Annotated in this window: 44 protein-coding genes (1 of these 44 cut by a window edge); 29 read left to right on the forward strand and 15 right to left on the reverse strand. The window is 72.9% G+C overall.

Annotated elements, in window-relative coordinates:
• The 6 genes from CRP39_RS15550 to CRP39_RS15575 all read left to right on the forward strand — a co-directional run.
• A protein-coding gene (locus CRP39_RS15550) for an HdeD family acid-resistance protein (protein WP_097207276.1) crosses the window boundary here: on the forward strand, nt 1–223 show its 3' portion. Its footprint begins 356 nt before the window's first position; the window shows 223 of its 579 coding nt (coding positions 357–579); the start codon falls outside the window, past its left edge; its stop codon occupies nt 221–223.
• Between the two features lie 57 nt (nt 224–280).
• Nucleotides 281–559: an SHOCT domain-containing protein gene (locus CRP39_RS15555; protein ID WP_097207277.1), complete on the forward strand. Its 279-nt coding sequence runs from the start codon at nt 281–283 to the stop codon at nt 557–559.
• 46 nt (nt 560–605) lie between these two features.
• Nucleotides 606–1,124: a DUF1269 domain-containing protein gene (locus CRP39_RS15560; RefSeq protein WP_097207278.1), complete on the forward strand. Its 519-nt coding sequence runs from the start codon at nt 606–608 to the stop codon at nt 1,122–1,124.
• Between the two features lie 294 nt (nt 1,125–1,418).
• Entirely contained in the window at nt 1,419–2,423 is a 1,005-nt protein-coding gene (locus CRP39_RS15565; RefSeq protein WP_097207279.1) for a polyphosphate kinase 2 family protein, read from the forward strand.
• A complete protein-coding gene (locus CRP39_RS15570; RefSeq protein WP_097207280.1) occupies nt 2,420–2,644 on the forward strand; it encodes a hypothetical protein in 225 nt (74 codons plus the stop codon). The genes CRP39_RS15565 and CRP39_RS15570 overlap by 4 nt, the downstream gene beginning before the upstream one ends.
• Nucleotides 2,641–5,448, forward strand: a complete 2,808-nt coding sequence (locus CRP39_RS15575; RefSeq protein WP_097207281.1) for a cation-translocating P-type ATPase — start codon at nt 2,641–2,643, stop codon at nt 5,446–5,448. The genes CRP39_RS15570 and CRP39_RS15575 overlap by 4 nt, the downstream gene beginning before the upstream one ends.
• A 54-nt stretch (nt 5,449–5,502) precedes the next feature.
• On the opposite strand, the gene CRP39_RS15580 is transcribed toward CRP39_RS15575, so the two are convergent.
• Entirely contained in the window at nt 5,503–6,423 is a 921-nt protein-coding gene (locus CRP39_RS15580) for a YhjD/YihY/BrkB family envelope integrity protein (RefSeq protein WP_097207282.1), read from the reverse strand.
• Nucleotides 6,424–6,691: 268 nt separating this feature from the next.
• On the reverse strand, nt 6,692–8,539 hold the full coding sequence (locus CRP39_RS15585) for a glycoside hydrolase family 15 protein (RefSeq protein WP_097207283.1): 1,848 nt from the start codon (nt 8,537–8,539) through the stop codon (nt 6,692–6,694).
• Nucleotides 8,540–8,776: 237 nt separating this feature from the next.
• Between CRP39_RS15585 and CRP39_RS15590 the strand changes: the two genes are divergently transcribed.
• A complete protein-coding gene (locus tag CRP39_RS15590; RefSeq protein ID WP_097207284.1) occupies nt 8,777–9,457 on the forward strand; it encodes a phosphatase PAP2 family protein in 681 nt (226 codons plus the stop codon).
• Nucleotides 9,458–9,493: 36 nt separating this feature from the next.
• On the opposite strand, the gene CRP39_RS15595 is transcribed toward CRP39_RS15590, so the two are convergent.
• Nucleotides 9,494–9,985, reverse strand: coding sequence for a hypothetical protein (locus CRP39_RS15595; RefSeq protein WP_097207285.1), 492 nt, complete (start codon nt 9,983–9,985; stop codon nt 9,494–9,496).
• A 63-nt stretch (nt 9,986–10,048) separates the two neighbouring features.
• Entirely contained in the window at nt 10,049–11,998 is a 1,950-nt protein-coding gene (locus tag CRP39_RS15600) for an alpha/beta-hydrolase family protein (protein ID WP_097207286.1), read from the reverse strand.
• A 144-nt stretch (nt 11,999–12,142) separates the two neighbouring features.
• Between CRP39_RS15600 and CRP39_RS15605 the strand changes: the two genes are divergently transcribed.
• The 4 genes from CRP39_RS15605 to CRP39_RS15620 all read left to right on the forward strand — a co-directional run bounded on the left by CRP39_RS15605 (nt 12,143) and on the right by CRP39_RS15620 (nt 16,795).
• The gene (locus tag CRP39_RS15605; protein WP_172442463.1) at nt 12,143–13,867 is read left to right on the forward strand and encodes an alpha/beta hydrolase; all 1,725 of its coding nucleotides are present in this window, start codon (nt 12,143–12,145) and stop codon (nt 13,865–13,867) included.
• Between the two features lie 18 nt (nt 13,868–13,885).
• Nucleotides 13,886–14,602, forward strand: a complete 717-nt coding sequence (locus CRP39_RS15610) for a CPBP family intramembrane glutamic endopeptidase (protein WP_097207287.1) — start codon at nt 13,886–13,888, stop codon at nt 14,600–14,602.
• Nucleotides 14,603–14,699: 97 nt separating this feature from the next.
• Nucleotides 14,700–15,026: a three-helix bundle dimerization domain-containing protein gene (locus CRP39_RS15615; RefSeq protein ID WP_097207288.1), complete on the forward strand. Its 327-nt coding sequence runs from the start codon at nt 14,700–14,702 to the stop codon at nt 15,024–15,026.
• A complete protein-coding gene (locus tag CRP39_RS15620) occupies nt 15,023–16,795 on the forward strand; it encodes a SulP family inorganic anion transporter (protein WP_245853902.1) in 1,773 nt (590 codons plus the stop codon). Before CRP39_RS15615 ends, CRP39_RS15620 begins: the two co-directional genes overlap by 4 nt.
• A gap of 52 nt (nt 16,796–16,847) precedes the next feature.
• Here the strand turns inward: CRP39_RS15620 and CRP39_RS15625 are convergent, their stop codons facing one another.
• Together CRP39_RS15625 and CRP39_RS15630 are read right to left on the reverse strand one after the other, a co-directional pair.
• A complete protein-coding gene (locus CRP39_RS15625) occupies nt 16,848–18,212 on the reverse strand; it encodes a diacylglycerol/lipid kinase family protein (protein ID WP_097207289.1) in 1,365 nt (454 codons plus the stop codon).
• Nucleotides 18,213–18,353: 141 nt separating this feature from the next.
• Nucleotides 18,354–19,412: an AraC family transcriptional regulator gene (locus CRP39_RS15630; protein ID WP_143426665.1), complete on the reverse strand. Its 1,059-nt coding sequence runs from the start codon at nt 19,410–19,412 to the stop codon at nt 18,354–18,356.
• A 200-nt stretch (nt 19,413–19,612) separates the two neighbouring features.
• Between CRP39_RS15630 and CRP39_RS28375 the strand changes: the two genes are divergently transcribed.
• From CRP39_RS28375 to CRP39_RS15645, 3 genes are all read left to right on the forward strand, one after another.
• Entirely contained in the window at nt 19,613–20,017 is a 405-nt protein-coding gene (locus CRP39_RS28375) for a response regulator transcription factor (RefSeq protein WP_097207291.1), read from the forward strand.
• 520 nt (nt 20,018–20,537) lie between these two features.
• Nucleotides 20,538–20,984, forward strand: a complete 447-nt coding sequence (locus CRP39_RS15640) for an STAS domain-containing protein (RefSeq protein ID WP_172442465.1) — start codon at nt 20,538–20,540, stop codon at nt 20,982–20,984.
• An 83-nt stretch (nt 20,985–21,067) separates the two neighbouring features.
• A complete protein-coding gene (locus CRP39_RS15645; protein ID WP_097207293.1) occupies nt 21,068–22,336 on the forward strand; it encodes a cation:proton antiporter domain-containing protein in 1,269 nt (422 codons plus the stop codon).
• 42 nt (nt 22,337–22,378) lie between these two features.
• Here CRP39_RS15645 and CRP39_RS15650 read toward each other — a convergent pair whose 3' ends face one another.
• Both CRP39_RS15650 and CRP39_RS15655 read right to left on the reverse strand, forming a co-directional pair.
• Nucleotides 22,379–22,927, reverse strand: coding sequence for a hypothetical protein (locus CRP39_RS15650; protein ID WP_143426666.1), 549 nt, complete (start codon nt 22,925–22,927; stop codon nt 22,379–22,381).
• Nucleotides 22,928–23,061: 134 nt separating this feature from the next.
• Nucleotides 23,062–23,307 (reverse strand): hypothetical protein, encoded by a 246-nt coding sequence (locus CRP39_RS15655; protein ID WP_097207295.1) that lies wholly within the window; start codon nt 23,305–23,307, stop codon nt 23,062–23,064.
• Nucleotides 23,308–23,766: 459 nt separating this feature from the next.
• Between CRP39_RS15655 and CRP39_RS15660 the strand changes: the two genes are divergently transcribed.
• Together CRP39_RS15660 and CRP39_RS15665 are read left to right on the forward strand one after the other, a co-directional pair.
• The gene (locus CRP39_RS15660) at nt 23,767–24,183 is read left to right on the forward strand and encodes a hypothetical protein (protein ID WP_097207296.1); all 417 of its coding nucleotides are present in this window, start codon (nt 23,767–23,769) and stop codon (nt 24,181–24,183) included.
• Nucleotides 24,184–24,355: 172 nt separating this feature from the next.
• Nucleotides 24,356–24,799, forward strand: coding sequence for a DUF7144 family membrane protein (locus tag CRP39_RS15665; protein WP_097207297.1), 444 nt, complete (start codon nt 24,356–24,358; stop codon nt 24,797–24,799).
• 52 nt (nt 24,800–24,851) lie between these two features.
• On the opposite strand, the gene CRP39_RS15670 is transcribed toward CRP39_RS15665, so the two are convergent.
• Nucleotides 24,852–25,469 (reverse strand): Rv1733c family protein, encoded by a 618-nt coding sequence (locus tag CRP39_RS15670; protein ID WP_097207298.1) that lies wholly within the window; start codon nt 25,467–25,469, stop codon nt 24,852–24,854.
• A gap of 50 nt (nt 25,470–25,519) precedes the next feature.
• Nucleotides 25,520–25,921, reverse strand: a complete 402-nt coding sequence (locus tag CRP39_RS15675; protein ID WP_172442466.1) for an SHOCT domain-containing protein — start codon at nt 25,919–25,921, stop codon at nt 25,520–25,522.
• Nucleotides 25,922–26,285: 364 nt separating this feature from the next.
• On the opposite strand from CRP39_RS15675, the gene CRP39_RS15680 reads away from it, so the two are divergent.
• The 3 genes from CRP39_RS15680 (at nt 26,286) to CRP39_RS15690 (ending at nt 27,559) form a co-directional block, all read left to right on the forward strand.
• Nucleotides 26,286–26,516, forward strand: coding sequence for a hypothetical protein (locus tag CRP39_RS15680; RefSeq protein ID WP_143426667.1), 231 nt, complete (start codon nt 26,286–26,288; stop codon nt 26,514–26,516).
• 20 nt (nt 26,517–26,536) lie between these two features.
• Nucleotides 26,537–26,983, forward strand: coding sequence for a hypothetical protein (locus CRP39_RS26890; protein ID WP_172442467.1), 447 nt, complete (start codon nt 26,537–26,539; stop codon nt 26,981–26,983).
• Nucleotides 26,984–27,139: 156 nt separating this feature from the next.
• Nucleotides 27,140–27,559, forward strand: coding sequence for a DUF7144 family membrane protein (locus CRP39_RS15690; RefSeq protein ID WP_097207301.1), 420 nt, complete (start codon nt 27,140–27,142; stop codon nt 27,557–27,559).
• Between the two features lie 149 nt (nt 27,560–27,708).
• On the opposite strand, the gene CRP39_RS15695 is transcribed toward CRP39_RS15690, so the two are convergent.
• The 4 genes from CRP39_RS15695 to CRP39_RS15705 all read right to left on the reverse strand — a co-directional run bounded on the left by CRP39_RS15695 (nt 27,709) and on the right by CRP39_RS15705 (nt 29,514).
• Nucleotides 27,709–28,074 carry a carboxymuconolactone decarboxylase family protein gene (locus tag CRP39_RS15695; RefSeq protein ID WP_097207302.1) on the reverse strand — a complete coding sequence of 122 codons (366 nt, stop codon included), beginning with the start codon at nt 28,072–28,074 and terminating at the stop codon, nt 27,709–27,711.
• A 177-nt stretch (nt 28,075–28,251) separates the two neighbouring features.
• Nucleotides 28,252–28,821 (reverse strand): potassium channel family protein, encoded by a 570-nt coding sequence (locus CRP39_RS15700; RefSeq protein WP_216359763.1) that lies wholly within the window; start codon nt 28,819–28,821, stop codon nt 28,252–28,254.
• Nucleotides 28,822–28,856: 35 nt separating this feature from the next.
• On the reverse strand, nt 28,857–28,994 hold the full coding sequence (locus CRP39_RS26895) for a hypothetical protein (RefSeq protein ID WP_172442468.1): 138 nt from the start codon (nt 28,992–28,994) through the stop codon (nt 28,857–28,859).
• Between the two features lie 88 nt (nt 28,995–29,082).
• Nucleotides 29,083–29,514 (reverse strand): hypothetical protein, encoded by a 432-nt coding sequence (locus CRP39_RS15705; protein WP_143426669.1) that lies wholly within the window; start codon nt 29,512–29,514, stop codon nt 29,083–29,085.
• Between the two features lie 115 nt (nt 29,515–29,629).
• On the opposite strand from CRP39_RS15705, the gene CRP39_RS26900 reads away from it, so the two are divergent.
• The 8 genes from CRP39_RS26900 (at nt 29,630) to CRP39_RS15750 (ending at nt 37,451) form a co-directional block, all read left to right on the forward strand.
• Nucleotides 29,630–29,788 carry a hypothetical protein gene (locus CRP39_RS26900; protein ID WP_172442469.1) on the forward strand — a complete coding sequence of 53 codons (159 nt, stop codon included), beginning with the start codon at nt 29,630–29,632 and terminating at the stop codon, nt 29,786–29,788.
• An 83-nt stretch (nt 29,789–29,871) separates the two neighbouring features.
• Nucleotides 29,872–30,384 carry a DUF1269 domain-containing protein gene (locus CRP39_RS15715; protein ID WP_097207305.1) on the forward strand — a complete coding sequence of 171 codons (513 nt, stop codon included), beginning with the start codon at nt 29,872–29,874 and terminating at the stop codon, nt 30,382–30,384.
• Between the two features lie 285 nt (nt 30,385–30,669).
• On the forward strand, nt 30,670–32,079 hold the full coding sequence (locus CRP39_RS15725; RefSeq protein ID WP_097207307.1) for an amino acid permease: 1,410 nt from the start codon (nt 30,670–30,672) through the stop codon (nt 32,077–32,079).
• Between the two features lie 24 nt (nt 32,080–32,103).
• Entirely contained in the window at nt 32,104–33,330 is a 1,227-nt protein-coding gene (locus CRP39_RS15730; RefSeq protein WP_097207308.1) for an arginine deiminase, read from the forward strand.
• A 52-nt stretch (nt 33,331–33,382) separates the two neighbouring features.
• The gene (gene argF, locus CRP39_RS15735; RefSeq protein WP_097207309.1) at nt 33,383–34,387 is read left to right on the forward strand and encodes an ornithine carbamoyltransferase; all 1,005 of its coding nucleotides are present in this window, start codon (nt 33,383–33,385) and stop codon (nt 34,385–34,387) included.
• Nucleotides 34,388–34,419: 32 nt separating this feature from the next.
• Nucleotides 34,420–35,352 (forward strand): carbamate kinase, encoded by a 933-nt coding sequence (gene arcC, locus CRP39_RS15740; RefSeq protein WP_097207310.1) that lies wholly within the window; start codon nt 34,420–34,422, stop codon nt 35,350–35,352.
• An 88-nt stretch (nt 35,353–35,440) separates the two neighbouring features.
• On the forward strand, nt 35,441–36,283 hold the full coding sequence (locus CRP39_RS15745) for a class II glutamine amidotransferase (protein ID WP_097207311.1): 843 nt from the start codon (nt 35,441–35,443) through the stop codon (nt 36,281–36,283).
• A 31-nt stretch (nt 36,284–36,314) separates the two neighbouring features.
• Entirely contained in the window at nt 36,315–37,451 is a 1,137-nt protein-coding gene (locus CRP39_RS15750; RefSeq protein ID WP_097207312.1) for a carboxylate-amine ligase, read from the forward strand.
• Nucleotides 37,452–37,457: 6 nt separating this feature from the next.
• Here CRP39_RS15750 and CRP39_RS15755 read toward each other — a convergent pair whose 3' ends face one another.
• Nucleotides 37,458–38,465 carry an AraC family transcriptional regulator gene (locus CRP39_RS15755; protein ID WP_097207313.1) on the reverse strand — a complete coding sequence of 336 codons (1,008 nt, stop codon included), beginning with the start codon at nt 38,463–38,465 and terminating at the stop codon, nt 37,458–37,460.
• Nucleotides 38,466–38,675: 210 nt separating this feature from the next.
• Between CRP39_RS15755 and CRP39_RS15760 the strand changes: the two genes are divergently transcribed.
• Nucleotides 38,676–39,656: a quinone oxidoreductase family protein gene (locus CRP39_RS15760; RefSeq protein WP_097207314.1), complete on the forward strand. Its 981-nt coding sequence runs from the start codon at nt 38,676–38,678 to the stop codon at nt 39,654–39,656.
• Between the two features lie 24 nt (nt 39,657–39,680).
• The gene (locus CRP39_RS15765) at nt 39,681–40,595 is read left to right on the forward strand and encodes a TauD/TfdA dioxygenase family protein (RefSeq protein ID WP_097207315.1); all 915 of its coding nucleotides are present in this window, start codon (nt 39,681–39,683) and stop codon (nt 40,593–40,595) included.
• Nucleotides 40,596–40,769: the final 174 nt, after the last annotated feature.

Raw genomic sequence — 40,769 nt, forward strand, 5'->3', positions numbered from 1 at the left:
CCTCGCCGTCGTCGCGCGGCGGGAGATCCCCGGGTGGGGCTGGCTGGTCGCGCTCGGCGCGGTCAACGTCATCGTGGGCGTGCTGGCCATCTCCTGGCCCCAGGCGACGGTCCTGGTGCTGTGCATCGTCTTCGGCCTGCAGGTCGCATTCCTCGGCGTGGCGCTGGTCGCCGCCGCCTTCTGGCGACCCGGCACCCGGCGGGAACACCCGTCGATGGGTTGAGCACCACCGAGCCGGCCGGCCGGCCGGCTCGGCACCGACCAGAACAGAGGAGCCGACATGCCAGGACTGCTGCGTGGTGTGGCCCGCACCGCCGTCGTCGCGGGGACGGCGACCGCCGTGTCCAACCGCGTCTCCCGCCGCCAGGGCAACCGCTGGGCCGGCCAGCAACAGGCTCAGGCAGCGCCGGAACCGCAGTACGCCGAGCCGGCCGGACCGCCACGCACCGACACGAACACCAAGCTGGCCCAGCTGCGCGAGCTGGCCCAGCTCCGGGACTCCGGCGTCCTCGACTCCGCCGAGTTCGAGCTCCAGAAGAGCCAGATCCTCAACTCCTGACCCCGGACCACTCCGGTTCCGGTCGCGCACACCCGAGGAGAAGTCGATGGCCACCATGACCGTCTGGAAGTTCCCCACCGCCCACGGCGCAGACAGAGCCGAGGCGACGCTCAAGGACCTGCAGCGCAGGGAGCTGATCCAGATCCACGACGCGGCGATCGTGTCCTGGCCGGAGGGGGCGAAGAAGCCGAAGACGAGGCAGCTCCGCAACATGACCTCGGCCGGTGCTCTCGGCGGTGCGTTCTGGGGGATGCTGTTCGGCCTGATCTTCTTCGTCCCGCTGCTGGGCATGGCGATCGGCGCCGGGATGGGGGCCCTGACCGGCAGCATGGCCGACGTCGGCATCGACGACAGCTTCATCCGCCGGATGCGGGAGGAGATCCAGCCGGGGACCTCGGCCCTGTTCGTCCTCTCGTCGAACGCGGTGGTCGACAAGGTGAAGGAGGCGTTCGAGGGTCAGCAGATGATCCTGGTCGAGACGAACCTCAGCCACGAGCAGGAGGGCAAGCTGCGCGAGGTCTTCTCCGAGGAGGATGAGGAGCGGAGCGGAGCGACGACGGGCTGAGCGCGATCCCCGACCAGGGGCCTGGCTGCCCGGCAGCCGGGCCCCTGCAGTGTCCCCGGCCCGGCAGGCACTGGGTCCGCGGCCGCCCGGTCGCAGCCGTACCACCTCGACGTCGCGCACCACACGGCCAGCGAGCGCGTCGTGGTGGAACGCCTCTCCCGCGCGCCGGTCTGACGCCCCACCCCAGGGACCGCGGACCGGCGTCATCCGCCTGGGGGGATGACCCGCGGGCGGCCTCACGCCAGGTTGCCGGCATCACGGTCGCGGGACCACGCGCACGGTCGGAGGACGACGATGGCGGACGACAGAGCCCGGCGGATCGCAGACGCGATCACCCCCCTGCGGGTCGAGCCGGGGACGAAGGTGCGTCTCGGCAAGGACTTCGACCCCCGCTACAAGGCGAGCTTCGTCAAGAAGGCCGACGGTCTCGACCTCCTGCAGACCGGCGTCGGGCTGCTGGCCGAGTACCAGGCCCGTCTGGCCGCGCAGGACACCTACGGCGTGCTGGTGTGCCTGCAGTCGCTCGACGCCGGCGGCAAGGACGGGACCATCCGGCACGTGATGAGCGGGGTCAACCCGCAGGGCGTGCACGTGCACGGCTTCAAGGCACCCTCGAGCGAGGAGCTCGACCACGACTTCCTCTGGCGCTATGCCCGGAAGCTGCCGGCCCGCGGGGAGATCGGCATCTTCAACCGGTCGCAATACGAGGAGGTGCTGGTGGTCCGGGTGCACCCCGAGATCCTGGAGCGCCAGCAGCTGCCCCCGCAGGCGAGGGGTCACGACATCTGGGCGCGCCGCTACCAGCAGATCAACGACTGGGAGCGCTACCTGACCGACAACGGGTTCGTCGTCGTCAAGCTCTTCCTGAACCTGTCCAAGGAGGAGCAGCGGCGGCGCTTCCTGGCCCGCATCGACCTCGCCGAGAAGAACTGGAAGTTCTCTGCCAACGACGTGACCGAGCGCCGCTTCTGGGACGACTACCAGGCCGCCTTCTCCGAGATGCTGTCGGCCACGAGCACGAAGTGGGCGCCGTGGTACGTGATCCCGGCCGACCGGAAGTGGTTCGCCCGGATCTGCGTCTCCGCGGTCCTCGCGCACACGCTGATGCAGATCGACCCCCGGTACCCCGTCGTCAGTGACGAGGCCAAGGAGCGGCTGCGCGCCGCCCGGGTGGAGCTCGAGGCCGAGGCGGGGACCGGCGACCACCCCTCCCGCGGGAACGGGCACGGCCGGGGCGACGCTGCCCGCGGCCGGCGCGGGGCCCGCACCGTGCACGAGGTGGCGGTCCCGGCCGGGTGAGCCGCGTGATCCGCCCCGGGGATTCATCCACAGAGGGGGAGGACCCGCCGCACCTGCCCGGATGCAATGGCGAGGCCACTCTCCACCAGCGACAGGAGAGTCGGCAGGAGATCGTCGTCGCCCTCGGCGGCATCGGTTCGCTGGACCAGTTGTCCTCGATGCTCGCCGGCGACGGCGGGACCCGCACCTCGATGCACGCCGAGGGGATGGAGACCCGATGAGCGCTCCGACCAACCGGGTCTCGGCCCAGCCGACGATCCCCGTCCAGCGGACGGCGAGCGCGGGGGGACTCCCGCCGTACCTGTGTCCCGCCGAGCAGGTGGTGATCGACTACGGCGCGGACGTGCAGAGCGGGCTGACCCACCGGGAGGCCGCGCAGCGTCTGCAGGAGATCGGGCCGAACAGGCTCACCAGCGAGAAGCCGCCGTCGATCTGGGCGGTGGCGCTGTCGCAGTTGCGCGATCCGATGAACATCATGCTGATCGTGGTGGCGGTGGCCAGCCTGCTGATCAGCCAGGTGTCCACGGCGGTGCTGGTGGCCGCGCTGGTGCTGCTCAACGTGCTGCTCGGCACCCGGCAGGACATGAAGGCCCGGGCGAGTGTCGATGCCCTGTCCAAGCTGCAGGTGCCGCAGTCCCGGGTGCTGCGGGAGGGGCAGCTGGAGATGATCCCGGCCGAGGAGGTCGTGCCCGGGGACGTGGTGCGGCTGGAGGCCGGTGACATCGTGCCGGCCGACGGGCGGGTCGTCGCCGCGGCCACGCTGGAGACGCAGGAGGCGGCGCTGACCGGGGAGAGCGCCCCGATCAGCAAGGGCGCGGAGACGCTCGCCGGGCCCGATGTCGGGCTCGGTGACCGGGTGAACATGCTGTTCCAGAACACCTCGGTCACCCGCGGCACGGCGAGCATGGTCGTCACGGCGACCGGCATGCAGACCGAGATGGGCAAGATCGCCACGATGCTCACGTCGGTGGACCGGACCCGGTCGCCGCTGCAGAAGGAACTCGACGGCCTCACCCGGCTGCTCGGCATCGTCGCGTGGACGGCGGTGGCGCTGATCGTGGTCGTCGGCCTGGCCCGGGACCTGCCCATCGAGGACGTGCTGCTGCTGGGGACGGCCATGGCCATCTCGGCGATCCCGACCGGGCTGCCGACGTTCGTACAGGCGATGCTGTCCTTCGGGGCCCGGCAGCTGGCCGAGGCCAAGGCGGTGGTGAAGAACCTGACCGATGTGGAGACCCTCGGCGCGACCAGTGTGATCAACACCGACAAGACCGGCACGCTGACGCTGAACCAGATGATGGTGTCGACCCTGTACGTCGACGGTGCCTGGTTCACCGTGGACGGCGAGGGTTACCGGAAGTCCGGCGGGATCCGCGCGGTGGCCGGTAGCGAGCTCCCCGACTTCACCCGGCTGGCCTACGCGCTGGTGCTGGACAGTGACGCCACCGTCGGCGACGACGGTGCGGTGATCGGCGATCCGACCGAGGCGGCGCTGGTGGTGCTGGCCGCCAAGCTCGGGGTGGACGCCGATCAGACCCGGCGGGCCTATCCGCGGCTGGCGGAGGTGCCGTTCGACTCCGAGTACAAGTTCATGGCCACCTTCCACCGGGTGGAGATCGACGGCGCCCACTACGTGGTGGAGCTGGTCAAGGGCGCTCCCGACGTCGTGCTGGGCCGGTGCAGCACGGCCGGGGGGCCGTTCCGTTCGCCCGCGGTGCCGATCGGGCCGGAGCGCGACCGGATCGAGGCGGCCAACCGGCACATGGGCGAGCAGGGCCTCCGCGTGCTGGCCTTCGCCGCCCGGCTGGTGCGTGACGACGAGGTCGCCGTCCTGCAGGCCGATCCGATGGCGTTGACCACCGAGCTGGGTTTCGTGGGGATGGTGGGCATCATCGATCCGTTGCGGCCGTCGGCGAAGGCCGCCGTGGAGACCGCGCTGCGGGCCGGCATCGACGTCCGGATGATCACCGGTGACCACGCCGTCACCGCGCACGCCATCGGCTCGGAGCTCGGGCTGGGCGAGGGCGCGATCAGCGGCGCGGAGCTGCAGGCCCTGTCGGATGAGGAGCTGCGCCGCCGGCTGCCGAGGCTGCACGTGTTCGGCCGGGTCACCCCGGAGGACAAGCTGCGGCTGGCCCGCATCATGCAGGGCGAGGGCCAGATCGTCGCGATGACCGGGGACGCGGTCAACGACGCCGCCGCGCTCAAGCAGGCCGACATCGGGGTCGCGATGGGCAGCGGCAGCGAGGTCTCCAAGCAGGCGGCGCGGATGATCCTCACCGATGACAACTTCGGCACCCTGGTGCACGCCGTGGAGCTGGGCCGCAGCATCTACGGCAAGGTCGTCTCCTACATCCGCTACCAGATGACCCAGCTGCTGTCGCTGGTGCTGCTGTTCGTCACCGCGACGGTGTTCAACATCAACTCCGGCGTGGCGATGACCCCGCTCATGGTGCTGTTCCTCAACTTCTTCGTGGCCATCTTCCCGGTCGTGGTGATCCTGCTCGATCCGGCCGATCCCGAGATCATGGACCGGCCACCGCGGGACCCGAAGGTGGCGATCACCAACCTCCCGGCGGTCACCCGCTGGATCGTCTACGGCGCGGTGCTGTTCCTGGCGGGTCTGGTGCCGCTGGTCGCCGGCCCGGACCAGCCGAGCACCGACGTCGCGAGCGCGTCGATGACCATGTGCTACGTCGTCATCGGTCTGGGCACGATCTTCAGCGGCGTGGTCATGCGCCGCGATCCCACCTCGGGGCTGACCCCGCCGATCCTGACCGCGGTGAAGTGGTCGGTCATCCCCGCCGGGCTGCTGGTGCTCTCCACCGAGCTGGACTTCCTGCAGAACGGGTTGCTGGCCCAGTCACTGACCGGCCTGCAGTGGCTGGCCTGCATCGGCCTGGCCCTCGTGATGCCCATCGTCGTCGAGCTCGACAAGTGGGTGCACCGTCGCCGGCTGCACCCGCCGGCCCCGGTCCCGGTCGAGGTCGCCGTGACCCCGGCCCGGGCGACGGCGACCGCCTGAGGTCCTCCGCCCGCCGCTCCCGGGGAGCTGCGCGGCCGCCTCCCGCAGGAGGAGTCAGCCGCGCAGGGAGCGGACATCCCCGGATGGGAGCTCACCGCCCACCGGAGGGACGCCGTCGCCGGGCGCCTGCCCGTCGTTCCGCTGACCCAGACCGAGCCGGTCCCGCAGGCGTGTGGCCCAGAGGTCCTGGTCGCGGTCGAACTCGGCGGCCAGGATCGTGGTCGCGACGAAGATGAACGCGATGCACAGCAGCCACCCGATGAGCGCGAGCGTCACGCCGAACAGGCCGTAGCGCAGGCTGTAGGTGGACATCAGGCGAGGCATGTAGACCGTGGTGGCCAGCGCGTAGATCCCCGCGCAGGCGGCCGTCAGTGCCCCGGTCGGCATCAGCCGGCGCCAGGGGACCCGCCGGTCCAGCAGGAGCCACGGGACGGCCGTCCAGAGCAGCAGGCTGCCCAGGACGGAGATCGTCCCGCCCAGTGCCCAGCCGGCCGGTAGCGAACTGACCAGGGTACGGACCAGGAACAGCAGCCCGAGCTCCACCAGCAGGAAGGCCAGGGCGAGGGCGGCGTTGAGCGACCCCCTGACCCCGCGGCGCGGGGGGAGCCGCCAGGCGTCCTGGTACATCCGTTGCATCCGCCGGGTCAGCGAGACGCCGGAGAAGACGAGGAGCACCACGCTGAACACGCCGGTCGAGGTGGGAGAGGGCTGTGCGAACAGTTCGCGCACCGCGTCTGCGGCGGAACCCTCCAGGTGGAACTTGCGGACGAGCAGGTCGGACACCAGGTCGCGGTGGTCGGCCGCCGCCAGCCCGGAGACCAGGAGGACCAGCGGGATCAGGGCAGTGAAGGCCTGCGCGGCGATGGCGGTCGCGCGGTCGATCCCCTGGAGGGCCAGGAAGGAACCGACGGAGCGGCCCAGCAACGTCGTCTCCAGCCGGCGCCCGGCCGTCCGGAGGCCATGACCTGTCTGCATCCCGGCTCCCTCGTCGACGCTGGACCACGACCGCCTCCCACGCCGCAGCCCGACCGTAGGAGCCCACCGGTACTGACCGGCGTCCCCCCGCGGGGATGACCCGACCCGGCCGGTTCCCGGTTGCGCCGTTCCTCCGGTCGGGCGTCCGTACGCGGTGACCGCGCGGCGCGACGGGCGCCCACCGGCGCCCGTCGACCTCCCGGATCGCGGCGGAGGTGTCCGTCACGATCCGGGACGTCGCCCGCCCCCCGGGCGAGGGCCGGACCGGTCAGCGGGGGCTGCGCCCGTCGAGAGCCGCATCGAGGGTCACCGCGGCGTCGATGAGCGCCAGGTGGGTGAAGGCCTGCGGGAAGTTGCCGATCTGCTCGCCGGTGAGGGCGATCTCCTCGGAGTACAGACCGACGTGGTTGCCGTAGGTCAGCATCTTCTCGAAGGCGGTCCGGGCCTCGTTCAGCCGCCCGGCGCGAGTCAGTGCGTCCACGTACGCGAAGGTGCAGAGGGAGAACGTGCCCTCCGAGCCGCGCAGCCCGTCCGGCGAGGCATCGGGGTCGTAGCGGTAGACGAGGCTGTCGGTGACCAGCTCGTCGTCCATCGCCGTGAGAGTCGACAGCCACAGCGGGTCCCGACCGTCGACGAAGCCGACGGTCGGCATGCGCAGCAGGGACGAGTCGAGCACGTCGGTGTTGTAGTGCTGCACGAACGCCCTGCGCGTCGGGTGGAAGCCCCGCTCCATGACCTGCTGGTAGATCCGGTCCCGCTCGGCGCGCCAGCGGTCCACCGACGCCGGCCGGCCGTGCTCCAGGGCCATCCGGATCCCGCGGTCGAAGGCCACCCAGCACATCACCCGTCCGTAGGTGAACGGCTCGCGCCCGCCGCGGGTCTCCCAGATGCCCTCCTCGGGCTGGTCCCAGTTCTCGGCGAGCCAGTCCAGCACCCGGCTGGTCGCCGTCCAGCCCTGGTGGGGCAGTGGCAGCCCTGCCCGCACGCCGGCGTAGACGCTGTCGAGTGCCTCGCCGTAGATGTCCAGTTGGAGTTGCTCGGCCGCGCCGTTGCCGATGCGGACCGGTGCCGAGCCCCGGTACCCGCGCCAGTGGTCGAGCACGTCCTCCTTGAGGTCCGAGGAACCGTCGATCCGGTACATGATGTTCAGCGGTCCGCTGTCGCTGGCGAGCCGCTCGCGGATCCGGTCTCCCAGCCAGGTCCCGAAGCGGGCCGCCTCGTCGGTCATCCCGAGCTTCAGCAGCGCGTGCACCGAGAACGAGGCGTCGCGCACCCACGTGTACCGGTAGTCCCAGTTGCGCTCGCCGCCGATCTGCTCGGGCAGGGCGGCGGTCGGTGCGGCGACGATGCCGCCGGAGGGCGCGTAGGTCATCAGCTTCAGCGTGATGGCCGAGCGGTTCACGTCCTCCCGCCACCGCCCGGTGTAGGTCGACCGGGCCACCCAGGAGCGCCAGTAGGCGATGGTCTCGTCGAGGAGGGCCTGCACCTCCCTGAGGCGGACCTCACGCGGCGGTCCGTCGGCGTCGGACTCGAGGACCACCCCGCGCGTCTGACCCGCGACCAGGCTGAGGGTGCCGAGCAGGTTGCTGTCCTCGGCCCGCACGTCGGCGAGCCGCTCGTCCTCGGGCTCCCGGACGATGTGCAGCGTGAGCCGTTGGCTGCCCGCCACGAACGCGACGCCGTTGTCGGTGACCTCGAGACGGTGCGGGTGCCGGCCGTAGTCGAAGCGCGGCGCGACGTCGACCTCGAAGGTCATCCGGCCCCGCACGCACTGCACGATCCGTACGATCCGGTGCCGGTCGGTCGCGGTGTCCCCGGCAGGGGGCATGAAGTCGACGACCTGGCCGAGGCCGGCTTCGGAGAAGAACCGGGTGACCAGGACGGCGGTGTCCGGGAGGTACATCTGCTTGCACGTGTACGAGGTCCCCGCGGGGTGGATGCGGAAGTGCCCACCGACCTCGTCGTCGAGCAGCGCACCGAAGACGGCGGGGGAGTCGAACCGCGGCCAGCAGAACCAGTCGATCGATCCGTCCGTCGTGACGAGCGCGGCGGTCTGGAGGTCGCCGATGATGCCGTGCTCGGAGATCGCGGTCTCACGTGTGACGGTCTCGGTCATGCCGGCGACCGTGCTTCAGGCCGGCGATGGGGGCCTCATCCCGTCGGGGTGAGCTGCAGGCTCCCGGTCTGCCAGGGACGTCGTCCGCCTCGCCGGTCCCGACGACGTGACCGGGGTCGCCGCCCGATCACCCGACCGGGATGAGTCCCGGCCGGTCCACGACGGACGATCGTCCCTGCACACTCGCTGACGCACCGCTCGTCGCGCGCCGTCGGCGACCTCGCCCGAGGAGGGCACATGGACACGGCACCTCCGCGGACCCCGCCCTCCGAGGAACGGCTGGCCGAGCGACTGGCGGCCGGGCCGCCGGCCGCCCGGGCACCCAGGCGGGCGACGGCGGTGCGCCTGCTCCGGGACCTCGGGCGGATCGACCGTGCCGTCTACCGGGCGGTGGCCGGGACGCCCGCGCCCGTCCTCGACCGCCCGGTGCGCCGGCTGTCCCGGTTCGCGGACCGGTCCCGGCTGTGGATGGCGGTCGCCGGGGTGATGGCCGCCACGGGCGGTCGTGCCGGTCGGCGGGCCGCCGGGGTCGGTCTGGCGGCCGTCGCCGTGGACTCCGCCGTCGTCAACATCGGCTTCAAGGTCGCCGCCCGCCGTCGGCGGCCCGACCGCGACCTCGCCGGCGTCCCCGAGGTCCGGTGGGTGCCGATGCCGCACTCGGCGTCCTTCCCGTCCGGCCACACCGCCTCCGGCTTCGCGTTCGCCGCCGCGGTCGCCCGGGTCCTGCCCGTCGCGGCCGCACCCCTGCGCACGCTGGCAGCTGTGGTCGGTTACTCGCGGATCCACACGGGGGTGCACTACCCGGGCGACGTGGTCATCGGGGCGATGATCGGAGCCGCCGTGGGCGAGGCCGTCGGCTGGGGGCTGTGGCGGGCCGACGTCGTCCCGCGGTTCAGCTGGCAGCGCAGCGCGCCGTGAGGTCGGCGAGCTCCGGCCCACCGGAGTGGCCCCGGGTCAGTGGACCAGCGCCTTCAGCGCGATCAGCCCGGCCCCGATGAGGGCCACGAGCGCGCCCTTGAGCAGGGCGTGGTGGGTCGCCGCGCCGGCGAACCGGGCCGCCCAGTACCCGTAGAAGCCGATCAGGCCCAGGCCCGTCCACTTGGCGATGGTGAACGCGGTGTCGACCTCGAACAACCCGAGCGCGGAGAGCAGGAAGAACACGGCGGGGAAGGCGACGCCGAAGCCGACCGCCACGGCGTCCTCCGCCATGTGCCCGAACTGGGGACGGCTGACCGGCTGCCGGGTGCTCGTCTCGACGCCGACGACCTCGCTGTAGACCTCGGCCAGCCCGACGGCCAGGGCCGTCCCGAGCAGCCACACGGCCATGACCCACGGCGCCGGCGGGTGCTTCTCCAGCGTCACGACCAGGGCCAGGCCGATGATCGAGCCGTAGACCACCTTGCCGACCTGCCGGGACCCGAGGTGCGCTTCGAGACTCGCCCGCATGGCGGCAGGGTCGCCCCGTACGGGCCCCGCACGCACCGTCCGGTGCGGAGGATGTGCCGCCGGTCAGCCGACGGCTCCGGGAACGACGGCGAACAGCCGCTCCCGGACGCTCTCGCGGGCTTGGAGGGTCTCCTCGATCCGGACGAGCTGTTCCGGGGACGCGGCCAGCCCGAACACGCTGTCGAGGAAGCGGGGCAGGTCCGCGCGGTAGTCGTGCTGCGTCGCCCCGAAGGCACCGGACGACGTCTGCGCGTTCTTCATGTCCATGAGGCCCTGGAAGAACGAGGTCACCGGCCGCCACCGCATGGCCGGGGGGATGCCACGGGGGCTCCCCACCGCGACCGGCTCCGGGCGTGGCCGGGAGGGACCGAGCCAGTCCGGGGGGTACCAGAGCAGGTCCGGGCCGAACTTCGTCACGCCGTCGTTGTCGTGGCTCAGCAGGACGAACCGCGGCAGGGAGCCGCGCTGCTCGGCGAGGGCGGTGAGCTGGTCGTGGTCGTTGACGACGGCGACGGCGTCGGCGTCCACGTCCAGGCGGTCGCCGCGGGTGACCTGGCGCATCCACCCGCTCCCGTACGGCGTCCCGATCCACAGCGCCCGGTCGATGCCCATGGCGTCGAGACCCAGCGTTCCCCAGTGCAGGAACACGTCCTGGCTGGTGTGCGCGCCGAGGCTCTCGCCGAACAGGACGACGCGCGGGCGGGGGCCGGGACGCTCGCGGAGGCGCTGGAGGACCCGCAGACACAGCAGCCGGTTCTGCTCCCGGGCCCTGGACACCAAGCCGAGGGACAGCGGCGACGGGCGGCGCGAGTACTGCAGGGTCACCGTGGCGACGTCGCCGAGCGCGAGGTACTGCAGCGCCGCGGTGGCGACGTAGTTGACGTAGCCGGTTCCGGTCGGCGAGACCAGGACGACCAGGGACCGGTCGAGAGCGCCGGTCCGCTCCAGCTCCGCCATGGCGAGGTCCACCCGTGCGCGCGGGGTCGGCGCGTTGTCGAGCCCGACGTACACCTGCACCGGGGCGGCGCGCGCCGGCGTGCCCATGACGGTCTCGATGGACAGGTCCGGCACGCCGGCCGGGGGGTCGGGCAGCGGCCGCGGGCGGACCGATGCGAGGGCGTGCAGCCGACCGTCGCGGCCCATCCCCGCCCAGGACACGTGGCTGCCGGGGCCGCCGCTGACCGTCGAGGCGACCCACCGGTCGGCCTCGCCCGGCTCGATCACCGGCACGTCGGTCGACGTCCTCGCCTCGATGCGCCGCATCGCACGCTGCCAGAGCGAGGTGGCGCCGAGCCCCAGGCCGGCGAGGAAGCCGGCGTGGCCGGCCAGTCGCCACACCTCGGGCGGCCCGGGCAGCTCCGCGGCCAGCCGGCGGGCGACGAGGTCGGTGAGGGCGTGCTCGCCGTAGGCGGCGCCGGCGAGGGACCCGACGACCCCCGACGCGACGGCCAGGGAGGACAGCGGCGACGGAGCCCGGGTCCCGCCGGTGTCCTCGGCGTGCTCGCCCGCGCGGAGCCGGTCGAGCACGAAGGCGACGCCCAGGCCGACGGGGACGGCCAGCGGGACGGCGGCCAGGCGCCCACCGAGCCGCAGGCGGTCGTCGAGCGCGCGGGTGCCGAACTGGGCGCCGCCGAGCAGCGCGCCACTCAGCCCGGCGGCACCGAGTCGCCAGGCGGCCTGGCGAACGGCTCCCCGGAGCGGGTCGTCGGCCCGCGGCGGCAGGGCCCGGAGCACGGCCAGCCCGGCGGGCGCCGCCAGGCAGTCGAGCGCCATCGTGGCGGCGCGCGATGCGGCCGGGGACCGCTCCCCACCGATGAGGACCCGGGCGGTGGCCACCAGCGCGTCCTGCGCCCCGACCGACAGCAGGAAGTGCAACCCCGTGGCCAGCCCGGTCACCAGGCCCTGGTCGACGGGGCTGCGAGGCGAGAGCGAGGGCGCGAACGTGCCCGGAGCCGTCGCCGCGGCGACCACCAGCCCGACGTCCGGCGGGGAGCCCGGCCCCGGCAGCGCCACTGTCGACCGTCGTCCTGATCCCATCCTGGCCCGCCGCATGCCGGGATGGTGCTCGCGGACCGCCGCCCGCGGCTCATCCTCCTGGTGCGAGTCGTTCCGCGCGGGCCGTCCGTAGCGTCGACGCTCCCACGAGCGGAGCGCGCCATGACGACCCAGCCGGCGACGAGGCCCCCCGACGGCCACACCGACGTCGTGCCCCCGTCGGTACCGGCAGGGGACGGGCGGCAGCGTGCACCGGCGTGGACACGGTGGTTGCCGCGCTACCCGTGGAGCGGGACGGTCGGCGCCCTGCTGCTCGGCTGCAGTTCCCTCACCCCGTCCCTGCTGCCCCGGGGCTGGCTGCTGCAGGGGATCCTCGCCGGGATCACCGCGGCGATCGGGTACGGCCTGGGTGCCGCGGTGGCCTGGTTCGTCGCGGAGGTCACCGACCGCCGGCTCTCCGCCGGGTCACGCCGCCTCGCCTGGCGGGTGCTGGCGGTCGCCGGGCCGGCGCTGGTCCTGATCGCGGTGGGCTTCGGCCTGTACTGGCAGCAGCAGATCCACCGGCTCATGGGCCTCGACCCGCCGGAGGAGTTCTCCGCCGTCGGGATCGTGGTCGTGGCGGTGCTGGTGTTCGCGGGACTGGTCGCGATCGCCCGCGGCGTCCGGTGGGCGGCCCGCTGGCTGGTCCGGACGCTGGGCCGCGTGCTGCCGGGCCGGGTCGCCCGCCCGCTCGGCGTCGTCGCGGTCGTCGTCCTGCTGGTCTTCCTGCTCAACGGCGTCCTCTTCCAGGGGCTGGTCGAGGCCATGAACTCCACGTTCAGCGTCAAGGACGACGGCACGGAGGAGGGCGCCGTCCGTCCCACGATCCCTGAGCGGTCGGGGAGTCCCGGGTCCCTGGTGCCGTGGGAGGACCTGGGTCTCCAGGGACGCAACTTCGTCGGTACCGGCCCGACGCCGGAGGAGCTCACCGCCTTCTCCGGCCGCCCGGCGAGCCAGCCGGTCCGCGCCTACGTCGGCCTGGCGTCCGCGGCGGACGTGCGCGACCGCGCGGCCCTGGCCGTCGCCGACCTCGAGCGCGCGGGTGGCTTCGACCGGGAGGTGCTGGTCGTGGTCACCACCACCGGGACCGGGTGGGTCGACCCCGCTGCGAGCGGCGCGCTGGAGTACGCGCTCAACGGCGACAGCGCGATGGTGGCGATGCAGTACTCCTACCTGCCCAGCTGGCTGTCCTTCCTCGTCGACCAGGTCAAGGCCCGGGACGCCGGACGGGCGCTGTTCGACGCCGTGTACGGAGCCTGGGCGCAGCTGCCCGTGGACGACCGGCCGGAGCTGTACGTGTTCGGGGAGAGCCTCGGGACCTTCGGCGGGGAGGCCGCCTTCAGCGGCCTGGCCGACATCGAGAACCGCACCGCCGGGGTGGTGTGGGCGGGGCCGCCGAACTTCAACGAGCTGTGGCGCGGCCTGGTGGCCGACCGGGATGCCGGCACGCCGGAGTGGCTCCCGGTGTACGAGGAGGGCCGGACCGCGCGGTTCGCCGACGAGGCGCCCGATCTCGCCGGACCGCCGGCCCCGTGGGAGGCGCCCCGGGTGGTCTACCTGCAGAACGCCTCCGACCCGATCGTGTGGTGGTCCCCGCGGCTGCTCCTGAACCGACCCGACTGGCTCGAGGGCGCCCGCGGGCCGGACGTGTCGCCCGACATGGCCTGGCTGCCGTTCGTCACCTTCTGGCAGGTCACCGCCGACCTGGTGTTCTCGACCGGGGTGCCCGACGGGCACGGCCACAAGTACGAGGCCGACTACGCGAACGCGTGGGCGGAGGTGACGCAGCCGCCCGGCTGGACCGACGCCGACACCGACCGGCTGCGGCAGCTGGTCGGGGGAGGCTGACGTGGCCCGGTCGCCGGCGTGACGACGTCGGCCGCCCGCCGCAGGCACCACCGGCTGGTCTCCGGTGGCGTCGTCGTCGCGCTCGCCGCCGTCAACGTCGTCGACCACGGGCTGCACCCGCCCTGGTGGGTGCGCGGGCTGGAGGGTGTCGCACTCCTCGCCTGGGCACGCTGGGAGGGGCTGACCTGGTCGCAGCTCGGCCTCGGCCGGGACCGGTTGCGGGCCGGCTGCCGCTGGGGACTCGGCGCGATCGCCGTCGCGGCGGGCGTCTACGTGATCGGCCTGCTCCTGCCCGTCACCCGGCCGGCGTTCCAGGACGTGCGCTACGACCTGCCCGTCCCGGGGGCGCTGCACAAGGCGTTCGTCGTCATCCCGCTCGGCACCGTGGCGCTGGAGGAGCTCGCCTTCCGGTCGGTCCTCTGGGGAGTGCTCGCGCGGCACCTGCGGCAGTGGCAGGTCCTGGTCACGACCTCGGTGCTCTTCGGGTTGTGGCACATCATCCCGTCGGTGGACCTGGGCGAGACCAACCGCGGCGTGTCCGACGCGGTCGGCGGCGCCGGCAGCGCCGTCGTCGTCGCGGGGACCGTCGCGTTCACCGCGATCGGGGGGCTGGTCTTCGGCGAGCTGCGCCGGCGCAGCGGCAGCGTGCTCGCCAGCGCCGCTGCGCACTGGGCGACGAACGCGCTCGGCGTGCTGTTCGGGGTGGTGGCCTGGCGCCTGGACCGGCAGGGCTGACCGGGCGCCGTCATCCGGCACGGATGAGGTCCGCCGCCCGGGTCGCCCGCGACACTCGGGCCGGTTCCCGGAGGACGACGGCGCGAGGGGGTGCGAGATGACCGTGACCGCCCCGGTGGTCGTCGGCCGGGACGCCGATCCGTGCGGCGGCCCGATCCGCGCCGGCACGTCCTTCGTCGACGCCCTCGTCGGACGGCTGCACGCCGAGTACGGGGTGGACCGGCACGAGATCCGCCGCCTGGCGACGGAGGTGCTCGGGACGTTCGCGACCGCCCGTGTCCAGGCGTTCGTCCCGATCCTCGTCGAGAAGCGCCTGCGCGCGGCCTACCGGACCCTGCGGGACGCAGGCGGCACGCGCCGGTCCGACGGGGAACGGGGCGCCCGGCCGCGACCGCCGGCCGCCGCTGGTCGCCATCCCCGGTGAGCACGACCGTGCGCTTCGTGCCGCCCGGGGTGGGGGCGATCCGCGAGTACCGCCGGTCCTGGCTGGTCAAGGACCTCGTGGCCGGGGCGGTGCTGACCGCGCTCCTCGTGCCGCAGGGGATGGCCTATGCGGAGCTGGCCGGCCTGCCACCGATCACCGGCCTGTACACCACCATCACCTGCCTGCTCGGGTACGCCGTGTTCGGCCCGTCGCGGATCCTGGTGCTCGGGCCCGACTCCTCGCTCGGTCCGATGATCGCGGCGACGATCCTGCCGCTGGTGGTCGCGGGCGGCGATCCGGAGCGGGCGGTCGCGCTGGCGTCGATGCTCGCCCTGATGGTGGCGGTCATCATGATCGCCGCGGGCATCGCCGGCCTGGGCTTCGTCGCCGACCTGCTCTCCAAGCCCACCATGATCGGCTACATGAACGGGTTGGCCCTGACCATCCTGGTCGGCCAGCTGCCCAAGCTGTTCGGCTTCTCGGTCGACGCGGACGGCCTCGTCGGGGAGGTCGTCGGGTTCGCGCGTGGGGTCGCGCAGGGCGAGGTCGTCCCGGCCGCGGCGGCGGTCGGCCTCGGCGGCATCGGCCTGATCCTGGTCCTCCGGCGGTGGCCCAGGGTGCCGGCCGTGCTCGTCATGGTCGTCCTCGCCATCGCGGTGAGCATCGCCTTCCGGTTGGGCGAGCGCGGGGTCAGCCTGGTCGGGGTGCTGCCGGAAGGCTTCCCGCCGCTGACGATCCCCGCGGTCGGCTGGTCCGACCTGGGGCTGCTGCTGGCGGGGGCGTTCGCCATCGCGCTCGTGTCGCTGGCCGACACCATCTCGACCGCGTCGGCGTTCGCCGAGCGCACCGGTCAGGAGGTGCGCGGCAACCAGGAGATGATCGGCATCGGCGCGGCCAACCTCGCCGCCGGCCTGTTCCAGGGCTTCCCGGTGAGCACCAGCGCCTCCCGCACGGCGGTCGCCGAGCGTGCGGGCGCACGCAGCCAGCTGACCGGTGTCACCGGCGCCGCGCTGATCATCGTCATGATCCTCCTCCTGCCCGGTCTGTTCCGGGACCTGCCGCAGTCCGCGTTGGCCGCCGTGGTGATCACCGCGTCGCTGTCGCTGGCCGACCTCCCCGGCACCGCCCGCCTGTGGCACCAGCGCAGGGTCGAGTTCAGCCTGTCGCTGGTCGCGTTCGCCGGCGTGGCGCTGCTGGGGGTGCTGCCGGGCATCGCGATCGCGGTCGGCCTGTCGATCCTCAACGTCTTCCGGCGGGCCTGGCGGCCGTACACGACCGTCCTCGGCCGGACCGAGGGGCTGCCCGGCTACCACTCCGTCCGCTCGTACCCGGAGGCCGAGCAGCTCCCCGGACTGGTCGTCTACCGGTTCGACGCGCCGCTGTTCTTCGCCAACGCCAGGACGTTCCGGGACGAGGTCACCGCGATCGCCCGCACCGAGCCGGCGCCCCGGTGGATCGTGATCGCCGCCGAACCCGTCACCGACGTCGACACCACGGCCGCCGACGTGCTGCTCGACCTCGACCGCGCGCTCGACGAGCGCGGCCAGACCCTCGCGTTCGCCGAGCTGAAGGACCCCGTCCGCCGCAAGATCGACCGGTGCGGCCTCACCCGCGCGATCGAGCCGCAGCACCTGTTCCCGACCGTCGAGGCCGCGGTCGAGGCCTACCGGCAGCAGACCGGCGCCACCTGGGGCGGGGGTGGCGCCGCGCGGGCCGGGACGGTGCCCGGTCCCCGGTCGTCCCCGGCGCCGACTCGGCAGCCGGAGTGAGTCGGTCGCAACGCCGGAGTGAGTTGGTCGCAACGGGGACGGGCACCGGAGGTCAGGCGTCCGGACGCGGTGACCGCGCGGCGCGGCGCGCGCCCACCGGTGCCGGCCGGTCGACGGCCCCGGCCGGCCCGGGTGACCGCCCGGTCGCGAGACCCCACAGCGCGGCCCAGTCCAGGCGTGCCCGCGGCGGCTTCACCCCTGGACGGTCGCGGGGGAGCCTGACCCGGAGGACGCCGGGACGGATCGCGCACCGCACCGGGGTCGTCATCCGCACCGTCTCGCCGTCGACGCCGACCGGGACGTCGGCGACGTCGGCGGTGACCACGACCTCCGGTGCCTCCGCCAGCTGCAGACCCTCCCGGTGGGCGCCGTTCAGCAGCCCGACGGCCTGCCGCGTGCCGTCCACGCGAACGGCGAGCACACCGAGGACCCCACGGTCCAGCCGCGGCCGGCGTCCCGACCCGACGAGGTCGGAGGCCCCGTACGGGTTGTTGCTCACCAGCAGGGCCTGCGGCGCGTCGAACCTCGACTCGCCGACCTCGGCGACGAGGTGGGCGCCGCGCCGGCGGGCCAGCAGGTCCGGCAGGGCATCGAGGATCGTCCGGCGTTTGTCGTCGCGGTAGGCCGGACTCTCCACGATCTCCGCGTAGGCACCGAAGGACGCGTTGTTCACGAACGTCCGGCCGTTGATGTCGCCGAGGTCGATCCGCGCCTCCACGCCGTCGTGGAGCGCATCGAGGCAGCCGGTGGGGTCCTGCCGGTCCAACCCCAGGTCGAGGGCGAAGTGGTTGCGGGTTCCGGCACTGATGACGAGGAACGGCACGTCGTGCTCGGCCGCGACCTGGGCCACGAGGGCCTGCGTGCCGTCCCCGCCGGCCACGCCCAGGAGGTCCGCACCGCGGGCCAGCGCACTCCGGGCCAGTTCCTGGACGTCGGTGCCGGGCTGGTCGAGCAGGGCCACCTCGGCCCCGAGCTCCTCGGCCCTCTCCCGCAACCGGAACCGGCCGACCTTTCCCCCGCCGGACCGCGGGTTCATCACCAGGAACGGGCGCCGTGGCGGCGGTGTCTCGGTGACCTCCATCGTCCAGCGCGAGCGGTCGGGCCGCAGCGCCATGCGGGCGACGGCCCCCCCGGCGGCCAGCAGCGCGGCGGCCACGACGGCCACCCACAGCAGACCGTTGACCGCGAAGACCACGAGGAGCGTCACCGGGGTCGCCACCGCCAGGGTCACGGCCAGCCCCCGCACCGGCCCGCGGTGCAGCAGGAACCAGAAGATCGCCGCGACCACGACGGCGGCGGCTCCCGCGGTGAGCAACACCAGCCACAAGCCGCCCTCCCCGGCCAGGGACAGCAGGAGCAGGAGGGCGGCCGCGACGAGCGCGAGAGACCCCCGCGCCCACCACTGCCGGGCACGCATGGATGCCACGACGCACCTCCCAGGCACGATCCTCGGCGTCCGAGGATCGTGGCGTCCCCGTCGTGCCGGGGGATCACCCTCCCTGGACGGTCCTGCCGGTGCCTCCGCGAGGAACCTCGCGGTCCGCCTCGGCGTCTCGCCTCACGGCGGGCTCCCCGGCTCCCGGACCGGCGCGGCGTCCGGCCGCGACCCGTCGCGAGCCGCCCTCCGCCACTCCGTGGGGCTCGTGCCGAACTGCCGGTGGAACCAGCGGGAGAAGGCGCTGGGTGCACTGAACCCCAGCAGTTGCGACACCTCGGTCAGCGAGTAGCGCTCATTGGGCAGATAGCGCTCCGCCATGCGTGCCCGGGTCGTGCTCAGGATGGAGGAGAAGGTCTCGTGCTGCTCGGCCAGGTACCGCTGGAGTCCTCGGGGCGGGAGGCCGAGGAGCCGGCTCGTGTGTGTGACCGACTGGCGCCCGAGCGGCAGCAGGAGCTCCACCACCTCCGCCACGTCCGTCAGGCGCGTGGTCGCAGCGGGAGCCTGGGGGGCCACGACCGTGCGGAGGAACTGCTGCGTGTACGGCCGCAGCGAGGTGTCCGCCGTCTGCACCCGGGCGCCGAGCTCCCGTGCGTGGAAGGCCAGGCCGGTGTGTTGACGAGCGAAGACCACGCCGGGGCCGAAGCGCCGACGCCACGGTTCGGGCTCCGGGGGCGGAGGACGGGCGAAGGCAGCGGACCGGGGTTCCCAGTCGCTGCGCACCAGGGTCCGGACGATGCCCAGGAGCGTCGCCATGACGAGATCGAGCGCCTGATCGCGCGGTGCGGGCTCCCCGAACTCGAGCCAGACCTCGATCGTCGCGTGCTCGCCGTCCTCCTGCAGTCGCAGGTGCAGCGCCTCGTTGTAGGTGTGCTCGTACGTCTCCAGGAGGTCCACGGCACTGCGCAGGTCGGGCTCGTCCCGGAGCACGACGCTCAACGGGCCGAGGGTGCCGAGGCGACGGACGTCTGCCAGGCGCAGCCCGAAGTCCGGGCAGCCCGACTGCTGTGCGGACAGCTCCAGGAGCCGGGCGGCGGGCGCAGCCGGGATCCAGCGGTCGGGCTCGTCGAGGTCGGCGAGGTCCAGGCCCACCTGCGCCATCAGCACCGCTGGGTCCAGCCCCGAGGACCGGGCGAGTTCCGCGTAGCCGGTGAGGGTGTTCGTTCGGATACGAGGAAGCACGACCGGTCCTCCTCCGCGATGGGCGAAAAGATAAGGGCCGCGACGGCATCGGTAAAGCGGAGTCGCCGCAGCCTCCCTACCGTGTTGTCGCGAACCCGCCGCGAGCTCGTCTCGTGGGCGGACCGAGACCGGTTCCCGAGCAGTCCGGTGCAGCGGCCCGGGTCCGTGCCGAACGCCCGGTGAACCCTCGGAGGCCTCAGATGACCGGTGACCACGCGCCCGCCCCCACGGTTCCTCCGGGCATCGCGCTGCCGGCGCCCCGCCGGACCGCACCACCGGCGGTCGGCACCTCCGCCTCGTCCGGCCTCCCGGATCATGGAGGCGGGGAAGCAGCCCCGGAGCCGCGCCCTCCGGTCGGTGGCGTGGCAGGCGCGGCCCGCGCGTCGGCACTGAATCGCCGCGACCTCGAGGTGCTCGGCTGCCTGGCCCGGGGGAGGTCGACAGCCCAGATCGCGTCGAGCCTCTCGGTGTCGACGAACACCGCACGCACCAGGATCCGGCGGGTACAGCGCAAGCTGGACGTCGTCGGCCGGGGCGCGGCCGTGCGGGCAGCTCAGGACCAGGGGGCCCTCGTCGTCCCGTCCGAGGCGAGGCATCCGGGCTGATCGGCGATCCGTCTCCCCGGATGACACACTGTCGGCACCCCGCCAGGCGGGCGACAGAGGACCCGAGGTCCGTGGTGCGGTCGCCTGGCGGGGCTCGATGACCTCTGCGACGCCGTCCGGACGCACAGGGTCCTGGCTCGACATCCCTGCGCCTCCCGGAGACGGTGGATGCGCCCCGGAGCCGCGGCCCTGCTCTGCCGGCGGTCCATCTGTGGGGCCGCCGCTCGTCCGCGGTGGATGAGGTCGGCGGACCGTACCTCCGCGACGATGCCCCTGGGCACGTCCGCCGTCGCGGCCCGTCGTCGGCGCCCGGGGAGGACGACGGATGACCGTGGCAGGCGAGTCCGCCGAGGCGACGAGCGGCTCGGTGCCGTCGATCGTCCGTCCCGGGTCGGACCCCGTCCGCGGAGCGGCCCGCCCGCTCCGGCATGCCGTCGTCCGCCGGAGGGTGGGTGCGGGGGCCGCCAGGTCCTCCGCCCGCCCGCGTCCTGCGCCCCCCGCCGCGCCGTCGGAGTTCGGGGTGCGCGTCGATCTGGACACCGGACGCCTGACGATGACCGGACGGCTGTACGTGCGCACCAGCCACCTGCTGTACGACGCCGTGTCGGCGTTGCTGGGGGAACAGCACCCGAGCTGGGTGGTCGACGTCGGCGGGTTGACCGACATCGACCATGCCGGGGTGCGCGGCCTGCTGATCGCGTACCGCCGGGGGCTCCGGCACGGCCGTCGGATCACCCTGCACGGGGCGTCGCCGGCTCTCACGCACGTGTTGGTCCTGCTGCGCCTGGACCGTCATGTGCTCCAGGCGGAGCGCACCCTCATGACGGCCGAGCCGGAACGCGGCTCACCCCCGACGGGAGGTCCGGCCGCTGACCGCTGCGGCCGCACCGAGAGTGGGGGCCCGCAGGCCCCGTCGTCCGAGGCGGACGCCCACATGCCGCCGGCGGTACGGCCGATCACGGACTGACGGCGAGCGCAGCGGATCGTCGTCCGTCCGGTGCCGCCGGTCCGACCGGAGCCACCCCACGCCGGGACGCACCGGGAGGCCCCATGACGGCCCAGATCATCGCGATCGTCAGCACGGTCATCTTCCTGTGGGGTGTCCTGTCAGCCCGCCTCCAGCGCGCCGACCTCACGGCACCGATCGTCTTCGTCGGGGTGGGCGGCTTGCTCGCGGCGGCCGGCCTGGTCGATGCGCAGTCCGCCCCTGAGGCACTGAAGCCACTGGTCGAGCTGGCGCTGGTGTGGGTGCTCTTCTCCGACGCCGCAGGCGTTCCGCTCGGGGAGATGCGTCGTGATGCCGGCCGCTACCTGCGGCTGCTGGCGGTCGGGCTGCCGCTCACCGTGGTTGCCGGCTGGGTACTGGCGTACTGGCTCTTCCCGGACCTCAGCATCTGGCTGGCTCTGCTGGTGGCCGCCGCCCTCGCGCCGACGGACGCAGCGCTGGGACTCCCGGTGGTCACCAACCCCGCCGTGCCCGCACGGATGCGGGAGCTGATCACCGTCGAGAGCGGTGTGAACGACGGCATCGTCACGCCGGTGGTCCTGTTCGCCCTGGCCGGCGCGACGGCCGTCCACGAGGACGGCAGCGAGTCGTGGCTCGGGGAGGCGCTCGTCGAGCTCGGCGTCGGCGTGGCCGTGGGCGCCGGGATCGGCCTGGTAGGTGGGTGGCTGCTGCAGCGGGCGCGCGCTCGCGGGTGGGCCGCGGAGGACTTCGTCGGCGTCGCCGTGTTGGCTCTCGCTCTCGCCGCCTACGCCGGCGCGCTCGCCGTCCACGGGAACGGCTTCGTCGCCGCCTTCTCCGGCGGGCTCGCGTTCGGTGCGGCAGCGGGTCGGCGGGGCCCGGCCGAGCTGGTCTTCCTCGAACAGGCCGGCGCGTTCGTGTCCGTTCTCGTCTGGCTCGCGTTCGGCGCGCTGGCCATCCCGATCGTCGTCGACGGGGTCGACCCGGTGATGGTGCTGTACGCGGTCCTGAGCCTCACGCTGGTGCGGATGGTGCCGGTCGCCCTGGCCTGTGTCGGCGCCGGCCTCGACCGCGACTCCGTGCTGTTCCTGGGCTGGTTCGGACCCCGAGGGCTCGCCTCGCTGGTCTTCGCCCTGCTCGCCCTCGAGCAGCTCGGAGACGCTGCCGACGAGGTCGTCGCGATCGTCGCCGTGACCGTGCTGCTGAGCGTCATCGCACACGGGTTCTCCGCCGCCCCGCTCTCCACCCGCTACGAGCGCGCCCTCAGCCGCCGGGGCCTCGACGGGGGACCGGGACGGGCACGCGCGGAGACCGGTCTGCCCGTCCCGGACGGCGATGACCCCGGTCCGCCGTAGTCCTCGGACCGGGGTGGGACGCGGGGAGAGCTCAGGTCGCGGTCACCGCGCCGGGATGGGGTGCGGGGCAGCCTCGCGGGCAGGCGAGCGCCCCGTCGATCCCCTGCGGGGGATGCCCAGGTCGTCCATGGCCTGCTCGTAGCAGTCGTGGAGGACGTGGAGACGGTGGATGAGCCGGCGTACGTACTCCGGCGACGTGGACAGCGAGGCCGGCTCCGTCAGGGTCTCCCAGAACACCCAGGAGAGCTCTCCGGTCCGTTCGAGCGAGGCCCTCGTGTCCGGAGAGGACGACGGTTCGACCGCGGTCAGGAACCGGGACGTCGCCTCCCGGCGCAACCGTGCGGTCCGCTCCCGATACGGCGCCGTCAACTCCCGGCGGCGCCGGACCGCGGCGCGTCGGTATCCCGTCGGGCCCGGCGGGGGAGGCTCGACCGTGAGGCCGATGGCCCGCCCGAGCAAGGGCACGAGGAGGCGGCGGTCGGCGTTCGACAGCATGTCGTTGGCGGCCCGGAGGATCGCGGCCAGCTCACCGTCCACGCAGCGTGGATGGTCCGTGAAGGGCTCACCGGCCAGCAGAGCCGTGTACTCCATGAAGCAGGCGCCCCGCGACGGGTTCCTGTGCTTGCCCCGTCTCAGCACGGGCATCCCATCCGGCACCGGCTTCGCCACGGTCTCGCCATGCGTCGACTCGGACATGGGTGACTCGGACATGGGTCTGGCTCCCCTCACGGGCCGATGGGTCGCGGCCGCGGGTCCCCGACCAGGTGGTCCAGGGCCTGCCGCCGCACCGCGGCGTGGCGGTACTCGAGCAACGCGTTCAGGTGTTCCTCGGCTCGGGTCGTGGAGTCCTGGTTCTGGCGGTTGCCCGTCCTCGCTGCCACGGCCCGGGTCGCTCGGAGGTCGGTGAAGGCCTCCGTGATGTGCCGGTCGAGCAGGGCGAGATCGTCCAGGGGCGGCGCGGACGCTGTCATGGCGGCCTCCCGCCGGTGGTCGTGTGGTGCCTCTCCGAAGCGCTCGAGCGGGCGCCTCGCACGCCGTTCAGCGCCTCCGATCCTGGCGCCCCCCCGGCCGGGGGACATCGTCCTGCGCAGACGACACGGGCCCGTCACGCCCGTCCCTGAGCCGTCACCGGCTGCAGACCCCCGCCTTGTGGGCTGAACCCGTCGAGGGTGACCATGTCCGGTGAACACGGTGCGCGCACCCAATCCGGAGCATCCTGCGCACGCTGGCTGTGAGCAGGCGCAACCAGGCGGGGCACGCGAACGCGGACTGCTCTGAGGACGGCTCCCGTCTCGCGCACTGCGGGGGAGGCGTCCGCTCGTCCGCTCCTGGAGCCTCGGGAGCAGCGACAACACCAGAGGGAGACCCTGCCTGGCGGCCCACTCCGGGCGGGACTCACGTCCGTGGGGCAGGCATGGAGGTCGGTGGCCATGGAGGCGGCTCGAACCCGGTACGAGGTGCTCGTGGAAACGCTCATGAACGACGCGGTGCTCTCCACCTTCCGCGTCCCGCTGAGACCGACTGCCGTGCCGCGCCAGACCCTGTACCGATTCCGCGTTCCGGCCACCCGGGACCTCTCCGACGTGCTGGACCGGCTGACCGAGGGTGACGTGCAGGTGGTGGAGATCCGCCGGTGTGCGGATCCGCCACGCCGGCACCGTGGTGCGGCACGGGCCGGGCAAGAGGGATCCGTGCAGCACGCCGCCGGCGCCACCCCGGCCGAGGACGGCGTCGTCGTCCCCTTCCGGACGGTGACCCGGCACGGCCGGTGGGGAGACAGCATCGCACCGGGCCGCAGCTCGTCGGTACGGCCGGGCCCCGGCACCGCGGGGGACCCCTCGGCCTGATGAGCCGACGCACGATCGCCCGGCGCCACCGGCCGACACCGTTCACTCGTGGCGGACGATGCCGGGCCCCCGGAGGCGTTCCACGCTGTCGACGCACGCCGTCAGGACCTCGCCCGACCGCCTCGGACCGCGGGCGGCCGGAGCCGGGGGTGGATCCCGGAGGACAGGGCACATGACCGACACCCCGCAGCACAGCTCCACGGATACCGGCATCCCGTACACCGAGCCGACGTCGGCCTGGGCCGGCTGGGTGGTCTTCGGTGGCGTCATGCTGATCATGCTGGGCCTCTTCCAGATCATCCAGGGGCTGGTGGCCCTCTTCGACGACGGCTTCTACGCGGTGACGTCGGGCGGTCTCGTGGTGGACGTCGACTACAACACCTGGGGCTGGATCCACACCGCCATCGGCATCGTCGGGGTTCTCGCCGGCCTGGGGCTCCTGGCGGGCAACATGGTCGCCCGCGTGGTCGGCGTCGGCATCGCGCTGCTGAGTGCGCTGGCGAACCTGGCGTTCATCTCGGCCCATCCGTTGTGGTCGACCATCGTGATCACCCTCGACGTCATCGTGATCTACGCGATCGTCGTCCACGGGCGCGAGGTCAAGGCACTCCGCTGACCCGTCGTCCCGCCGTCTCACGGCCCGCGCCGGCCCGATCTGCAGCAGGCTCCTAGAGGAGCCGGGAGTTCCAGTCGGGCTCGACCGCGGTCCACTCCTCCTCCCATGCGCGCTCCCGGGAGGCGTCCAGGGCACGGGTGAGGGCGACGTAGAGCGTCCATGTCGCCAGGGGGAGGCCGATCAGCGGCAACAGCCCCGCGGCGGCCGCCCGGTTGGGGATGCTCGACCGGTCGAGTGGGGCCGAGGTGAGGTCGCCCTCCCCGTCGACCCACACCGGCACGGTGGCACCGATCGGGGTGTGGGGCCTCGCCGACACGAACCCCTCCCGGGTCACACCACCGGGCAGGGACCAGGCCGCCCGTACCGGGACCCCCGTGCTCGGGACGGCGTTGACGGTGGCACCACTGGGCGGCGTCGGCTCCGGGGCCACCTCGAGCAGAACGGCGTGGGTGGGGGAGCGGTCCGACGCCTCCGCGGCCGCGACCGCCTGGAGGTGCGCCGTCGTGGCAGCGGACGCCACCACGGCGAGCAACGGGGCGGCGAGCATCGACAGGACGACGACGAGCCGCCCGATCGCCTGGAGCCGATCGGTGCGGCGCTCGAGGGGCCCGGAGCCGAGCGTCAGCCGGCGCAGCGACCGGCTGACGAAGGTGTGCCGCTTCGCGATCATCCTGTGGCCCTCCGCCCGTGGCCGGTCACGGCCGGGTCCGTGTCTCCGACTCAGACGAGGACGCGCCGCTTCAGCTGCTCGAACTCCTCCTGGCTGATCGCACCTTCGTCGAGCAGCCCCTTGGCGCGGGCGATCTCGTCGATGCCGTGGAGACCGGGGGCCGCAACCGACCGGATGTAGGCGTCGGTCCCCTGCCTCGCCCGGTCGGCCTGCTGGACGTTCCGGTCGGCCATGGCGCGTCCCTGCGTGATGAGGTACGTCAGCGAGCCGATCAACGGCACCACGAGGACGAAGACGGCCCAGGCGGTCTTGGCCCAGCCGGACGTGTCGTGCCGTCGGAACAGGTCCCCGAAGACGGTGACGACCAGCCAGAAGTAGACCATCAGCGCGAAGAAGAGGACGAACGTCCACATCAGGTCCAGCAGCGGGTAGTCGTCGGCGGCCGTGCGCATGGTCCACCTCCGTGGAGAACTCGTCGTGCTGCTCAGGATGAGGACCTGCCGGACGGTGACCATCCCCCTGCCCGGATGACCGGGTCCGGCAGCTGCACCGCGTCGACGCCCTTCGGTGACCGCACCGAACGGTGCTCCGGGCCCCGTGTCCGGCGTCCGTGGTCGGCGGTCCGTGGAGCGGTCGGAGCCCGCCCTCATCCGGGAGGGAGGAGGTCGCCGGCCCCCCGGTGGACCATGCTCCGCCCCATCGGATCGAAGCCGCCAAGCGCCCCGGGTGGGGCGTCAGAGCGAATCGGGTCGGCCGGGCGGCTCCGGGGACGGTCTGCGGAACGGGGTCCGCGCCGATCACTAGGGAGCGCGCAGAATGGGACGTCGTGTGTACGAGCTCCGGGTGCGTGGACCAGTTCCGGCTGAACTCCTCGCGGAGATCGGTGCCGAGGACTTCGGTGAGGAACCGCCACTGACCATCCTCCGGACAGAACCGACGGACCAGCCGGGCCTGCACGGCATGCTGCAGCGGCTGCGCAGCCTGGGACTGGACCTGTTGGAGGTCCGCACCGCCGGCCCGGAGCCGTCTGACACCGGCTCGTCGTAGCGGCGGCGACGGTGGTGACGGTGCTCGCCGGGTCGGCCGCGTCCGTGCTGGTCACCCTGGCCGTCCTGACGGTGTGGGCGAGGGTCCGCTACGCCCGGGACCTGTCGTCCTTCCGCTGCCGTATCGGACCGCCGGCCGCAGGGTGGCGCCGGCAGCACGCACGATGGTGTCTGCGGTGCACGCGGGCCGCTTGGGTCAACGACGTGCTGGTGGTCCGCACCGGCGCCCTGCGGCTCTGGTTGGAACCGCTCCCTGTCGGCATCGCCCCGGACGTCACCGTCCGGACCCTCGGGCAGGGGGAGGTCCGGGGTCTGGGGGCGCGACCGGTCTCCCTGCGGTTCACCCTGCTCGGTTCTGGTGAGCTGGAGGTCGCCGTGGCCGCCGAGTGCGCCGACCGGCTGGTCGGCCCCTTCATCACCGCCGCCCTGTCCAAACTGCCGAACGCGCCCCGGGAGCACGGCAACTGAGCCGCTCGTCACCCGACTCCCGGCCTCCCGGAGAGCAGTGCCATCACGCCCGCCGAGTACCGGCACATGGTGCCGTCGGGAGCTCATCCCGAACAGGCCGCCCCACGGTGCGGCGGCCGGCTGACCCGATGTCCGCTCGCTCGAGGAGGACCACCCATGGGCTCTCCACCTCCCCCGGGCCGTACGCCGTCGGCGGCCTGGCAGAACTGGGCCTATGCCGGCGCCGGCATCATGGCGCTGATGGGCGTGTTCTGGGCACTGCTGGGGGTGGTCGCGCTGCTGGACGCCCACCACGTCACCGTCCGGACCAACGAGCTGCTCGTCCTGGAGAGCCACGTCGCGTGGGGCTGGGTGCACCTGATCGGCGGGCTGCTCGCGCTGACGGCCGGCGCCGGGATCCTGTGGGGCGGACACCGGTGGGCCCGGCGCGCGGCCGTCATCGTCGCGGTTCTCGGCGCCGTCGTGAACTTCGGCTTCCTGGCCGCATCGCCGGTGTGGTCGACGAGCGTGATCGCGCTGGGCGTGGTGGCCGTCTACGCGCTGACGGTCCACGGCCGGGAGCTGGACGAGCGGTAGGCGCCGCCGTCCACGCGCCCGGGGACCGCATCGGCGAGGTCGTCGACGGGGTGGCGGGTCCGGTGACCCCGAGCGACAGCCGGCCTCTCGCAGGAGGCCGGCTGTCGACCGCGGGTCCGGCTGTGACCTGCAGCGGCGTGGGCGCCGACCTACGGGGTCCGCTGCTCCGGGACGACCTGGCCGCCGAGGGCGGCAGCACCGAGCACACCGCGCACGATGGCACCGGCCGCCGCGGTCACCCGCGCGCTCCCGACGACGGGGGCGATGGCGACCAGGACGGCCTGTGCCTTCTCCACCGTCAGACCGCCCTCCTCGGCGACGCCGAGGGTGATCAGGTAGGAGATCGGAGGCGCATCCATGGCCACGAGGGCGGCCAGTCGGACGAGCAGGTAGGTCTCGTCGTCGAGCCCCGACCGCTCCAGCGCGTCGAGGTTCATCTCGAGAAGCTGCTCGAGGACCGGGGCATCGCCGTCGGCGATGCGGTGGAGTGCGTTGTCCGGGGCGGTCTGCGTCATGGTTCCTCCTGATGGCCGGGGACCTACGGCGTCGAGCCTCGGGAAGGCGGCGCCGGCGGGCCTCATCCCGTGTGGACGACCCCATCCCGTCGCCATCCGCAGGCGGGAGCCGGTGTCCTCACCGACGCGGAGTGCAGCCGGGAGGAGGGCCGGCTGCTCGACGTGGAACCGGTCAGGTCAGCGGGGGCTCGCGGTTCCCTGGTCCGCGCGCTGGCGGCGCCGGTCCACGGCGGCGACGAAGACACGCAGCACCAGGCCGATGAGCACCAGGTCACCCACCATCTGGAGCGTGGTGAGGATCCGTGCGGCGTCGCTGACCGGTGAGATGTCCCCGAAGCCGACCGTGGCGAAGACCGTGACCACGAAGTACACCGCGTCGGTCCGGTTCAGCGGTTCGGTGAACGCGTCCGGGTCGGTGCCCGCGAGGACGACGTCCGCCGCGGCGAAGAGCAGGAGGAACAGCGGGATGGATGCCGTGACCGCCTCCACCGCGCGCAGCGCGGGATGGCGGGAGCGCAGGATCGCCCGCGACTGCCACGCGACGAGGAGGCCCACGGTCACCAGGCCGGCGACGAGTGCCACCAGGGTCCCCACGTCGAACGGGCCGTCGAGCGGGAGGACGGCGTAGAGGACCAGGAGGCCGACGACGGTCAGCAGCGTCCGCCCGAGGGCGGTGACGAGTGCCCGACGGTCGGGGACGGGCTCGCCGGGCAACGCCAGCGGGCTCTCCCGGGGGGCGGGGTCCACGCGCCGGATCCTCGGCTCCCCGGATGGAGGGGGCGTCATCCCGGCCGGGTGAGCGGCCACTGGACGCCGGCGTGCGCCTGCACCCGACCCGCGGGCGCGGCCTCCATCAGCCGGCGGTGGTCGGGCGGCCGGGCGAACTCGACGTGCGCGGCCAGCGGCACGCTCACCCGCATGGCCCTCCCGCGGCCCGCCGTTCCCTCGGGGTCGGCCCCGGCGTCCGTGGCGTGGCCCCCTCGGAGGCGGATCCCGAATCCTCGACGGTCAGCACCTGGCGCCCGCCTCGTCCACGAGGGCGTCGGCATCCTGGAGGAAGACGCCGACGCTGCTGGCCGCCGTCCCGAGCGCGTCGGCCGACGGGGTGGCCCGCGCCGCGTCGACCGCGGCCTCGACCGCGTCGGCTTCGCCCTGCACGCTGTCGACCGCGTCCCTGTACTCGGCGCGGGCGGCGTCGGCGAACTGCGCCCAGGCGTCCTTGGTCGTCGCCCAGGCGTCCTCCAGGGCGCCGGTGCCCTCCTGGACCACCTGGACGTCCCGCAGCGCGGACAGCGACGTCCGCAGGTCGTCGGCCGAGTCGCACACGTCAGGGCTCGTGGAGGTCGCCGTGGCGGTCCCGCTGTCCGGTTCCGACGAGCAGGAGGCCAGCCCCACCACCATGACGAAGAGGATCACCGGGGCGGTCAAGCGCTTCGACATGACGCAGACCGTGCCGGTCAGCGGCGGGATACGGCGTCATCCGCGGGGGATGAGGTCGACGGGAGCCGAGGACGGCAGCGTCGGGGTGGCTGGTTGGTACGGGGGAGGAGCCGACATGACCGCGGCCGTCTCCAGCCGTTGCTCGAGGGCGACGGCGAGCCGGCACACCGGCGTACGGGTCGTGGCCGGGGTGCTCGGCCTGGCGGCCGTCGTCCCGGGCCTCGGCCTCTTCGCATTCGAACCGGCCGCCGCCGCTGCGCCCGCCGCGAGTTGACCCGTTCCCGCGGCGCCGGCCGGCGGACCGGCGGCACCACCCCGGACCGACCGGTTCCGGCCGAGCAACCCGAGGAGAGATCGATGGCCACCATGACCGTCTGGAAGTTCCCCACCGCGAACGGCGCAGCCATTGCGGAGGACACGCTCAAGACCCTGCAGCGGAGGGAACTGATCCGGATCCACGACGCCGCCATCGTCACCTATCCCGAAGGGGCGAAGAAGCCCAAGACGCGCCAGCTCAACAGCCTGACCGGCGCCGGAGCCCTCGGCGGCGCGTTCTGGGGGATGCTGTTCGGCCTGATCTTCTTCGTCCCGCTGCTCGGCATGGCGATCGGCGCCGGGATGGGGGCCCTGACCGGCAGCATGTCCGACGTCGGCATCGACGACGCCTTCATCCGCCGGATGCGGGAGGAGATCCAGCCGGGGACCTCGGCCCTGTTCGTCCTCTCGTCGGGCGCGGTGGTCGACAAGGTGAAGGAGGCGTTCGCGGGTCAGCAGATGGTCCTCATCGAGACGAACCTCAGCCACGAGCAGGAGGACAAGCTCCGGGAGGTGTTCTCCGAGGAGGAGCCGACGCCAGCGCCCACGAGCTGATCACCCACCCGGCGACCCGGGGCCCGGCTCGACGGCGAGCCGGGCCCCGGGTGCGTGGACGGCGCGCGGCCGGCAGCACGAAGTCGACCGGAGTGTGTACCGGTGCTCCTCGACGGGGCGTAGCCGCGGATCCGGGGCGAGGAACCCCAGGGTGTTGTCCCCCCAGTAGTCGGAGAGCCCCTGTTCGACCCTGTGGGCGTGCGGGGTCATTCATCCCTGGCGGAGGAGGCTCCTCGCGGACTCCCTCGATCCAATGGCCGGCAGAACCCTGCGGAAGGAGCCGTCATGAGCACCGCGCCAGCGCCGCCCGCCGGGCCCGTCCCGGCCGACGAGGAGCCCCGCGGCACGCTCGGCCTCGGTCCGGCCACCGCCCTGATCGTCGGCAGCATCATCGGCGTCGGCATCTTCAACCTGCCGGCGTCCCTGGCCTCCTACGGGCCGATCAGCCTGATCGCGATGGCGCTGACGACGGTGGGCGCGCTGGCCCTGGCCGTCATGTTCGCCTCGCTGTCCCGGCGGCTGCCGGCCGACGGCGGGCCCTACGCCTACGCCCGCGCGGCGTTCGGCAACCTGGCCGGCTTCTCGAACGCCTGGCTCTACTGGATCACGGCGTGGTCCGGGAACGCGGCGATCGTCGTGGGCTGGGTCCTCTACGTCGAGGAGTTCGTCAACACCGACCAGAACAAGGCGTTCTCGGTCGTCCTGGCGCTCATCGGGCTGTGGCTTCCCGCGGCCATCAACCTCCGCGGGGTCGGGGCGATGGGCACCGTCCAGACGTGGACCTCGATCCTGAAGTTCATCCCGCTGGTCTTCATGTCGACGGCCGGCCTGTTCTTCATGAGCAGCGGCAACTTCGACGTCTGGAACACCAGCGGCGACAGCGCGGTGGGCGCGATCTTCGGCGCGATGGCCCTGTGCCTGTTCAGCTACCTCGGCGTCGAGTGCGCGGCGGTCGCCGCCGCGAAGGTGCGCAATCCCGACAAGAACGTCCCGCGAGCCACCATCTACGGCACCCTCGGCACGGCGGTCGTCTACCTGCTGTCGCTCACCGCGGTGTTCGGCATCGTGTCGGCAGCGACCCTCTCGGAGTCGACAGCGCCGTTCGCCGCCGCCGTGAACCAGATCTTCGGCGGGACCTGGGCCGGCTACGTGATGTCGGCGCTCGTCGTGATCTCCGGCTTCGGTGCGCTGAACGGCTGGACCATGATCTGCGCCGAGATGCCGCTGGCCGCTGCCAAGGACGGTCTGTTCCCGGAGCGCTTCAAGAAGCTCAACCGGAACGGCGTCCCGGCGTTCGGCATCGTCGTCTCGACCGCCCTGGCCTCGATCTTCATGATCATGTCCTACGCGGGTTCGGTCGGGATCACCGTCTTCAACACCCTCGTCTACATGTCGGGCATCACCGCGGCGATCCCCTACGCGTTCTCCGCGCTGGCCCAGATCAAGTGGCGGCTGGTCGACCACCGGGAGCTGCAGACCCCCCGGTTCGTCCGCGACCTCGGCATCGCGGTAGTCGGCCTCGTCTTCTCGGTGCTGTTCATCTGGTACTCGCGCAACACCGGTGAGGACACCTTCATCAAGGAGTACCTGCCGTTCATCTTCGCCGGCGGCGCGTTCCTCGCCGGGATCCCGATCTACCTCAAGCACCGGACCTCGATGTCCGAACCGCCCGCCGTCCCGGCCTGGCGACCCTGACCCACTGGCACGAAGGAGCAGACCATGCCGTTCCACGTCGACTCGGAGGTCGGGGCGCTCCACCAGGTGATCCTGCACCGGCCGGGCCTCGAGCTGACCCGCCTGTCACCGCAGAACGTCGACGACCTGCTCTTCGACGACGTCATGTGGGCCCAACGCGCCCGGGAGGAGCACGACGCGTTCGCCGAGAAGCTGCGGCAGAAGGGCGTGAAGGTCTACCTCTTCCACGACCTGCTCGCCCAGGCGATCGACCAGCCCGGTGCGCGTGAGTTCCTCCAGGAGGAGCTGACGACCGCCACCCGCTTCGGGCCCGCGCTCGACGCCCCGCTGGACGAGCTGATCGGCAGCCGGCCCGCCGACCTGCTGGCGGAGGCGCTCGTGGGCGGCGTCCTCAAGTCCGACCTCGACCTGCCCAAGACCTCCAGCCTGCTGCTGGAGTACCTCGACGACGACGACTTCCTGCTCCCCCCGCTGCCCAACCACCTGTTCCAGCGGGACAACTCCGCCTGGGTCTACGACGGACTGTCGGTCAACCCGATGAGCAAGACGGCGCGCAAGCGCGAGACGATCAACTCGCGCGTGGTCTGGACGTTCCACCCGATGTTCGCCGCCGACCCGCCGCACTTCTACTACGGCAACGACAGCGACAACCACGACCCGGCCAACTGCGAGGGCGGGGACATCCTCGTGATCGGCAACGGCGCGGTCATGGTCGGCATGGGAGAGCGGACCAGTCCCCAGGGCATCGAGTTCCTCGCCCGCCGGTACTTCGAGCACGGATCGGTCACCAAGGTCATCGCCGTCGAGCTGCCGAAGACGCGGGCGTTCATGCACCTCGACACGGCCATGACGATGATCGACCGCGACGCCTTCAGCGTGTACCCGCACCTCCCTGAGACGCTCCGGTCGTTCACGCTCACCCCGGTCGGCAGCGGCGGCGACTACCAGGTCACCGAGAACGCCGAGCTGTGGCCGGTCGTCGCCGAGGCGATCGGGGTCGACAAGATCAACGTGATGCGCACGCCGATCGATGTGCTCGGCGCCCAGCGCGAGCAGTGGGACGACGGCAACAACTTCCTGGCCGTCGCCCCCGGGGTGATCTTCGGGTACGAGCGCAACACCACGACCAACACCTTCCTGCGCCGCAACGGCATCGAGATCGTGACGATCGCCGGCGAGGAGCTCGGCCGCGGCCGCGGCGGCCCGCGCTGCATGTCCTGCCCCATCGAGCGCGACGCAGCCGACGCGTGATCTCCCGGCCGACCCTCCACCCGACTCAGCCCTCGCCCGGACGGAGCCCGAGATGGCACTGAACCTGCACGGCCGCGACTTCCTCAAGGAGCTCGACTTCACGACCGCCGAGCTGCAGTTCCTGCTCGACCTCTCGTACGACCTCAAGCGCGCGAAGGCGACGGGGACCGAGCGGCAGCGGATGCGGGGGAGGGACGTCGCGCTCATCTTCGAGAAGACGTCCACCCGCACCCGGTGCGCCTTCGAGGTCGCGGCGTACGACCAGGGCGGGCACGTCACCTACCTCGATCCGCAGTCCTCGCAGATCGGCCACAAGGAGTCGGCCGCCGACACGGCGCAGGTGCTGGCACGGATGTTCGACGGCATCGAGTTCCGCGGCAAGGCGCAGGCCACCGTGGAGGAGCTGGCCGCGAACTCCGCCGTGCCGGTCTACAACGGGCTGACCGACGAGTGGCACCCCACCCAGATGCTCGCCGACTTCCTGACCATGACCGAGCACTCCGGCAAGCGCCCTCACGAGCTGGCCTACTGCTTCATGGGCGACGGCCGGTTCAACATGGGACGCTCGCTCCTGGTGACCGGCGCGATCATGGGGTCCGACGTGCGCATCTGCGCCCCGGAGGCGCTCTGGCCCGACAAGGACGTGCAGGACCTCGCACGGGAGCGGGCAGAGGAGTCCGGCGGCCACATCACTCTGACGGCGGACCCGCAGGAGGCGCTCCCCGGCGCCGACTTCGTGCACACCGACGTCTGGGTGTCGATGGGGGAGCCGGACGACGTCTGGAAGGGCCGGGTCGAGGAGCTCCTCCCGTACCAGGTCAACGCGCGGGCGCTGGAGCTCACCGGCAACCCGCGTGCCCGGTTCATGCACTGCCTGCCCGCCTTCCACGACACGAGGACGGCGGTCGGGCGCAAGGTCGCCGACCTGACCGGGATCACCGGTGGCCTCGAGGTGACCGGAGAGGTCTTCGCCTCGACGGCGAACATCGCCTTCGACCAGGCCGAGAACCGGCTGCACACCATCAAGGCGGTCATGGTCGCCACCATCGGCGACTGAGCCGCCGCCGTCGCCGGCGACAGGAGCAGGCCATGAGGATCGTCGTCGCACTCGGCGGCAACGCACTGCAGCGCCGCGGCGAGCCGATGACCGTCGACGGGCAGCGGCTGAACATCGCCACGGCCTGCAAGTCACTCGCGCCCGCCGCCGAGGAACACGAGCTGGTCGTCTCCCACGGCAACGGGCCGCAGGTCGGCCTGCTCGCGCTGCAGGCGGCCGCCTACGACGAGGTGTCGGCCTATCCCTTCGACGTCCTGGGAGCCCAGACCGAGGGGATGATCGGCTACCTCATCGAGCAGGAGCTGGGCAACCTCCTGCCGGCGGAGAAGCCCCTGGCGACGATCTTGACGATGACGCAGGTCGACCCGGCGGACCCGGCGTTCACCGCCCCGACGAAGTTCGTCGGCCCGGTCTACCCGGCCGACGTCGCCGAGCAGCTCGCAGCACGGCGCGGCTGGGTGTTCCGCCAGGACGGCGACCGGTGGCGGCGGGTCGTCCCCTCCCCGCAACCGCAGCGGATCGTCGAGATCCGGCCGGTCCAGTGGTTGCTCGCGCAGGGGTGCGTGGTCATCTGCGCGGGTGGCGGGGGGATCCCGACCATGTACTCGCCGGGCACCCGCACCCTCGTCGGGGTCGAGGCGGTCATCGACAAGGACCGCGCCTCCGCCGTCCTCGCCCGGGACCTGTCCGCCGACCTCCTCGTCATCGCCACCGACGTCGAGGCGGTCTACCTCGACTGGGGCACCGACCGGCAGCGCGCGGTCGTGACCGCCCACCCCGACGCGCTCGACCCCGGCCTGTTCCCGGCCGGCTCGATGGGGCCCAAGGTGGAGGCCGCAGCCGAGTTCGCGCGCGTGTCGGGGCGGCCGGCGGTCATCGGCGCCCTCGAGCAGCTGTCCAGCATCCTCGCCGGGATCGGCGGGACCCGGATCTCCGTGCAGGCCGAGGGGATGGAGACCCGATGAGCGCTCCGACCAACCGGCCCGCACCCGTGCAGGTCGAGGTCGCTGGGTCACCTGCCCGCGCCGTCGTGGCCGTCTGAGGGAGGCGTTCGTGTGTCGCTGGATGGCCTACACCGGCGCCCCGCTGCTGGTCGAGGACCTGCTCTACGTGCCGGAGAACTCACTGGTCGTGCAGAGCCTGCACGCCCGGCTGGGAGTCGAGCCGACCAACGGTGACGGGTTCGGGGTGGGCTGGTACGGCGAGCAGCACGAGCCCGGCCTGTACCGGAGCATCGAGCCCGCCTGGAACGACCGGAACCTGCGGGAGCTCGCATCGCACCTGAGCTCGCATCTCGTCCTGGCCCATGTCCGGGCGTCCACCGGGACGCCGGTGCAGCAGACCAACTGCCACCCGTTCCGGCACGGCCGGTGGATGTGGGTGCACAACGGTGCGATCGCCGGCTTCCGGGACGCGAAGCGAGAACTGACCCTCGCGGTGGACCCAGCGCTGTTCCCCGACATCGAGGGGTCCACCGATTCGGAGCTGTTCTTCTTCCTGGCGCTCACGTTCGGCCTCGAGGAGGATCCGCCCGCGGCGGTGGCCCGCGCCGTCGGCCTGATCGAGGACGTCGGCCGGCGGCACGGCACGCAGTTCCCGCTGCAGATGACCGTGGCGACGACCGACGGTGAGACGCTGTGGGCGTTCAGGTACTCCAGCGAGGGGCGGTCGCGCTCGCTGTTCCACAGCACCGACGTCAGCACGCTGCGCGCGCAGTACCCGTCCAACCCGGTTCTGCACCGGCTGTCGGACGACGCCCGCGTCGTCGTCTCCGAGCCGCTCGGCGGGTTGCGCGGCGCGTGGCGGGAGGTCCCCGAGGGAACCTGCGTCAGGATCGGCCACGGGCGGGAGGAGCTGTACCCGTTCGCGCCGATCGCGCTCGAGCCGGTGCAGTGACGTTCCCACCACAGGACGGGGGCCTCCGCGGGTGAGCGCCGGCCCCGCGGTCCGCCCCGCACCGGCGCCGTCGGCCGCCGCGGTCCCCACGGTGGGCGTCGAGGAGGAGTTCTTCCTGCTCCGACCGGATGGCCGAACAGCCGGCGTGGCGCCGGACGTGCTCGCCGCCCTCGCCCCCGGCGTGCGGGCGACCGCGGAGTTCGCCCGCTGCCAGATCGAGCTGAGCACCGGGATCTGCCGGGAGTTGACCGCCGTCGGGCGGGAGCTGTCTGCATCCCGCGGGGCGGTCGCCAGGGTCGCTGCTGACCACGGGGTCCGGCTGGCCGCCGTGGGGACGCCACCCGCCGACGCGCCCGGCTTCGCGGCGCTCACCGACGACGACAGGTACCGCAGGCTGGTCGCCACCGTGCCGGGCGTCACGGGGGAGGAGATCACCTGCGCCGGTCAGGTGCACGTGGGGATGGCCTCACGCGATCTCGGGGTGGCGGTGCTGTGCCGGCTCCGGCCATGGCTCCCGGTCCTGCTGGCGCTGGCCGGCAACAGCCCGTTCTGGCGGGGCCACGACACCGGCTGGAGCAGTCATCGGTTCGTCGTGCAGCGGCGGTGGCCGACGTTCCTCCCGCCGCCGTGCTGCGCGGGCGCCGCGGAGTACGACGAGCGGGTCGCCGACCTCGTCGCCTCCCGTGCGGCCCTCGACGACTGCGGCGTCTACTTCTGGGCCCGGCTCTCCCCGCGGTACCCGACCGTCGAGGTCCGCATCGCCGACACCTGCCTCACCGTCTCCGACGCCGTGCTGCTGGCCGGACTGTGCCGCGCGCTCGTGATGACCGCTGTGGCCGATCAGGTCGCCGGTCTGCCGGTGCCTGCCACGCCGGACCGGTCGCTGGTCGCGGCAGGGTACGGAGCGGCCCGGCGCGGGACGTCCGCCGTGGTCGTCGACCCGTGGCTCGGTGGATGGACGCGGGTGGTCGCTCTGCTCCCTCTGCTCCTGGCGACGATCGGGCCGGCACTCGATGCGACCGGGGACCGGGCGCTGATCGAGTCGCTGCTCACCGCACGGCTGCGGCGTGGCTCGGGCGCCCACCGGCAGCGGGTGCTGCGGCGCGGACGTCCGCGCGCCGCCTTCGTGCAGGCGCTGGCCGACACCGCCGCCGGCTCCGTCACCTGAGGCGGTTCACCCGGCGGGCCGGGTGGTGGCCCGCCACGCCGAGGGGCTCATCCCGAACTGCTGCCGGAACCACCGCGAGAACGCGCTCGGCGCGGTGAAGCCCAGCAGCTCCGACACGTCGGTCAACGTGTAGCGGTCGGCCGCCAGGTGGCGCTCGGCGAGCGCCGCCCGGACCTCGTGGACGATCGACGAGAAGGACCGGCCCTCCGCGGCCAGCCGGCGGTGCAGGGTCCGCTCGGTCATCCCCAGGCTGCCGGCGACCTGCCGCGTCGAGCAGCGCCCGACGGGCAGGAGCATCTCCACCAGCTGCGTGACCTGCCCGGTGACGGTCGCGGCGGGCGGGGCGCCGAGCGCCTCGCGGAGCTGGTCGGCGTACGGCCGCAGCAGTGGGTCGGACATCGTGTTCGTGGCGTCCAGCTCCGCGGCGTAGAAGACGAGCCCGGTGAAGTCGTGCTCGAACTGCAGCCGGGGACCGAACACCGCCCGGTGCGCGGCGGTCGACGCCGGAGCGCGGTGCGTGAAGCACAGCGACAGCGGCTCCCACTGCCGGCCGAGGAGCTCCCGGACGATCCCGACGAGCGTCGCGGTGGCCAGCTCGAGGGCCTGGCGGGCGGGCGCGGGCTCACCGAACTCGAACCACAGCCGCATGGTGGCCAGGTCGCCTGCCTCCTCCAGCCGCAGCCGCAGGGCCTCGTTGTAGCTGTGCTCGTACCGGCAGAGCAGGCTCAGCGCGCTGCGCAGGTCCGGCTCCTGGCGCAGCACCACGCTCAGCGGCCCGAGCGTCGCGAGCCGGCGCACGCCGGCCAGCCGCAGCGCGACGTCCTCGACGCCGGACTCCACGGCGGTCCGGTCCAGCAGGCGGGCGACCGCGGCCGCCGGCACCCACTTGTCCGGCACGGCCAGGTCGGCGACGGTCAGCCCCTCCCCGGCCAGCAGACGCGCCGGATCGAGGCCGCAGGACCGCGCCACCCTGACGTACCCGTCGAGCGTCGCGCACCGGACACCGGGACGCACCGCCGCCTCCCCTCACCACGTGTCCGAAGACGCTAAGGCTCTTGTCCGGATCCGTACAGCTCTGCGGCGTGGTCGCTGCCACAGTAGAAGCCGTCGGGAGAGCAGGAACCGATCCCCGGCAGAGCGGATCACCCGAGCCGCCGACCCGCATCCCCCCGCACGCGCGCCCCGCGCGCTCCTCGGCGTACCTCTGAGAAGGAGAACCAGTCCATGGCGAAAGGCATCCGCTTCCACGAGACCGGCGGACCGGAGGTGCTCCGCTGGGAGTCGCTGCCGGTCGGTGAGCCGGGGTCCGGTGAGGTGCGGGTCCGCCACGTGGCCGTCGGCCTGAACTTCGCCGACACCTACTTCCGCACCGGGCTCTACCCCGCGGCACTCCCCGCGGGCATGGGAGTGGAAGCGGCCGGCGTCATCGAGGCCGTGGGCGCCGGGGTCACCGGGTTCGCCGAGGGCGACCGGGTCACCTACACCGGCAGCCCCCTCGGCGCGTACAGCACCGAGCGGGTCATGGACGTCGCCCCGCTGATCAAGCTGCCCGACACGATCCCGTTCGAGACGGCGGCCGCGACGACCATGCGCGGGCTGACCTGCGCGTACCTGCTGCGCCGGATCGCGGACCTCGACCCCGGCGCCACGGTTCTGCTGCACGCCGCGGCCGGTGGCGTCGGCCTCATCTTCTGCCAGTGGGCCCGCCTCCTGGGCGTGAACGTCATCGGCACCGTGTCCACCGACGAGAAGGCCGCGGTGGCGCGGGCGCACGGCTGCACCCACACGATCGTCTACACCCGCGAGGACGTCGCCGCCCGGGTCCGCGAGCTCACCGACGGCGTCGGCGTCCAGGTCGCCTACGACAGCATCGGCCGGACCACCGTCCCGTCGTCGCTGGACTCGCTGCGCCGCCGCGGCCTGTTGGTCTGCTTCGGGACGGCGTCGGGCCCGATCCCGCCGATCGACGCGATGCAGCTGGCGGTCAAGGGCTCGCTGTTCGTGACCCGGCCGGCCCTCGCCGACTACATCGCCGACCCGGCCGAGCGCGGCGAGCTCGCCGGCGAGCTCTTCGGCCACCTCGCCTCCGGCCGCATCCGCGTCGCCATCAACCAGCGGTACGCCCTGGACGACGCCGTCCAGGCCCACCGCGACCTGGAGTCCGGCCGCAGCGTCGGCTCCTCGGTCTTCGTCCTCGAGTCCTGATCCGCCCCCGCCCAAGGAGAAACCATGACCACCGTCTACGACACCCCGGTCGACGACCGCTTCCCGTCCTTCACCGTCGGGCCCCGCGCCATCGAGGTCCTGCCGCTCACCGCCACCATCGGCGCCGAGCTGCGCTCCGTCAGCCTCGCCGAGGCCTCCCGCGATGCCGAGCTCTTCGCCGAGCTCCGGGCGCTGCTCCTGGAGTACAAGGTGCTGTTCCTCCGCGACCAGGACATCACCCGCGCCGAGCACGTCGCGCTGGCCGAGCGCTTCGGTCCCCTCGAGGACCACCCGGTCGCCGGGAGCGACCCGGAGCACCCGGGGCTGGTCCGCATCTACAAGGACCTCGACAGCAAGCCGGAGCACTACGAGAACGCCTTCCACTGCGACGCGACCTGGCGCGAGGCGCCGCCACTGGGCTCGGTGCTGCGCTGCGTGGAGGGTCCCCCGGTGGGTGGCGACACCATCTGGGTGAACATGGCCGAGGCGTACCGACGGCTGCCCGAGCACGTGAAGCAGCAGATCGACGGCCTCAAGGCCCGGCACAGCATCGAGGCCAGCTTCGGCGCCGCGATGTCCGAGGAACAGCGGCACGCGCTGCACGCCCGTTTCCCGGACGCCGAGCACCCCGTGGTCCGCACCCACCCCGAGACGGGCGAGAAGGTCCTGTTCGTGAACGCGTTCACGACGCACTTCACGAACTACCACACCCCCGAGAACGTGCGATTCGGGCACGACTACTCACCCGGTGCGAGCGAACTGCTCAACTACCTGATCCGGCAGGCGTCCGTTCCGGAGTACCACGTGCGCTGGCGCTGGACGAACAACAGCTTCGCGATCTGGGACAACCGCAACACCCAGCACTACGCCGTCCAGGACTACTGGCCCGCCGTCCGCAAGATGGAGCGCGCGGGAATCGTCGGCACCCCCACCTTCTGACACCGAACGACGAAACGGAGACACGCGCATGTACTTCCTCGACGATTCCCTGTTCCCGGAGAACCAGGAGAAGCTGGTCATCACCGCGGCTCCCTACGGGCCGGAGTGGGAGCCCGCCGACTTCCCGGAGGACATTCCGCTGACGATGGACCAGCACGTGCAGCAGGCGGTGGA

The sequence above is a fragment of the Geodermatophilus sabuli genome, from assembly GCF_900215145.1.
GTDB classification, from domain to species: Bacteria; Actinomycetota; Actinomycetes; order Mycobacteriales; family Geodermatophilaceae; genus Geodermatophilus; species Geodermatophilus sabuli.

Coding starts and splice junctions, on each gene's coding strand:
- CRP39_RS15555 (WP_097207277.1), top strand. CDS start 281: ATGCCAGGACTGCTGCGTGGTGTGGCCCGCACCGCCGTCGTCGCGGGG.
- CRP39_RS15560 (WP_097207278.1), top strand. CDS start 606: ATGGCCACCATGACCGTCTGGAAGTTCCCCACCGCCCACGGCGCAGAC.
- CRP39_RS15565 (WP_097207279.1), top strand. CDS start 1,419: ATGGCGGACGACAGAGCCCGGCGGATCGCAGACGCGATCACCCCCCTG.
- CRP39_RS15575 (WP_097207281.1), top strand. CDS start 2,641: ATGAGCGCTCCGACCAACCGGGTCTCGGCCCAGCCGACGATCCCCGTC.
- CRP39_RS15580 (WP_097207282.1), bottom strand. CDS start 6,423: ATGCAGACAGGTCATGGCCTCCGGACGGCCGGGCGCCGGCTGGAGACG.
- CRP39_RS15585 (WP_097207283.1), bottom strand. CDS start 8,539: ATGACCGAGACCGTCACACGTGAGACCGCGATCTCCGAGCACGGCATC.
- CRP39_RS15590 (WP_097207284.1), top strand. CDS start 8,777: ATGGACACGGCACCTCCGCGGACCCCGCCCTCCGAGGAACGGCTGGCC.
- CRP39_RS15595 (WP_097207285.1), bottom strand. CDS start 9,985: ATGCGGGCGAGTCTCGAAGCGCACCTCGGGTCCCGGCAGGTCGGCAAG.
- CRP39_RS15605 (WP_172442463.1), top strand. CDS start 12,143: ATGACGACCCAGCCGGCGACGAGGCCCCCCGACGGCCACACCGACGTC.
- CRP39_RS15615 (WP_097207288.1), top strand. CDS start 14,700: ATGACCGTGACCGCCCCGGTGGTCGTCGGCCGGGACGCCGATCCGTGC.
- CRP39_RS15625 (WP_097207289.1), bottom strand. CDS start 18,212: ATGCGTGCCCGGCAGTGGTGGGCGCGGGGGTCTCTCGCGCTCGTCGCG.
- CRP39_RS28375 (WP_097207291.1), top strand. CDS start 19,613: ATGACCGGTGACCACGCGCCCGCCCCCACGGTTCCTCCGGGCATCGCG.
- CRP39_RS15645 (WP_097207293.1), top strand. CDS start 21,068: ATGACGGCCCAGATCATCGCGATCGTCAGCACGGTCATCTTCCTGTGG.
- CRP39_RS15650 (WP_143426666.1), bottom strand. CDS start 22,927: ATGGAGTACACGGCTCTGCTGGCCGGTGAGCCCTTCACGGACCATCCA.
- CRP39_RS15655 (WP_097207295.1), bottom strand. CDS start 23,307: ATGACAGCGTCCGCGCCGCCCCTGGACGATCTCGCCCTGCTCGACCGG.
- CRP39_RS15660 (WP_097207296.1), top strand. CDS start 23,767: ATGGAGGCGGCTCGAACCCGGTACGAGGTGCTCGTGGAAACGCTCATG.
- CRP39_RS15665 (WP_097207297.1), top strand. CDS start 24,356: ATGACCGACACCCCGCAGCACAGCTCCACGGATACCGGCATCCCGTAC.
- CRP39_RS15670 (WP_097207298.1), bottom strand. CDS start 25,469: ATGATCGCGAAGCGGCACACCTTCGTCAGCCGGTCGCTGCGCCGGCTG.
- CRP39_RS15675 (WP_172442466.1), bottom strand. CDS start 25,921: ATGCGCACGGCCGCCGACGACTACCCGCTGCTGGACCTGATGTGGACG.
- CRP39_RS15680 (WP_143426667.1), top strand. CDS start 26,286: ATGGGACGTCGTGTGTACGAGCTCCGGGTGCGTGGACCAGTTCCGGCT.
- CRP39_RS15690 (WP_097207301.1), top strand. CDS start 27,140: ATGGGCTCTCCACCTCCCCCGGGCCGTACGCCGTCGGCGGCCTGGCAG.
- CRP39_RS15695 (WP_097207302.1), bottom strand. CDS start 28,074: ATGACGCAGACCGCCCCGGACAACGCACTCCACCGCATCGCCGACGGC.
- CRP39_RS26895 (WP_172442468.1), bottom strand. CDS start 28,994: ATGCGGGTGAGCGTGCCGCTGGCCGCGCACGTCGAGTTCGCCCGGCCG.
- CRP39_RS15705 (WP_143426669.1), bottom strand. CDS start 29,514: ATGTCGAAGCGCTTGACCGCCCCGGTGATCCTCTTCGTCATGGTGGTG.
- CRP39_RS26900 (WP_172442469.1), top strand. CDS start 29,630: ATGACCGCGGCCGTCTCCAGCCGTTGCTCGAGGGCGACGGCGAGCCGG.
- CRP39_RS15715 (WP_097207305.1), top strand. CDS start 29,872: ATGGCCACCATGACCGTCTGGAAGTTCCCCACCGCGAACGGCGCAGCC.
- CRP39_RS15725 (WP_097207307.1), top strand. CDS start 30,670: ATGAGCACCGCGCCAGCGCCGCCCGCCGGGCCCGTCCCGGCCGACGAG.
- CRP39_RS15730 (WP_097207308.1), top strand. CDS start 32,104: ATGCCGTTCCACGTCGACTCGGAGGTCGGGGCGCTCCACCAGGTGATC.
- argF (WP_097207309.1), top strand. CDS start 33,383: ATGGCACTGAACCTGCACGGCCGCGACTTCCTCAAGGAGCTCGACTTC.
- arcC (WP_097207310.1), top strand. CDS start 34,420: ATGAGGATCGTCGTCGCACTCGGCGGCAACGCACTGCAGCGCCGCGGC.
- CRP39_RS15760 (WP_097207314.1), top strand. CDS start 38,676: ATGGCGAAAGGCATCCGCTTCCACGAGACCGGCGGACCGGAGGTGCTC.
- CRP39_RS15765 (WP_097207315.1), top strand. CDS start 39,681: ATGACCACCGTCTACGACACCCCGGTCGACGACCGCTTCCCGTCCTTC.